Source organism: Streptomyces sp. NPDC052114 (assembly GCF_040680155.1).
Classification (GTDB): domain Bacteria; phylum Actinomycetota; class Actinomycetes; order Streptomycetales; family Streptomycetaceae; genus Streptomyces.
The window spans coordinates 1-55,593 of sequence record NZ_JBFAWC010000017.1; the positions used below are offsets into that span (position 1 = coordinate 1).

Annotated in this window: 49 protein-coding genes (1 of these 49 only partly in view); 21 read left to right on the forward strand and 28 right to left on the reverse strand. The window is 71.8% G+C overall.

Features of this window, described 5'->3' with window-relative positions:
* Positions 1–111: 111 nt before the first annotated feature.
* The 3 genes from AB0L89_RS31320 to AB0L89_RS31330 all read right to left on the reverse strand — a co-directional run bounded on the left by AB0L89_RS31320 (position 112) and on the right by AB0L89_RS31330 (position 5,417).
* Positions 112–1,113, reverse strand: coding sequence for a lytic polysaccharide monooxygenase (locus AB0L89_RS31320; RefSeq protein ID WP_365148407.1), 1,002 nt, complete (start codon positions 1,111–1,113; stop codon positions 112–114).
* Between the two features lie 801 nt (positions 1,114–1,914).
* Complete coding sequence (locus tag AB0L89_RS31325) at positions 1,915–4,290, reverse strand: NACHT domain-containing protein (RefSeq protein ID WP_365148410.1); 2,376 nt, start codon at positions 4,288–4,290, stop codon at positions 1,915–1,917.
* A gap of 440 nt (positions 4,291–4,730) precedes the next feature.
* Positions 4,731–5,417 carry a response regulator gene (locus AB0L89_RS31330; RefSeq protein WP_365148413.1) on the reverse strand — a complete coding sequence of 229 codons (687 nt, stop codon included), beginning with the start codon at positions 5,415–5,417 and terminating at the stop codon, positions 4,731–4,733.
* A 131-nt stretch (positions 5,418–5,548) separates the two neighbouring features.
* Between AB0L89_RS31330 and AB0L89_RS31335 the strand changes: the two genes are divergently transcribed.
* Genes AB0L89_RS31335 through AB0L89_RS31350 form a run of 4 tightly spaced genes read left to right on the forward strand, consistent with a single transcriptional unit; the run spans position 5,549 to position 9,045 of the window.
* Positions 5,549–6,532, forward strand: a complete 984-nt coding sequence (locus AB0L89_RS31335) for a tripartite tricarboxylate transporter substrate binding protein (RefSeq protein WP_365148820.1) — start codon at positions 5,549–5,551, stop codon at positions 6,530–6,532.
* The gene (locus AB0L89_RS31340) at positions 6,529–7,062 is read left to right on the forward strand and encodes a tripartite tricarboxylate transporter TctB family protein (protein WP_365148416.1); all 534 of its coding nucleotides are present in this window, start codon (positions 6,529–6,531) and stop codon (positions 7,060–7,062) included. The genes AB0L89_RS31335 and AB0L89_RS31340 overlap by 4 nt, the downstream gene beginning before the upstream one ends.
* 1 nt (position 7,063) lies before the next feature.
* A complete protein-coding gene (locus tag AB0L89_RS31345; protein WP_365148419.1) occupies positions 7,064–8,572 on the forward strand; it encodes a tripartite tricarboxylate transporter permease in 1,509 nt (502 codons plus the stop codon).
* Positions 8,569–9,045 (forward strand): GNAT family N-acetyltransferase, encoded by a 477-nt coding sequence (locus AB0L89_RS31350; protein WP_365148422.1) that lies wholly within the window; start codon positions 8,569–8,571, stop codon positions 9,043–9,045. The genes AB0L89_RS31345 and AB0L89_RS31350 overlap by 4 nt, the downstream gene beginning before the upstream one ends.
* A 66-nt stretch (positions 9,046–9,111) precedes the next feature.
* Here the strand turns inward: AB0L89_RS31350 and AB0L89_RS31355 are convergent, their stop codons facing one another.
* From AB0L89_RS31355 to AB0L89_RS31365, 3 genes are all read right to left on the reverse strand, one after another.
* Entirely contained in the window at positions 9,112–9,240 is a 129-nt protein-coding gene (locus tag AB0L89_RS31355) for a hypothetical protein (protein WP_365148425.1), read from the reverse strand.
* 124 nt (positions 9,241–9,364) lie between these two features.
* Positions 9,365–9,862: a DUF402 domain-containing protein gene (locus AB0L89_RS31360; protein WP_365148428.1), complete on the reverse strand. Its 498-nt coding sequence runs from the start codon at positions 9,860–9,862 to the stop codon at positions 9,365–9,367.
* Entirely contained in the window at positions 9,843–10,772 is a 930-nt protein-coding gene (locus AB0L89_RS31365) for a GNAT family N-acetyltransferase (RefSeq protein WP_365148430.1), read from the reverse strand. The genes AB0L89_RS31360 and AB0L89_RS31365 overlap by 20 nt, the downstream gene beginning before the upstream one ends.
* A gap of 98 nt (positions 10,773–10,870) precedes the next feature.
* Between AB0L89_RS31365 and AB0L89_RS31370 the strand changes: the two genes are divergently transcribed.
* Positions 10,871–11,251 carry a GntR family transcriptional regulator gene (locus AB0L89_RS31370; protein ID WP_365148433.1) on the forward strand — a complete coding sequence of 127 codons (381 nt, stop codon included), beginning with the start codon at positions 10,871–10,873 and terminating at the stop codon, positions 11,249–11,251.
* A 67-nt stretch (positions 11,252–11,318) separates the two neighbouring features.
* Here AB0L89_RS31370 and AB0L89_RS31375 read toward each other — a convergent pair whose 3' ends face one another.
* Positions 11,319–12,413: a DUF5925 domain-containing protein gene (locus AB0L89_RS31375; protein ID WP_365148436.1), complete on the reverse strand. Its 1,095-nt coding sequence runs from the start codon at positions 12,411–12,413 to the stop codon at positions 11,319–11,321.
* 138 nt (positions 12,414–12,551) lie between these two features.
* Here AB0L89_RS31375 and AB0L89_RS31380 point away from each other — a divergent pair, with 138 nt between their 5' ends.
* Positions 12,552–13,979 (forward strand): xylan 1,4-beta-xylosidase, encoded by a 1,428-nt coding sequence (locus tag AB0L89_RS31380; protein ID WP_365148439.1) that lies wholly within the window; start codon positions 12,552–12,554, stop codon positions 13,977–13,979.
* A 97-nt stretch (positions 13,980–14,076) separates the two neighbouring features.
* On the opposite strand, the gene AB0L89_RS31385 is transcribed toward AB0L89_RS31380, so the two are convergent.
* From AB0L89_RS31385 to AB0L89_RS31410, 6 genes are all read right to left on the reverse strand, one after another.
* Positions 14,077–18,048, reverse strand: a complete 3,972-nt coding sequence (locus AB0L89_RS31385) for a pentapeptide repeat-containing protein (RefSeq protein ID WP_365148823.1) — start codon at positions 18,046–18,048, stop codon at positions 14,077–14,079.
* 85 nt (positions 18,049–18,133) lie between these two features.
* The gene (locus AB0L89_RS31390) at positions 18,134–18,937 is read right to left on the reverse strand and encodes a polysaccharide deacetylase family protein (protein WP_365148442.1); all 804 of its coding nucleotides are present in this window, start codon (positions 18,935–18,937) and stop codon (positions 18,134–18,136) included.
* Complete coding sequence (locus AB0L89_RS31395) at positions 18,934–19,959, reverse strand: glycosyltransferase family 2 protein (RefSeq protein ID WP_365148445.1); 1,026 nt, start codon at positions 19,957–19,959, stop codon at positions 18,934–18,936. Before AB0L89_RS31395 ends, AB0L89_RS31390 begins: the two co-directional genes overlap by 4 nt.
* Positions 19,956–20,789: a glycosyltransferase family 2 protein gene (locus tag AB0L89_RS31400; RefSeq protein ID WP_365148448.1), complete on the reverse strand. Its 834-nt coding sequence runs from the start codon at positions 20,787–20,789 to the stop codon at positions 19,956–19,958. The genes AB0L89_RS31395 and AB0L89_RS31400 overlap by 4 nt, the downstream gene beginning before the upstream one ends.
* A gap of 362 nt (positions 20,790–21,151) precedes the next feature.
* Positions 21,152–22,252, reverse strand: coding sequence for a GNAT family N-acetyltransferase (locus AB0L89_RS31405; protein WP_365148451.1), 1,101 nt, complete (start codon positions 22,250–22,252; stop codon positions 21,152–21,154).
* A gap of 1 nt (position 22,253) precedes the next feature.
* Entirely contained in the window at positions 22,254–22,679 is a 426-nt protein-coding gene (locus AB0L89_RS31410; protein ID WP_365148454.1) for a hypothetical protein, read from the reverse strand.
* Positions 22,680–22,913: 234 nt separating this feature from the next.
* Between AB0L89_RS31410 and AB0L89_RS31415 the strand changes: the two genes are divergently transcribed.
* The gene (locus AB0L89_RS31415) at positions 22,914–23,735 is read left to right on the forward strand and encodes an SGNH/GDSL hydrolase family protein (protein ID WP_365148457.1); all 822 of its coding nucleotides are present in this window, start codon (positions 22,914–22,916) and stop codon (positions 23,733–23,735) included.
* 6 nt (positions 23,736–23,741) lie between these two features.
* Here AB0L89_RS31415 and AB0L89_RS31420 read toward each other — a convergent pair whose 3' ends face one another.
* The 4 genes from AB0L89_RS31420 to AB0L89_RS31435 form a co-directional block, all read right to left on the reverse strand.
* Positions 23,742–25,445, reverse strand: coding sequence for a protein kinase (locus AB0L89_RS31420; protein ID WP_365148460.1), 1,704 nt, complete (start codon positions 25,443–25,445; stop codon positions 23,742–23,744).
* Positions 25,446–25,476: 31 nt separating this feature from the next.
* On the reverse strand, positions 25,477–26,865 hold the full coding sequence (locus tag AB0L89_RS31425; protein ID WP_365148826.1) for a nickel transporter: 1,389 nt from the start codon (positions 26,863–26,865) through the stop codon (positions 25,477–25,479).
* Between the two features lie 377 nt (positions 26,866–27,242).
* On the reverse strand, positions 27,243–28,574 hold the full coding sequence (locus AB0L89_RS31430) for a tetratricopeptide repeat protein (RefSeq protein WP_365148463.1): 1,332 nt from the start codon (positions 28,572–28,574) through the stop codon (positions 27,243–27,245).
* A 168-nt stretch (positions 28,575–28,742) separates the two neighbouring features.
* Positions 28,743–30,308 carry a DUF4331 domain-containing protein gene (locus AB0L89_RS31435; RefSeq protein WP_365148465.1) on the reverse strand — a complete coding sequence of 522 codons (1,566 nt, stop codon included), beginning with the start codon at positions 30,306–30,308 and terminating at the stop codon, positions 28,743–28,745.
* Positions 30,309–30,856: 548 nt separating this feature from the next.
* On the opposite strand from AB0L89_RS31435, the gene AB0L89_RS31440 reads away from it, so the two are divergent.
* Positions 30,857–31,126, forward strand: a complete 270-nt coding sequence (locus AB0L89_RS31440; RefSeq protein ID WP_365148468.1) for a hypothetical protein — start codon at positions 30,857–30,859, stop codon at positions 31,124–31,126.
* Between the two features lie 169 nt (positions 31,127–31,295).
* Here AB0L89_RS31440 and AB0L89_RS31445 read toward each other — a convergent pair whose 3' ends face one another.
* Genes AB0L89_RS31445 through hmgA form a run of 3 tightly spaced genes read right to left on the reverse strand, consistent with a single transcriptional unit; the run spans position 31,296 to position 34,677 of the window.
* The gene (locus tag AB0L89_RS31445; RefSeq protein WP_365148471.1) at positions 31,296–32,498 is read right to left on the reverse strand and encodes a type ISP restriction/modification enzyme; all 1,203 of its coding nucleotides are present in this window, start codon (positions 32,496–32,498) and stop codon (positions 31,296–31,298) included.
* A gap of 25 nt (positions 32,499–32,523) precedes the next feature.
* A complete protein-coding gene (locus AB0L89_RS31450; protein WP_365148474.1) occupies positions 32,524–33,273 on the reverse strand; it encodes a GntR family transcriptional regulator in 750 nt (249 codons plus the stop codon).
* Between the two features lie 54 nt (positions 33,274–33,327).
* Complete coding sequence (hmgA, locus tag AB0L89_RS31455; protein ID WP_365148477.1) at positions 33,328–34,677, reverse strand: homogentisate 1,2-dioxygenase; 1,350 nt, start codon at positions 34,675–34,677, stop codon at positions 33,328–33,330.
* A gap of 101 nt (positions 34,678–34,778) precedes the next feature.
* On the opposite strand from hmgA, the gene AB0L89_RS31460 reads away from it, so the two are divergent.
* The 3 genes from AB0L89_RS31460 (at position 34,779) to AB0L89_RS31470 (ending at position 38,308) form a co-directional block, all read left to right on the forward strand.
* On the forward strand, positions 34,779–35,411 hold the full coding sequence (locus tag AB0L89_RS31460) for a TetR/AcrR family transcriptional regulator (protein WP_365148480.1): 633 nt from the start codon (positions 34,779–34,781) through the stop codon (positions 35,409–35,411).
* A 207-nt stretch (positions 35,412–35,618) separates the two neighbouring features.
* Positions 35,619–37,055 (forward strand): citrate:proton symporter, encoded by a 1,437-nt coding sequence (locus tag AB0L89_RS31465; protein WP_365148483.1) that lies wholly within the window; start codon positions 35,619–35,621, stop codon positions 37,053–37,055.
* The gene (locus AB0L89_RS31470; protein WP_365148486.1) at positions 37,055–38,308 is read left to right on the forward strand and encodes an MFS transporter; all 1,254 of its coding nucleotides are present in this window, start codon (positions 37,055–37,057) and stop codon (positions 38,306–38,308) included. Before AB0L89_RS31465 ends, AB0L89_RS31470 begins: the two co-directional genes overlap by 1 nt.
* Here the strand turns inward: AB0L89_RS31470 and AB0L89_RS31475 are convergent.
* On the reverse strand, positions 38,292–39,503 hold the full coding sequence (locus tag AB0L89_RS31475) for a S8 family peptidase (RefSeq protein ID WP_365148489.1): 1,212 nt from the start codon (positions 39,501–39,503) through the stop codon (positions 38,292–38,294). The two genes, AB0L89_RS31470 and AB0L89_RS31475, sit on opposite strands and share 17 nt — an antisense overlap.
* 463 nt (positions 39,504–39,966) lie before the next feature.
* On the opposite strand from AB0L89_RS31475, the gene AB0L89_RS31480 reads away from it, so the two are divergent.
* From AB0L89_RS31480 to AB0L89_RS31490, 3 genes are all read left to right on the forward strand, one after another.
* Complete coding sequence (locus AB0L89_RS31480) at positions 39,967–40,449, forward strand: GNAT family N-acetyltransferase (RefSeq protein WP_365148829.1); 483 nt, start codon at positions 39,967–39,969, stop codon at positions 40,447–40,449.
* Positions 40,450–40,535: 86 nt separating this feature from the next.
* Entirely contained in the window at positions 40,536–41,924 is a 1,389-nt protein-coding gene (locus AB0L89_RS31485) for an aldehyde dehydrogenase family protein (RefSeq protein ID WP_365148492.1), read from the forward strand.
* 123 nt (positions 41,925–42,047) lie between these two features.
* Positions 42,048–43,130, forward strand: coding sequence for a Zn-dependent alcohol dehydrogenase (locus AB0L89_RS31490; RefSeq protein WP_365148495.1), 1,083 nt, complete (start codon positions 42,048–42,050; stop codon positions 43,128–43,130).
* 22 nt (positions 43,131–43,152) lie between these two features.
* Here AB0L89_RS31490 and AB0L89_RS31495 read toward each other — a convergent pair whose 3' ends face one another.
* A complete protein-coding gene (locus AB0L89_RS31495; RefSeq protein ID WP_365148498.1) occupies positions 43,153–44,169 on the reverse strand; it encodes an urea transporter in 1,017 nt (338 codons plus the stop codon).
* 119 nt (positions 44,170–44,288) lie between these two features.
* Entirely contained in the window at positions 44,289–44,879 is a 591-nt protein-coding gene (locus tag AB0L89_RS31500; protein WP_365148501.1) for a dihydrofolate reductase family protein, read from the reverse strand.
* 69 nt (positions 44,880–44,948) lie between these two features.
* On the opposite strand from AB0L89_RS31500, the gene AB0L89_RS31505 reads away from it, so the two are divergent.
* Positions 44,949–45,524: a TetR family transcriptional regulator gene (locus AB0L89_RS31505; RefSeq protein ID WP_365148504.1), complete on the forward strand. Its 576-nt coding sequence runs from the start codon at positions 44,949–44,951 to the stop codon at positions 45,522–45,524.
* Between the two features lie 4 nt (positions 45,525–45,528).
* On the opposite strand, the gene AB0L89_RS31510 is transcribed toward AB0L89_RS31505, so the two are convergent.
* Together AB0L89_RS31510 and AB0L89_RS31515 are read right to left on the reverse strand one after the other, a co-directional pair.
* Positions 45,529–46,239 (reverse strand): winged helix-turn-helix domain-containing protein, encoded by a 711-nt coding sequence (locus tag AB0L89_RS31510; protein ID WP_365148507.1) that lies wholly within the window; start codon positions 46,237–46,239, stop codon positions 45,529–45,531.
* A 64-nt stretch (positions 46,240–46,303) separates the two neighbouring features.
* Positions 46,304–46,951, reverse strand: a complete 648-nt coding sequence (locus tag AB0L89_RS31515; RefSeq protein ID WP_365148510.1) for a TetR/AcrR family transcriptional regulator — start codon at positions 46,949–46,951, stop codon at positions 46,304–46,306.
* A gap of 72 nt (positions 46,952–47,023) precedes the next feature.
* On the opposite strand from AB0L89_RS31515, the gene AB0L89_RS31520 reads away from it, so the two are divergent.
* From AB0L89_RS31520 to AB0L89_RS31530, 3 genes are all read left to right on the forward strand, one after another.
* A complete protein-coding gene (locus AB0L89_RS31520; RefSeq protein ID WP_365148513.1) occupies positions 47,024–48,175 on the forward strand; it encodes an acyl-CoA dehydrogenase family protein in 1,152 nt (383 codons plus the stop codon).
* A gap of 89 nt (positions 48,176–48,264) precedes the next feature.
* Positions 48,265–48,552 carry a YiaA/YiaB family inner membrane protein gene (locus tag AB0L89_RS31525; protein WP_365148516.1) on the forward strand — a complete coding sequence of 96 codons (288 nt, stop codon included), beginning with the start codon at positions 48,265–48,267 and terminating at the stop codon, positions 48,550–48,552.
* 90 nt (positions 48,553–48,642) lie between these two features.
* Positions 48,643–49,266 (forward strand): TetR/AcrR family transcriptional regulator, encoded by a 624-nt coding sequence (locus AB0L89_RS31530; RefSeq protein WP_055700026.1) that lies wholly within the window; start codon positions 48,643–48,645, stop codon positions 49,264–49,266.
* Here the strand turns inward: AB0L89_RS31530 and AB0L89_RS31535 are convergent.
* A complete protein-coding gene (locus AB0L89_RS31535) occupies positions 49,257–49,721 on the reverse strand; it encodes a MaoC family dehydratase (RefSeq protein ID WP_365148519.1) in 465 nt (154 codons plus the stop codon). The genes AB0L89_RS31530 and AB0L89_RS31535 overlap by 10 nt on opposite strands.
* 135 nt (positions 49,722–49,856) lie before the next feature.
* On the opposite strand from AB0L89_RS31535, the gene soxR reads away from it, so the two are divergent.
* Positions 49,857–50,333: a redox-sensitive transcriptional activator SoxR gene (gene soxR, locus AB0L89_RS31540; protein ID WP_365148522.1), complete on the forward strand. Its 477-nt coding sequence runs from the start codon at positions 49,857–49,859 to the stop codon at positions 50,331–50,333.
* A 240-nt stretch (positions 50,334–50,573) separates the two neighbouring features.
* Positions 50,574–51,092 (forward strand): hypothetical protein, encoded by a 519-nt coding sequence (locus AB0L89_RS31545; protein ID WP_365148525.1) that lies wholly within the window; start codon positions 50,574–50,576, stop codon positions 51,090–51,092.
* A gap of 12 nt (positions 51,093–51,104) precedes the next feature.
* Here AB0L89_RS31545 and AB0L89_RS31550 read toward each other — a convergent pair whose 3' ends face one another.
* Positions 51,105–51,713, reverse strand: coding sequence for a hypothetical protein (locus AB0L89_RS31550; protein WP_365148528.1), 609 nt, complete (start codon positions 51,711–51,713; stop codon positions 51,105–51,107).
* A gap of 306 nt (positions 51,714–52,019) precedes the next feature.
* Here AB0L89_RS31550 and AB0L89_RS31555 point away from each other — a divergent pair, with 306 nt between their 5' ends.
* Positions 52,020–54,848 carry a penicillin acylase family protein gene (locus tag AB0L89_RS31555; RefSeq protein ID WP_365148531.1) on the forward strand — a complete coding sequence of 943 codons (2,829 nt, stop codon included), beginning with the start codon at positions 52,020–52,022 and terminating at the stop codon, positions 54,846–54,848.
* 12 nt (positions 54,849–54,860) lie between these two features.
* On the opposite strand, the gene AB0L89_RS31560 is transcribed toward AB0L89_RS31555, so the two are convergent.
* On the reverse strand, positions 54,861–55,593 hold the 3' portion of the coding sequence (locus AB0L89_RS31560; protein WP_365148534.1) for a serine-threonine protein kinase. It continues 536 nt past the right edge of the window; only the last 733 of its 1,269 coding nucleotides appear in the window; the start codon falls outside the window, past its right edge — the gene reads right to left on this strand; the stop codon is at positions 54,861–54,863.

Sequence of the window (55,593 nt, forward strand, 5' to 3'; positions counted from 1 at the left end):
CCACCCGCGACCCCCGAGATCTACACTCCCTCCCCAACCCTCTGTCCCTCCCCGCCGCTCTTCCGATCTTCCCTCCGGCCGGAGGGAAACGCGGCCCGCTCGACGTCTGCCTCAGCGGCCGTGGCGGCCGGCCGCGCGGCGGCGGGTCGTGGCGAACATCGCCGCGGCGCCCACGGCGAGAGCGGCGGCGCCGCCGATCGCGATGTACGGAGTGGTGCTGTCGCCACCGGTCTCGGCGAGGTTGTCGTTCGCGTCGCCGCCCGCGGCGGTGACCGGCTTCTCGGCGCCGCCGTTCACCTCGGGCCGGTTGCCGGCCGCGTCATCGGCGGGGGCGGCACCGGTGGCCTCGGCGCCCGTCCCGGCGTCGGAGTCGCCGTGTCCGTGGTGCTCGACGGTGGACTTGTCGGCGCCCGCCGCGATCTCCTTGTCGGAAGGGGCGGAGGCCGTCGGGGCGGGCGCGGCGCCCGAACCGCCGCTGTCCTTGCCGAAGACGACGTCGGAGCAGGTGTAGAAGGCCTCGGGGGAGTCCGAGCGCTGCCAGATCGAGTAGACGAGGTGGCGGCCCGACTTGGCGGGCAGCGTGCCGTCGAAGACGTAGTCGCCGTTCTCCATCTTCGGGTCGGTGACCTTGACGAAGGGCTTCTCCTCCAGGTCCGACCACTTCAGGGGCTTCGTCGGGTCGTACGAGTCCTTCGTGATGAACAGCTCGAAGGAGCCCTTGTGCGGGGCGGTGCCCTTGTAGCGGAACGTGTGCTTGCCCGCGGCGAGCTTCGTGGACGGCCAGTCGGCGCGCGGCAGGTCGAGTCCCCGGTACTTGTCGTTGCCCGCGCTGCACAGCTTGCCGTCGGGGATGATCTCCTTCGACTTGCCGGCGGCGTTGGCGATGTTCACGCCGTTCCAGTCGTAGAAGGCCTGGGCGCCGCTGGCGGCGACGGCGGCCTTGCAGGCGGCCGACTTCGGGGACTCCGGACCCTCCTGGAAGCAGGCGGAGACCCGGCTGACCGGGTCCGTCATCGAGCCGTGCGCGGCGGCGGGCGTGACCGACAGGGCGGTCAGGGCGAGCGGGGCCACACCGACGGCGGCGATCGCGGCGACCTTGCTGCGGCGAGTCATGGGGTTCTCCTCAAACGGCGGTTCAGGGGGACACGGGGCGATGGCGAACGAGCGGTGCGGCCCCCCGATCAGCAGCGGCACCGACGGTTCGTCACCGCCCCGGCGACCAGAAAGCTAGCCCCTGAAATCCGCGAAATCCCCTGCTGAGGGCGGCAGATGGCGATCTTTATGGTGCGGTTAAGGAAGGGCTAATCCGGGGCTGAGGCTGGGACCCTGTGAGCGCCGGTTCGACCAGTACGTGAGCTACGGGACGGTCCGGGGGAGTCCGTGGGGGTCCAGGACGGATCACCTTGTGTGGCTCCCTGTACGGCTCCCCTAGGGTGTCGGTCGGCCTCCCGTTCGCCTGTTCGCGAGAGAGACAGAGCTGACAAGCGCACACAACTCCGCAGGGGTCTTCGGCTCGCTGTACTCGCCCTGGCTGGCGAGCCGCAGTTGTCTTGTCGTAGGCCACTACTCGCCTAGCTGTTCCCGCCGACCGCCAACCGGTAGTACTCATCGACAATCGCTACAAATCGCTTCTTGCACTTGGAATGCGTAGCTGTCGCTATGCGCCCCCAACCTCGGTGAACCCTGGCCCAGCAGGCGCATAGTAGAGGGTCGTTGAGGCTCAGCATCAACAGTTCGCGATACGAGGCGCGGATGCTCCCGTCCTGGGAGATCTGAGTCTGACGGGACTGGTAGACCAGGACACCAGGACACCGGCGAGGGCGGCAGCGGAGATGATCAGCGATATCAAAGCCATGCGTTGACGTTCCCCGGACCGGACCCCCTCTTGGGAGGCCGCAGAATGAAGCTCGTTTCCTATGCGCTGGGGGGCCAGGGCTGCTGGGCCAGATGGCGTTGCAACTCGATGTGCCGGAACTGGTAGACGGTTCCGATCTGCCGCAGCACACCGCGGTGTTCGTGTGCGTCCTGGAGGAACGACATGAGGCGCCAGGGCAGTTTGTGCCCGACGGCCAAGTAGGCCCTCGATTCCACGAAGTCCACCCAAGCCGATCTGGAAATTCCGGCCAGCAGCCCGATAGCGACGGTGACTGCCAGTGGGATCATGATTTTCGGTTCACTCGCCTCCAGTTCGACGCTTTGGCTGATCATGGCGTAGAAGGACAAGGTGAGAAGGCCGGCTCCCCCGAAGATCAGACCGCCTATAGGTGCGGACATAAGACAGATGCGACGGTCCCGGGCCAGCAACGCAGCTGCTCCGACCCCGGTGGTCAGGTCGGAAGGTACCGATCTGAAGCCTCGTATGAGCGCGTGCACCAGCGCAGCCGGAATCCCCAGAACGAACCCAAACAAAACGGTTGCACCCAATAAAATTTCGGAGTCATTGGTGAATCCGCCGGCAGCCAAGCCACCGACGGCCAAGCCTAAGAGGGCCAGGACGGGCACCCACAGCAACCCGATCCGTATGGAGCCGGGATGCCAGCGGACCCGCGCCTTGGGCGTTGTGCCCGTACGTATCCATGCCACGAAGGTCATCGGTGTGAGGACAGTCCCTCCGACCGCCATCCCCACCAGGGCGGATACGCCCCAGTCCTGCACCTCGGTGCCTAGCACGAGGTACAGGAGATTAGCGAGAGTGGCGAACAGGATGCCGAAGGTGAGGCCGAAGGCGAGCGCGCGCAGTGCCAGGGCCGGACGTGTACCTGGGGTGCGTCGGGCCGCGGGCATCAGCAGGGAGACGAGAACAAGGGCGAGCGCATCCGTGAAATTCTCTCGCAGCGGTGGGCCGTCGGTGACGAGGAAAGCAGACAACACGATCCCGATTCCGCAGAGTGCGCTGTAAACGAGGCGTCTGGGGCGGCTGGAGAGAGCGTGGCGGAGTTCCCACCAGGCCAGGTCGGGGGTGCCGTCGCGGTGGTGTTCCAGGTGACGGGCGAGGAAGGTGAGCGTGCGCAGGGCCTGAGGTATCGCCCAGGGCGACGGATTGGGGTGGCGGGGGCTGTAGACAGCGGGAATGTAGGCATGGAGCAGATGTGTGTCCAGGGCGGTGCGGTCGGGATAGGCGGTGGTGTCGCAGAGTTCGTCTGGGTGCGGGTGGGGTCCGGCCGTGGCCTGGGGGCGCGGGTTGTAGATGGTGCGTGCCAGGAACAGCCCGAAGGGGGTACTGAGCGCTTGCCCGACAGGGGTGTCGGTGCCGAGCTGGGTGATCACCTGATTCCAGCGGTCGGCAGCGGGGGCATGAGGGCCGCCCGCGTCGCGGCGTAGGTACTCGGCGGCGTCCTCGGGTGCGAGCGGGAGCAGCTGGATGCCGGCGGCGCCGTTGAGCCGGACCGTAGCGTCGGGCCTGGTCAAGGCTGTGTGGTAAGGAACAGCGCGGCTGGAGAGGACCAGGGGCTGCCGGGCGGGCATGTTCCGGTTGAGGGCGTCCAGTGCCACGGCGTGCAGGGCGGGGGGCAGTTCGTCGAAGCCGTCGAGCAGCGGGACGACGAGTCCGCTTGCGAGCAGGGCTTGTGCACGGTCGGCCGGTCGCGCGCCGTCTGGGGCAGTGCCGGCGGGCGCCGGGATACGCAGGTCGGGGTAGCTGCGCCGCAACTGCTCGGCCAGCCAGAATTCGATCGAATCGGCGGCGGGGTCCCAGGAGGCGAGGGAGAACAGGACCGGTACCGGTCCGCCGTCCTGTCGGCGCTCGATCAGGTCCTGGAGCAGGCGGATGAGTAGAACCGTCTTGCCGGAGCCGGGCGCACCGAGCACGACCAGCCGACGAGTGGGCACACGGTGGGCGAAGACCTCGTGGATCTGCGCGTCCCGCCCAGCAAGCCCGGCTTCGTCCGCGGGCCACTGCGCGGGATCGCCCGGCGGGCCACCGGGCCAGCTGTCGGCCAGGCCGGTCAGCCGGTCCCAGGGCTCGGTCAGGGCCGCGTCGGCCGTACGCCAGGCGACGGGCAGCGGATACGGATCGTTCAAGCGCCGGGTCTCGATCTCCTCGGCCCACTGCCGTTTCACCGCCCACGCGAGCTGGTCGGCGATGACACCCAGTCCCACCTCGGCATCCCGCCCCGTCCGGGCCAAGGCCGTCAGCGCAAGTGCCGCCAGACCACTCACCGCGCCGACCACACTGGCCTTTGGATCCGCTTCCCCCCACCCGTCAACGATGCCGCTGACGATCAGCCACGCCGCGGCTGCCGCGCACGCGCACCACGACGCCCCACGTAACCAACGTCCCCTGTATCCCATGGCACATCAGTCTGTCGTGACCCACGTGCGCCACGAGGCGGGCTGATCAGATTGGCTCGATCCAGCCGCCATGCTGGTTACCCACGAGGTCAGCGGAAATGGGCGAACTGCAAGGCCGTCGCTGCGACGAGTTCTCTTCGCGCCGCGGCGACCTGACCACCGTCACCGGAAGGCTTCGACCGACCGCCAGTCGACGGCGGCGTGGCCGCGAGCTCCGCAAAGCGACTCGGTCACAGGTGTGCTCAATGAATCTGAGGAGGCTTCCCCGAACGAGGCGCTCAGCTGTGTACGGACAAACACGCCGCTCCGCCACTGCACCCGGCGCCAATTCCGCACCGTGAACATGACGTTGGACGAAGGAGTAAACGGGAGGTGAGCCGGATCGGCGTCACCTAATCGGGCAGCGAGCGTGTCGCCCCACCCCCCTCACCCCACCCCCCTCACCCCACCCACCGGTACCGCCTCTCCGGCCGTCCCGTCCCCCCGTACCGGAGCGTCACCTCGGCGCGTCTGGTCTCCACGAAGAACTCCAGATAGCGGCGGGCGCTCACGCGGGAGAGGGAGCCCGCCTCCGCGCACTCCGAGGCGGACAGGCCGCCCGGGTGGTCGCGGAGGGTCTGCTCGACCAGTTCCGCCGTGTGCGCCGCGAGGCCCTTCGGAAGTCCTCGGGAGCCCGGCGGGCGGGTGCCGAAGATCTGGTCGACGTCCTCCTGGCGGGCCTCGTCGAGGCCGTCGAGACGGGCCCGCAGGGCCGCCACATGCCTCAACTGCTCCCGCAGGGCCGCCTGGTTGAAGGGTTTGATCAGGTAGTGCAGGGCGCCCGCCCGCAGCGCCGCCCGGACGATCTCCGCGTCCCGCGCCGCCGTGATGAACAGGGCGTCCACCGGCTGCCGCGCCGGATCCCGCTCCTCCGCGGCCCGCAGCTCGCGCAGCACCGCGATGCCGTCCATGTCGGGCAGATACACGTCCAGGAGGAGCAGATCGGGGCGCAGGCGCTCCGCCGCGGCGACCGCGTCGGCGCCGCTGTGCGCGACGCCCACCACGGTGAATCCGTCCACCGCGGCGACGTACCGACTGTGCAGCTTGGCGACCATGAAGTCGTCGTCCACGACCAGCACCCTTGTCATCGCCGCAGGCTATGGGCGCGACCACAACGACCACAACGTCCGTTGGTTCCGGAAGAGAGACAGGTTGTTAACGCGCGGGCAACATGTGGGCCACCTCACACCCGACTACGTACCGACAGGTGGTGGCACACGTGCGCCTGCGCACACCCCTCGCCCTGCTCGGGGCCGCCCTGCTCGTGCTCGTGGCGCCGCCGCTGCTCACCACGGGCAGCGGCGCCGAGACCGGCACCCAGATCCCCGGCCTGCGCCTCATGGTCCCCAACACGCCCGGCGGCGGCTACGACATCACCGCCCGCACCGCCGCCAAGAACGCCGAGGACGCCGGACTCACCCACAACATCGAGGTGTTCAACCTGCCCGGCGCGGGCGGCACCGTCGGCCTCACCCGGCTCGTCGGCGAGCACGGCAACGGCAAGCTCGCCATGTCCATGGGCCTCGGCGTCGTCGGCGCCGCCCGCTCCAACCACTCCCCGAAGACCCTCGCGGACACGACCCCCATCGCCCGGCTCACCGAGGAGCAGGACGTCGTCGTGGTCGCCAAGAACTCCCCGTACAAGACCATCGGGCAACTCGTCGACGCCTGGAAGAAGAACCCGGGCAAGCTGCCGGTCGGCGGCGGCTCGTCGCCCGGCGGGCCCGACCACCTCGCGCCGATGCTGATGGCACGCGCCGCCGGGATCGCCCCGAAGGACGTCAACTACGTGCCCTTCGACGGCGGCGGCGAACTCCTCGCCTCGATCCTCGGCAGCAAGGTCGCCTTCGGCGTCTCCGGAGTCGGCGAGTACCTCGACCAGATCAAGTCGGGCGAGCTCAGGCTGCTCGCCGTCACCGGCCCGAAGCGGGTGCCCGGCCTGGACGGACCCACCCTCAAGGAGTCCGGCTACGACGTGAACTTCACCAACTGGCGCGGCATCGTCGCCCCGCCGGGACTCAGCGACGCCGAGCGCGACAAGCTCACCGGCCTGGTCAAGAAGCTGCACGCCTCGCCCGAGTGGCGGAAGTCCCTCAAGACCAACGGCTGGGACGACGCCTTCCTCACCGGCGACGAGTTCGGCGACTTCCTCGCCGCCCAGGACCGGCGCGTCGTGTCCGTACTCAAGGAGCTGGGGCTGTGACCACCACCGACCTGCCGGACCAGGAGGCTCCCGAGCGCCGCTCCTGGCTGCGCGAACACTCCGAACTCGGCGTCTGCGTCCTGCTCCTCGCGCTCGGCGTCCTCGTCCTCACCGACGCCCTCACCATGGACGTGGAGATCGCCCAGCGCGGCCCCATCGGCCCCAAGACCGTGCCCGTGGCCGTCGGCATCGGGCTGCTGGTCGTCTCCCTCCTGCTCGCCGTCGACGTCCTGCGCGGCGGCCGGGGCGAGGCCGAGGGCGGCGAGGACGTCGACCTGTCCGAACCCGCCGACTGGCGCACGGTGCTGCTGCTCGCCGGCGTCTTCCTCGCCACCGCCGTCCTCATCGAACCGCTCGGCTTCCCGATCGCCGGGGCGCTGCTCTTCTGGGGCTCCGCCTACGCGCTCGGCAGCCGCCACCTCGACCGCGACCCGCTCATCGCCGCCGTGCTCTCCGTCGTCACGTACGAGGTCTTCAACAACCTGCTCGGCGTGCCCCTGCCGGGCGGCCCCCTGATGGGAGTGCTGTGACATGGATGCCTTCTCCTCCCTCATGGACGGCTTCGGCACGGCCCTGACCCCGATCAACCTGCTGTGGGCCGCGGTCGGCGTGCTGCTCGGCACCGCGATCGGCGTGCTGCCCGGCATCGGCCCCGCCATGGCGGTCGCCCTGCTGCTCCCGGTGACCTACGGACTCGAACCGACCGGCGCCTTCATCATGTTCGCGGGCATCTACTACGGCGCGATGTTCGGCGGCTCGACCACCTCGATCCTGCTCAACACACCGGGCGAGAGCGCCGCCGTCGTCGCCGCGATGGAAGGCCACCCGATGGCCAAGGCGGGTCGCGGCGCGCAGGCCCTCGCGGCCGCCGCCATCGGCCACTTCGCGGGCGGCATGATCGGCACGCTCCTCCTGGTCGCGCTCGCGCCGACCGTCGCCGACCTCGCCGTCGACATCGGCGCGCCCGACTACTTCGCCATCATGGTCCTCGCGTTCATCGCGGTCACCTCGGTGCTCGGCTCCTCCCGCATCCGCGGCCTCGCCTCGCTCCTGATCGGCCTCACCCTCGGCCTGGTCGGCCTGGACCAGATGACCGGCCAGCAGCGCCTGACCTTCGGCTCGCTCCAACTCGCCGACGGCATCGACGTGGTGATCGTCGCGGTGGGCCTCTTCGCGATCGGCGAGGCCCTGTGGGTCGCCGCGCACCTGCGCCGCACCAGCGGCCGGGCCATCCCCGTCGGCCGCCCCTGGCTCGGCAGGCAGGACGTGCGCCGCACCTGGAAGTCCTGGCTGCGCGGACCGTTCATCGGCTTCCCGTTCGGCGCGATCCCGGCCGGCGGCGCGGAGATCCCGACGTTCCTCTCGTACGTCACCGAGAAGCGGCTGTCCAAGCACAAGGACGAGTGGGGCAAGGGCGCCATCGAGGGCGTCGCGGGGCCCGAGTCGGCGTCGTCCGCGTCGGCGGCGGGCACCCTCGTCTCCATGCTCACCCTCGGCCTGCCCACGACCGCCGTCGCCGCCGTGATGCTCGCCGCCTTCCAGCAGTACGGCATCCAGCCGGGACCGCTGCTCTTCGAACGCGAACCGGACCTCGTCTGGGGCCTGATCGCGTCCCTGTTCGTGGGCATGGTCCTGCTCCTGGCCCTGAACCTGCCCCTGGCCCCGCTCTGGGCGAAGCTCCTGCGCATCCCGCGGCCCTACCTCTACGCGGGCATCCTGTTCTTCGCCGCGGTCGGCGCGTACGCGGTCGGCGGCGAACCGCTCGACCTCGTCATCCTGCTCGTCATCGGCCTGATCGGCTTCGGCATGCGGCGCTACGGACTGCCGATCCTGCCCGCCGTCATCGGCGTCATCCTCGGCCCCAACGCCGAGCAGCAGCTGCGCCGTGCCCTGCAGATCAGCGACGGCAGCGTCGGCGGACTCGTCGACACGCCGTTCTCCGTGACGGTCTATGTCCTCATCGTCCTGATCGTGGCGTGGCCGTTGGTGAAGAAGGCAGTGGTGCGGGCCCGCCGACGTGGCGTAGACGTGGAGGCATGACCGCATCTCCCGAAGTCCCCACGGACATCCGCCCCGCCACCGCCGCCGACGTCCCCGCCGTACGGGCGGTGACCGACGCGGCCTACCGGCACTACATCGACCGCATCGGCGTGGTGCCCGCCCCCATGGAGGCGGACCACGCCGCCGACGTGGCGGCGGGGCGGGTGTACGTCACCGGGGACCCGGTGGTCGGACTCCTGGTCCTCGTCCCGCGTCCGTACGAGGGCCGACTCCTCCTGGAGTCGATCGCGGTCCACCCCGATGCCGCGGGGCAGGGGGTGGGCCGTCGGCTGCTCTCCTTCGTGGACGCACACGCGCGTGCGCTCGGCTTCATCGAAGTCACGCTCTACACCAACGCGTTGATGTGGGAGAACCAGAAGATCTATCCCCGCTACGGATACGAGCTGGTGGAACGCCGGGTGGACGGCCCCTACGACCGGCTGCACTACCGCAAGCGGCTCCTGGACCACTGACGGAGGACCCGGCCGCCGGACCACCACGTCCACCGGCGCGAGGCCCCGCGTCCACCGGGGCAGGGCTCAGTCGTCGGGCCACCAGGTCCGCCGGATGTCCCTGCGGACCTCGGTCCTTTCGCGTGGCGTGGCCTCGGCCTCCTGGCGTTCCCGCGCCCGGCGGCGGACGGGCTTGTGCATGGTCACTCGGCGCATGTCTGCCTCCCTGTCCTACCGATGTCCACTGGAGCGACGCCGTAGACCTCCGCGGACCGCCTTTCTGATGAAGGCCCGCTGCCGGAGGGGGAAATGTCGGTCCGGAGGGAGGGCGGCGCGGGCGTCAGATCCCCCCGAGCCCCCCGCCGCGCGCCAACGCCTCCAGTTCGTCCAGGGCGCGGGTGGCCCGGGCCGCCGCGTGCGGGTCCGTCGATGGCAGGCCGCTGGCCGCGAACTCGTCCTCGTCCAGGCGCAGGACGGTCGTGCCGTCCGCCGAGCACCACAGGTCGAGGTCCAGGTCCACCACCGTCAGGGACTCGCCGTCGCGGACCGCCGGGCGGGTCACGTCGCAGTACCAGCCCTTGAGGGTGCCGTCGGCGGCGTACACCTCCTTGACCGCGTACCAGCGGTCGCGCCAGTAGTGCTCGGTGAAGACGTCGCCCGGCTCGAAGCGGACGAAGCCGAAGTCGCGGACGCCGGGGGCCGCCCAGGGGGCGCGGACGGTGACCTTCGTGCCGTCGTCGGCCACCAGCCGTGCCGGATAGCGGATCTTCGTCCGGCCCGCCTTGGTGAGGACGATCTCCAGGGTCGGGGCCGTGGCGTCAGCCGAGTTCGCGGACATGGCGCACCTCCGTCGCGCAGATCTCGTAACCGAACCACTTGTTGATCGCCAGCATCGGCGCGTTGCCCGTGTCGTTGCCGGTGAACGCCTCCGTGCAGCCGGCCGCGCGGGCCCGGTGCAGGGAGTCGTTCTTGGCGAGCTTGGCGAGACCCCGGCCGCGGAACTCCCGGCCGGTGCCGGTCATGCCCGAGGCGTAGCGGCCCTCGCCGTCCGTGCGGGCCAGGCTGAAGGCGGCGGGGCGGCCGTCCACCAGGGCCACGGTGGTGAGTTCCTGGTTCACCAGCGGGTGCTGCCAGGTCTCGGAGATCCAGTGCTCGTAGTCCGTGAACTCGGCGCCCACGTCGCTCGGCTCGTCCGCGACCGTCTCCGCGTCCAGGGCGAAGAGCGGGCGGGCGTCCTCGGCGTACACCGAACCGCTCACCAGCTCCACGCCGGACGGCGGCTCCTGGAGCGGCGGCAGCGCGCCCGCGGCGAGGTCGAGGCGGAGGAAGTGCGCGGAACGGCTCGGGCGGTAGCCGCGCCGGGCGGCGAAGGCGAGGTTCGCGGGCTCGTCGAGCACCCACGAGTAGACGGTGTCGACGCCCTCTCCCGCGAGGTACTCCTCGGCCGTGCGCAGGATCAGCGAGCCGGCGCCGGTGTCGCGCCGCTCCGGATGCACGTACACGTTGGCGAAGCCCTGGCCCGGCTGCGGGCTGTCGTGGGCGACGCCGACCTGGGCGGTGCCGACGATCACGCCGTCCGTCTCGGCGACCAACTGCACGTACCGCGCGTCCGGATGGGCGTGGGCCCGGTCGAAGGCGACCGAGGCCGCGGTGGCGAGCATGGCGGGTACACAGACGCGGCGGACGGCGGCGAAGCCCTCGGCATCCGCCGGGACGGCGGGATCCAAGGTACGGACGATCAATGTCATGGGGCCGCACGCTACGCGCGGGGCGCGCGCGGGCGCCTCCCATTTTCCGAGGGGAGTGTTCCGCTTCCGGGCGGGCCCGGGTGCGGGACAATCGCCTCGTGACTTTGAAGATCGACATCGATGGGGGCGCGGGCGACGCGCCGTACGAGCAGGTGCGGGCCCAGATCGCCGGGCAGGCGCGGTCGGGGGCGCTGCCGGTCGGCTACAAGCTGCCGACGGTGCGGGGGCTCGCGGAGTCGCTGGGGCTCGCGGCGAACACGGTGGCCAAGGCCTACCGGGCGCTGGAGGCCGACGGGGTCATCGAGACCCGGGGGCGCAACGGCACGTTCGTCGCCGCGGCGGGGGAGGGCGCGGCCCGGGAGGCGTCCGCGGCGGCACAGGCCTTCGCCGAGCGGGCCCGGCGGCTCGGGCTCTCCGAGGAGGACGCGCTGGCCGCCGTGCGGGACGCCCTGCGGGCGGCCTACGGGACCTCCGGCTAGGCCCTCCGATCACCTCGCCCGGCACCGTGGCCACGGGCGGGAGAGGGACGTCCGCCCACGGCGGGGCTCACAGGTACAGGCCCGCGTCCGCGCCCTCCCGCTGGTCCGGCAGGGACGTCGGGGTCGTGCCCCGGCGCAGCGCGAACAGCTCCGCGAGGGTCGCGCCCTCGCGGCCCACCCCCTCGTCCGTGCCGAGCCACTCCACCGCCTCGGGGCGGGTCAGCGCGCCGACCTCGATGCGGGCCAGGCAGCGGCCGGGCCGCACGACCGCCGGGTGCAGGCGCTCCAGGTCCTCGTTCGTCGTGACGCCGACCAGGACGTTGCGCCCCTGGCCGAGCAGGCCGTCCGTGAGGTTGAGCAGACGCGAGAGCGCCTGACCCGCCGTGTGCTTCGCCTCGCCGCGGATCAGCTCGTCGCAGTCCTCCAGGAGCAGCAGCCGCCAGCGGCCCTTCGCCGTGCCGTCGTCCTCGCCGATCGCGATGTCCATCAGATAGCCGACGTCGCTGAACAGCCGCTCCGGGTCCAGGACGCAGTCCACCTGGCACCAGTCCCGCCACGAGCGCGCGAGCGTGCGCAGCGCCGACGTCTTGCCCGTGCCCGGCGGGCCGTGCAGCAGGAGCAGCCGCCCCGAGATGTCCTCCGGCGTCGTCTTCATCAGCTTGTCCATGGCGTCGGCCACCGGCGCCGTGTAGTTGGGCCGGACCTCCTCCCAGGTGCCGGCCGAGATCTGCCGGGTGGTGCGGTGCGGGCCGCGGCGCGGGGAGACGTACCAGAACCCCATCGTCACGTTCTCCGGCTGGGGTTCGGGCTCGTCCTGGGCGCCGTCCGTGGCCTGCTTCAGGACCTTCTCGGCCAGCTCGGCGGTGGTCGCGGTCACCGTGACGTCCGCGCCGCGGTTCCAGCGGGAGATCAGCAGCGTCCAGCCCTCGCCATCGGCGAGCGTCGCGCTGCGGTCGTCGTCGCGCGCCGCGCGCAGGACCGTCGCCCCGGGCGGCAGCAGGGTGGAACCGGACTTGACCCGGTCGATGTTCGCGCTGTGCGAGAAGGGCTGCTCGCCCGTCGCGAAGCGGCCGAGGAACAGCGCGTCCACGACATCCGACGGGGAGTCGCTGTCGTCGACGTTCAGCCGGATCGGCAGGGCGTCGTGAGGGTTCGCAGACATGCCGACATGATCCGGCACGCACGCGTCCTCGTGCATCCGGTTTCCGCGGTGCGTCCCTTGTGTCCCCGCACGACCCGTTACAGACCTGTCGTACGGAACCTGTCCTACCGCCAACCGCCGCCGATACTCTTGCCCCTGATGGGACGTCATGGGTGGAATACACGGGCTTGGCGGTGGCGTCTCACCGCCCTGCTCGGCGTCGGCGCGGCCGCGGTGGCCCTCGCGGTCACCCTGCTCGGCACGCTGCCCGGGGGCGGGGGAAGCACCGCGGGCACCACCCCCGACGGCGACAAGGTGCACGGCACCCCCGCCGTCCCGCCCGGCGACGCCAGGCCCCAGGTGGGCTGGGGCTTCACCCACACCCAGTACAGCGCGGACGAGGGCGAGGCCCCTGCCACGGAGCGCGTCGAGTCCCAGCTCGCCGACCAGGGGCGGCCGGTCCCGCAGATCCAGCACGTCATGGGCTGGGGCGCCGGCAACCCGGAGCCGGTCCCGGGCCGCTACGACTTCTCCAACATGGACCGCCGCATGGACTTCATCCGGGCGAGCGAGGGCACCCCGGTCGTCACCCTGTGCTGCGCCCCGGACTGGATGAAGGGCGGCGAGCCCGGCTCGGACCACACCGACTGGAGCCAGCAGTCCCTGGAGACCGCGCCCGACCGCGCGCACTACAAGGACTACGCGAAGCTCGCCGCGACGGTGGCCAGGCGCTATCCCGACGTACGCCACTTCATCGTGTGGAACGAGTTCAAGGGCTTCTGGAACACCGGCAAGGGCCGCTGGGACTACGAGGGGTATACGGAGCTCTACAACCTCGTCTACAAGGAGCTCAAGAAGGTCGACAAGGACATCATGGTCGGCGGCCCCTACCTGGTGATGGACAGCGTCGACCCGCGCCGGACCGAGGGCGTGTCGAAGGACGTGAAGGGGCCCTGGGGCCGCATGGACCAGCGGGTCCTCGACGCCTTCGACTACTGGAACAAGCACAAGGCGGGCGCGGACTTCGTCGTCGTCGACGGCTCCAGCTACACCGTCGACGACGAGATGCTCCCCGACGAGTTCAAGGCCACCGACAAGTTCACGGCCGTCGGCAAGTGGGTGCGCGAGCGGACCGGCGATCTGCCGCTGTGGTGGGCCGAGTACTACGTGGAGCCGGGCGACAGCCAGGACAACCGCGACGACTGGTCCGAGGCGCACCGCGTCGCCGTCCAGGCCTCCGGCCTGATGGCGATGGTCCGCGGCGGCGCCACCAGTGGCTTCTACTGGAACCCGCAGAAGAAGAAGGGCGCCGAGTGCGCGGGCTGTCTGTGGACCTCCACGCAGCAGGGCGACGGCGGCGCCGCGCTGCCGATGCTGGACCTCGTCGAGCGGTTCGGCACGGAGTTCGGTCCCGGCACGACGTACGAGAAGGTGCAGATCGCCGCCGACGACCGGCCGAACGTACGCGTCCTCGCCGACGACGACGCGGTCCTCGTGGTGAACACCCTCGACCGGCCGATCAGCGCGAAGGTCGACGGGCGGCGGTTCGACATGAAGGGCTATGAGGTGAAGTGGCTCAAGCGGTAGCCCGCTTCACCCCGTCCCGAACCCGGCGCGCCCCCTTCGCACGCCACCGTCCCGCACGCCACCGTCCCGCACGCCACCGTCCCTGACACCACGTCCCTCACGCCATCGTCGCGAACCGCTGGATCAGCGAGGCGAGCAGCACCGCGAGCAGCGGCAGCGAGAACCAGAAGCTGCTCTGCAGCCACCGCTGCTGCCGTACGCTCGGCGCCGCCGCGACCCGCACCACCTCGCGCGCCGCGAGCAGCAGGATCACCGCGATCGCGGCGAGCCCGCCCACCACCGACCACGGCGTCCACGTCACCTTCGGGCCGGCCGGCCCCGGATCGGCCGCGGGGGCCCTGCCGTCCGGCTTCTCGCGCAGGGTGTAGATCGTCGCGTCGTCGTTGGTGAAGACCTTCTTGAGGTCCTGGCGGTTGTCGAGGTTGTGGATGAGCCGCGGCTCCCACGTCCTCGAATAGCCCGCGTCCAGCTGGAGATACGTGGTCTGGCTGCGGTTGATCATCAGATACGACTGGGGGCCCGCGTCCTTGAGCGCCTTGACCAGGCCCGACACCAGGACCGGGTCGGCGGGCGCGAGGGTGGGGACGTACTCCACCTTCTCCATGTCACGGGTGCCCCACGGCATCGCGGGCGTCACGTTGTTCACCGTGTCATTGCTCATCCACAGCAGCCGCACCGTCGGGTCGTCGTGCGCGTACACGTACTCCATGGCCGTGACCTCGCCCGGACGGATCTGCTCGAAGGACTCGTTGCCCCAGCGGGCCACCAGGAAGCCGCCCATCAGGACGAGCCCGGCCATCATCGCGGCCAGCGGCGCGAGGCTCACCCGGTCGCGGTCCCGCTCCTCCGGGGTGATGCCCGCGCGCGGGAACAGCGCGAGACCGGCGAGCAGCGCTGCGCCCGGCAGCGCGAACATGAAGACGCGCAGGGCCATCTCGCCGCCGTACGACTGCATGGCGAAGCCCATGAACGGGATGAAGGTCAGTACCAGGAGCGAGCGCTCGCTGTACTTGTAGAAGCGGCGCCGCCACCAGCCCCAGCAGGCGAACGCCAGGACGGCGCCCGCCATCGCCACCCGCACGTACAGCACCAGCTTGTGCGTCGAACTGCCGCCCTCGATGCGCCCGGAGACCGACGAGGACACATTGCCGCCCACGCCGCCGACCCCGCCGAACAGCTCGTCGAAGTGCCCCGACCAGTACGGCTCGGCGAGGAAGCCCAGCCACACGACGACGAGCACCCCGAAGAGGATCGGCAGCCCGCGCAGCTCGGAGCGGCCCACCAGGACGAGCACCGTGAGCACGCCCAGCATCACGAACGGCGTCAGCTGGTGGGCGGGGACCGTCGCCGCGAAGAGGCCGATCAGGACCAGGAGCAGCACCGCGCGCTCGCGGCGCCCGGCCGGCTCGACCTCGGTCTCGCCGGGCCGCCGCTTGGCCCACAGCATGCGCGGGGCCCGGAACCACACCATGAGGATCGCGACGAAGGCGATGTAGAGCAGGAAGGTGAAGCCCTGCGGGGAGAAGTAGTCCTGGCCGACCCAGCCGCTGAGCACGAAGATCCACAGGCCCGCCCACTTGGCGCGCCAGGACGCCCGCACCGAGCGCACGAGCAGGAGCATCGGCGCCAGATAGAGCACCTGCATGGCCGTCGGCCACCAGCGGATCACCTCGGTCATGTCCGAGACGCCGCACGCCTTGGCGACGAAGGTGGCCGCGGCGAAGAACCCGGGCCAGCTCCAGCGCGCGTCCAGATCGGGCACGGCGGTGCCCGTCCGGTCGATGTACTCCATGAAGCCCAGGTGCTGCCAGGCCGTGGCGAACCGCGGTTCGGCCTCGATGACGGCGGGCAGCGCGTGCAGCGACACCACGGTGGCGAGCAGCGTCACCAGGAGAAGGCCCTTGAGCGGCCGGTCCATCCAGAGCAGCGTGGCGAACACGACCGCGAGGAGGGCGGCGCCGGCCAGGGTCGGCAGCGGCAGGACGGAGATCAGCCCGAGGCCGCCCATGTCGTCCAGGTCCCGCTCGCCGAGACCGAGGGCGGGCAGCCAGTACAGGCCGAGCGCGGCGGCGAGCAGCAGCGCCATGACGAGGACGCGGCGCCAGGGTGCGCGGGGGGCGGCGGCGGGCTCCTCGTCCAGCGGTCCTTCGGGCAGGTCCTCGCCCTCGTCCGGGCCCTTCCCGGGGAGGCCTCTCTCCGGCAGGTCCATCTCCGGCAGGTCCGTGCCGCGCAGATCCGTGCCGGACAGCTCCGTGCCGGACAGGTCCAGTCCTGGCAGGTCGCTCCCCGGCAGGCACGTCCCGGCCGCGGACGCCTCCTCCGTACGGGGCGGCTCCTCGGGCATCGGGGGAGCGCCCGGCGCCACGGGCGGCGCGGCGGCTGCCGACGCGGGCTCGGAGACGTCCCGCCCCGGCTCGGCCACCGGAGCGGCGGACACGGACGAGGAGGGCCCGGGGGCAGGCGATCTGAGCGCCCAGGTCGGCCGGTGGTCCATGTCGTCCCCCTCGCTCTGCGCCGCGGGTGTCCCGGCGGCGGGCGTGCCAGGGCCCGGCCGCACGTCCGGCCTGCGCTCCTGGTGTTCGAAGTCGAGCTGCACCGCGAGGTGGAGGGTGTCCGAGTCGAGCGACTCCCGCAGTGCCCACGCGGGCCCGTGACGCTCCTTGCGCCTGCCCTCGGCGGCGTCCCCCTCGGCGCCCTCGGCCGACGCGCCGGAGGTCTTGGCCCGCACCTGCTCCGCGGGCGCGTCCGGCGTCCCCAGGTCGGCCAGGTCCCCGTCCGGCGCCGCCCCGTCGGCCGTCCGGACCGGCGCCGCCGTCCGCGTCACGCGGTACAGCTTCGGCGCCGCGATCGCCACGATCACCGCCAGGCTGGAGATCTCCGCGACGCCCGCGCCCGTCAGCCCCATGCGCGGCAGCAGGATCAGCGTCAGACCGAGGACCAGGACGCAGAGCAGGCCCTGCAGCCAGGCGATCCCCGAGGTCTTGCTCTGGGCGCGCTGCACCGCGAAGTAGGTCTCCATGACGACCCGCAGCAGCGCCCCGACGGCGAACCAGCGCAGCAGCGGAGTGGCCGCGTCCGCGTACCCCTGCCCGAACAGGCGCAGGACGAACGGCGCGGCGACGAAGAGGATCCCGCACACCGGCAGCATGATCATCGCCATTCGGCGCAGCGCCGAGCGGGTGTTGGCGGCGAGCAGCGCCGGGTCGTGCGCCCCCTCGACGGTGAGCGAGGCCCCCATGTTGATGGCGAGGAGGTTGACCGTGCCGCCTATGGTCGTCGTGATGTAGAAGTACGCGTTGTCGACCGAGCTGACCTGCGAGGCGACGATCACCGGGACGAGATAGACCACGGCGAGCGAGAAGAGCGAGCCGGTGTAGTCGCCGGCCAGGAAGCGGCCGATCTCGCGCAGCGACGGCGGATGCGCCTTGCCGGCGGTGGCGCGCACATGGCGCGGCACGAGCCGCCGGAAGACCAGCCAGCCGAGCGGGATCACCGACACCGCGATCGAGGCGACCCAGGAGACGAAGACACCGGCGGTGGGGATCGCCGCGGCGATCGCGATGAGCAGCCCGAGCTTGGCCACCGAGAAGACGGTGTTGCCGACGGGCACCCACAGCGCGTTGCGCAGCCCGGTCAGGACGCCGTCCTGAAGGGTCAGCACCGACCAGGCGACGACGGCCAGGACGAAGCCGATGCCGTGCACGGGGCCGTGCAGGAAGCGGTACGAGGGTCCCCACAGGTCCAGGGTGAACAGGAAGACCAGCGCGGCGAGCGCCACGGCCACCGAACTTCCCGCGTACGTACGGAAGATGAGCTTGCCGGTGGCGCGCCCCGCGATCGGTATGAACCGCGCGAGGGCCCCCGTCAGCGTCACCGCGGTGAGCCCCGCGAGGAGTTTCATCGCCGCGATCGCCGCCGAGCCCTGGCCGACCGCCGACTCCGAGTAGTACCGGGCGGCGGCCAGCCAGAAGCCGACGCCGAGCACGCCGGAGATGCCCGTGTTGAGCATCAGGGCATAGGCGTTGCGGAACAGCGGGCTGCCGCCGTCGCCCCGGCCCGGCAGGCGCATTCTGCGGGGCCTGCCGGACTTGCCGGACGGCGGTGACTGTCCGGTGCTCGCGGACCCAGGGGCATCGTGCTGGGCCGTGGTCGTGTCAGACACGGGAACGAATGGCCTTCCGGCGGACCTGTCGGGCTCTGCGGACCATGGCGTACCCCTTGGTGAGGGCGCGGTCCCTGGCGAAGTTGCGGCCGATCGAACGGCCCGTCACGAGCCGCTCGAACTCCTCGGGCTCGGTGGCGCGGCGCACGGTGACCCGCCGCAGCGCGTACGGGCCCTGGGTGCGGCGCGCGAGGCCGTTGCCGACGGCGAGGGCCTGGGTGAAGCCCGTCTCGCGCACCCGCTCGCGCACCCGGCGGCTGGAGTAGCCGTACGGGTAGGCGAAGGAGACGGGCCGGGTGCCCAGCTCGTCGGCGACGATGTCGCGGCAGCGCCGCAGCTCGAACCGGAGCGCGTCGTCGGTGAGCTGGTCGAGCTGGGGGTGGGTGTGACTGTGCCCGCCGATCTCCATGCCCTCGGCGGCCAGTTCGCGCACCTGGTCCCAGTCGAGCATGCGGTCGAGGCCGGCCCCGGTGTCGTACTCCCCGCGCAGCCAGCCGGTGGAGACGAACAGGGTCGAGGCGAAGCCGTGCTTGGCGAGGACGGGCAGGGCGTATCGGTGCACGCCCTCGTAACCGTCGTCGAAGGTGATGAGTATCGGCCGTTCGGGCAGCGATTTCCCCGACTCGCGCCAGGCGTCCGCCAGTTGGGAGGTCGTGAGCGGGGTGAACCCCCGCTCGCCGAGCACCTCCATCTGCCGCGCGAAGGCCTCGGGCGACACCGAGAGCTCGTGTGTCGCCTCGTTCGGCACGTGCGCGACCGCGTGGTACATGAGTATGGGCACCGGGTCCTCACTCATGCGGCAGCCCCCTCGCCTCCCGTGCTCCGGCCGTCGTCGGCAGGGGTCACTCCGGCGATCTCCACGACGGAGAACGTGGCGCCTCCCCTGCGCGCACGGATGCTGCCGAGTACGTACCCCCCGGCCGCCGCGAACACTCCCGTCACGATGGCGCCCGCCCGGCCCGCGCCGCCGGGCCGCCCGAGCAGCGCGTCCCGCAGCCCGCGGGCGACCCCGGCGGGCAGTACGCGGGTGGTGTAGCGCCGCTCGGACTCGAGTCCCTTGTCGGCGCCGACACTTCGGGCCACCAGCGCCTTCGAGAGGCCTTCCGCGTACGTGCGCGTACGGAAGTAGGGGAAGCGCTCCCGCGCCGCGGGCACCCGGTGGTGGATCACCGAGCGGTCGTCGATGAGCAGGACCGCGTCGGGGCGCGCGCGGGTGAGCCGGATGCAGAACTCGGTCTCCTCGCAGCCCAGCGGGCGCTTGTCGCCGTCCCGTCCGATGCCCGTGGCGAAGCCGCCCGCCACGTCGAAGGCGGACCGCCGGAACGAGGCGTTGCCGCCGAGGACGTTGCGGACGCGGACCCGGCCCGCGGGCAGCCCCCGGTACGTACAGCCCACCACCCAGTCGAACTCCTCGGGGAACCAGGCGGGCCGGTGGCCCGACTCCCAGGCGGGCATGGTCCGGCCGCCGACGGCCAGGACCCGCGGGTCCTCGAACCCCTCGGCGAAGTGGCGCAGCCAGTCCCGCTCGGCGACGGCGTCGTCGTCGAGGAAGGCGATGATCTCCCCGCGGGACGCGGCGATGCCGGTGTTGCGGCCGGCCGACAGGCCGCGGGGGCCCGCGTTCGCGAGCACCCGCACCGCCTCGGTCTCCTTGTACTCCCTGGTCAGGCGGTCCAGGAGCGTGGCGTTGTGGTCCACCACGAGCAGGGTCTCTTCGGCCGCCAGCGACTGCGCCCGCACCGAGGAGACCGCCGCGAGGATGTCCTCCCAGCGGTCCTCGGTGTACACGCAGATGACGACGGATATCTCCGCGCTCAAGACACCTCTCCCTGGCCGGTGCGGAAGGGGAGGTCCCGCGCGCCCTTGCGCCGTGCGGCCCGCCTGACGCGGTTCGAGCGCTCGGTGAGGATCACCTTCAGTACGCGGATGCCGTCGCGGACGGCGCTGAGGTTGCTGGTGCCGTGGATCCGCAGGTACTCGTGGCTGGGGATCTCCTGCACCTTGAGCCCCGCCTTGACGACCCGGATGTTCATCAGGGTCTCGACCTCGAAGCCGGTGCAGTCGAGCTCGATCTTGTCCAGGCAGTGCCGCCAGAACGCGTTGTAGCCGTAGCACAGGTCGGTGTAGCGGGCGCCGAACTTGGCGTTGACCACGGAGCACAGGACGTGGTTGCCGAGCTTGCGGATCGGCGTCATGTCGTCCGTGCCGCCGCCGTTGGCGAAGCGGGAGCCCTTGGCGAAGTCGGCGCCCGAGACGAGGGCGGAGACGTAGGAGACGATCTCGCTGCCGTCGGCCGAGCCGTCCGCGTCGACCATCACGATGATGTCGCCGGTGCACGCGGCGAAGCCGGTGATCAGGGCGTCGCCCTTGCCCTTGCCGAGCTGGCGGACGACCTTGACGTCCGGCCACAGCTCGCGGGCGACGGCCACCGTGTCGTCGGTGGAGTTGCCGTCCACGAGGACGACCTCATGGATCCACTCGGGCAGTGTCTTGAAGACGTACGGAAGATTCTCCGCTTCGTTCATGGCCGGGATCACGACGCTCACGGGCGGAGTGATGGCCAAGTGCGTGGAGATCGGACGGTAGTTCCTGGAGATGTTGTCTAACGGGTCCTGTCCGGCATCTGCCGGGCGCACAAAAGAACTCATGAGTCCGGTGGTCCCTCTCGTCCGGTGGACCGCCCGCCCCCGGGCGGTCCGGTAATTGATCCGGTTCGAAAGGGGGGTTCTCACTTGCGCATGACGAAATAGATCTCCGTGCACGCCGAGTGAGCTGGCATTGCGCGGGACGTGACTCGGTCAATGAGCGATCGCCGAGCACGGCACCCCCCTACCGCGCCCCGTGACGGCACCGTCGCGATCTTGAGCCCTCCCCTTGATCGCATTGCGTGATGGGCCGTTGCGGGTGGATGTAAGACGGTATTGATGATTGAGACTGTATGGCAAGACCTGAAACATGGCCTCACGTTTTTCATGATTTGGGCAATCTATGCGGTCACATTCGGACTGCCCTATTCCCGGCTGCGTGATCGAAATTGGCCCATCCTTTTGAGCAGCCTGTCGGCCGGCTCGAAGAATTCCGGTCGTGACTGCACGGTGTTCCGCAACGCCCTGACCGGGGCACGGTGCGCTCGGTGTCCGAACGCGACCGGGTGGCGCAGCGCCACCCACCCCTCGGACACGGCCAGTTCGCGTGTCTTGAGGGAATCCTTGTACGCCTTCTGGCCCCGGCCGAGATCGAGATACGCGATCCCCTCGGCCGCGGCGGCCTCGGCCATGCGCAGATGCAGGACCAGGCCGGGCGAGTACTTCGAGAACGCCGGGTCGTACGCCGGGAACCAGCAGGCGAGGACCCGCTCGGAACGCAGTCCGAAGTGCGCGGCGATCGGCACGTCCGCGGCGTAGAGGACCGAGAGGATCCCGGCGAACGAGTCGGAGCGGGTGTGGAAGAGGCGGCGCACCAGCTGGGATATCCAGGGGTGCGCGAAGCGGTCGCTGCGTCCCGTCCTGCGGTACTGCGCGGACTTCCAGCCCATCAGCGTGGCCAGGACCTCGGGGTCGCGCTCGTCGTGGACGTAGCGCACCGCGCCGTGGTCGCGGGCCAGTCTGCGCTCCTTGGCGAGCGTCGTCCTGGTGAACTTCGGCGAGCGCTCGCGCAGTTGGCCGAGATAGGCGTCATATCCCTGGTCGATGTCCATCACGGGTGAAGGGAACGAGCCGGATGCGCCGGTCTCGAAAGGCCCTTGCCCGCCGACCAGATGATCGAATTCCCACACCACGAGCCCGCAGGCCCGCAGCAGCTGCCGGGCGTCCCACTCGAAACCGGGTCTGTGCACCAGACCCTGGCAGTCGGAGACGCCGAGGCCGACGGCCCGGCCGACGCCGGTGGCGGATCTCTGGAACGGGAAGAACGCGGCCGGCTCGCCGTCCTCGTGCGCGACGGCGATCCGCACCCCGCGCCGCCACTGCCCCGTCGCGAGCGTGAACTCCGGCGAGAGGAACGGGTTGGCGAGGTCGGGCGAACCGTCGAGGTGCGCCTTGGACTGGAGCGCGGTCCAGGCCGCCCGGTCGGCGGCGGTGAGCTCGCCGGGGCGGTGCACGGTGATGTTCACGTCAGGAAGTCCACCTTCTCGCCGTACGGCGACGCAGGCTCCGTACCACTGTCAGCAGGAGGAAGAGCGAGCTGAGCGCGGTGACGGCGACGACTCCGCCGCGTACCGACCACACGTGCAGGGCGAGCATGCCCTGGGCCACGAGGAGATTGACCGCGACGGCGCCGGAGACGGCGGCCACGGTCCGGCCCCATGGCTCAAGGGCCCGGAGCGCGGCGCCGATCGCCGCCGCGGGTGCGGCGAGAAGGAAGAAGAGGGTGAAGGGCCCGCGCAGCGGCGAGCTCAGATCGACGAGCGCGAGCACCGCGCCCACGCCGCCCACGGCGACGGCCACCCCGGCCAGCAGGGGCGACACGTCCCTGTCGCGGTGCTGTCCGGTCTGCTGCCCCGTGTCTGATGGCAGCGCCTTGCTCCTGATGGTCTGCATTGGCGACTTTGCCCCCCAGCGCGCCGGATGCCGGGCTTCAATGTCGCGCAGTCCCGGGCGGCGCGTCAAGATGCGCAGGAAGGGTGCAGATGTTCCCCGCACGCCCCCTTCGGGGTGAGTGAACTCCCCGTGCGGGCAAGGGAATTGTTGACGAATTCATTGACATGGACACTATCGGTGGCCAGTGGTGCGTGCTACCACAGTCGAGGCAGAAATCCTGCTAAGGGAGGTTGCATGAGATTGTCCCGAATCACGGCATACATGTTCTCGCTCCTGCTTGCCGTCGCCTTCGCCCTGACCGGGGCGGGAGTGGCGCAGGCCGACCAGTCGTCCGACCGACAGGCCGCCGCCACGGGCTATGTGGCCCTCGGCGACTCCTACTCGGCCGGCGTCGGCGCGGGCAACTACGACAGCGGCAGCGGGGACTGCAAGCGCAGCCCTCGCGCCTACCCGGCCCTGTGGGCAGCCGCCCACTCACCCTCAAGCTTCAATTTCGTGGCGTGCCTGGGTGCTCGTACGGGTGATGTTCTGTCGAAGCAGCTGGGCCCGCTCAACTCCGGCACCGGTCTCGTCTCCCTGTCCGTCGGAGGCAACGACGCCGGCTTCTCCGACGTCATGACGACCTGTGTCCTGGAGTCCGAGAGCAACTGCCTGGCGCGCATCGACGAAGCACGCAAGTACGTCGACTCGACGCTCCCCGGCAACCTCGACAAGGTGTACGACGCGATCCGCGCGAAGGCCCCCTCCGCCCGCGTCGTGGTGCTCGGCTACCCCCGCTTCTACAAGCTCAACGGCAGCTGCACGACCGGCCTGTCCGAGCGTGAGCGGTCCGCCATCAACTCGGCCGCCGACCACCTCAACTCCGCCACCGCCAAGCGCGCCGCCGACCACGGCTTCACGTTCGGCGACGTCACGGGCACCTTCACCGGGCACGAGATCTGCTCGGGCAGCGCCTGGCTGCACAGCGTGAACTGGCTGAACATCACCGAGTCCTACCACCCCACCGCCTCCGGACAGTCCGGCGGCTACCTCCCGGTGTTCACCTCGGCGGCCTGAGCCCGCCTATCCGTAGGGCGTGTAGGAGCCCCCGCTCGTCGGGGTCTCCTGCTCGCACGTCACCGAGTACGCCACCGCGTTCGAGGTCGCGGCCACCGGCTTGCGCACCTCCACGCTGATCGCGTTCTCGTACGTCCCGCCGCCCTGGTCGTAGGCCGTCTCGACGTGGTTGACCTGCCGCGTCCTGCTCCCGCCCGACGGGAAGGACAGCGTCTTCCAGCCGGGCTCGCTCGGCTCGCCCGACGTCGTCACCCAGCGGTACTCGACGGTCGTGGGGACGCGTCCCACCGTGAACGTCGCGGTGAACGACGGCGCCTGACCGGCCGTCGGCGGACAGACTCCCGTGTACTGCGTATGCGCACCGGACACGTGCACCTTCACGGTCTGGGCGGCCGGAGTGGTCGTCCCGCCGTTCCCGCCGTTCCCACCACCGCCCCCGCTGCCGCTGCCGCCGCCCGTGGAGCCCCCGCCGTCGCTGCCCCCGTTCGACGAGCCGCCGCCGGTGGACCCGCCCGTGCCGCTCCCGCCGTCGGAGCCGCCGTCCGAACCGCTGCTCCCGCCCTTGCCGCCGCCCGTGGACCCGCCGCCGCTGTCGCCGGAGCCGCCGGTGCCGCCCCCGCCCCCGCCGTTGTCGCGGTTGACCAGGGCGTACGTGACACCGCCGATGGCGAGCGCCAGGGCGACGAGCCCCGCCACCAGGACGGCCACCGCGCGGCGCGGCCGGTCGGTGCGGTCGGGCCGGGTGACGGCCGTGCCCGCGGGGCCCGCCGGGGAGCCCGCGGCGGGACCCTGCGGCGTGACGGGCAGCGGCGCGGGCGGCGTCGCCCGCTCGGCGGTGACCGTCGGTGTGTAGGGCAGGGAGGTCTCCGTGCGCGGGGTGCCGCCCGAGGCCACCGTCCGCAGATCGCGCTCGGCGTCGGCGGCCGACATCCGAACGTCGGGGTCCTTGCGCAGCAGCCCCTCGATGACGGAGGTCAGCGGTCCGGCGTTGCGCGCGGGCGGCAACTCCTCGTCCACGATCGCGCGCAGCGTGCTCAGCGGGGTGTCCTGGCGGAACGGCGAGCTGCCCTCCACCGCCGCGTACAGCAGCACGCCGAGGGACCACAGGTCGGAGGCGGGGCCGGGCCGCTGCCCCAACGCCCGCTCCGGCGCGAGGAATTCGGGCGATCCGACGACCTCGCCGGTCATCGTCAGCGCCGAACTGCCCTCGACCATGGCGATGCCGAAGTCCGTCAGGACGACCCGGCCGTCGTTGGCGATGAGGACGTTGCCCGGCTTGACGTCGCGGTGCAGGACGCCGGCGTCGTGGGCGGCGCGCAGGGCGGCCAGCACCTCGGCGCCGATGTGCGCGGCGCGCTGCGGCGGCATCGGGCCCTCGCCCTCCAGCACGTCGGAGAGGGACAGGCCGCGCACGATCTCCATCACGATCCACGGCCGCCCGCCCTCGTTCGCCACGTCGTAGACCGTGACCACGTTCCGGTGGGGGATGCGGGCGGCGGCCCAGGCCTCGCGCTCCAGGCGGGCGTAGAGCCGGTCGACCTCGACCGCGGGGAGCCCGGCGGGCGCGCGCACCTCCTTGACGGCCACCTCGCGCCCGAGCACGTCGTCACGGGCCCGCCACACGGTCCCCATGCCGCCCTCGCCCAAGGGGTCGAGGAGGCGGTACCGCCCGGCGATCACGCGCTCTGGCTGGCTCACGGGCGCCCCCATCCGCAGCGGTGCGATTCTCCACAAAACTAGCTCAACCGAGTGCTGTTGCGGCCCCCTTGAGCACCAATCCACACCCAAGGGCGAGCACGACGCAGGCCGATCCGAGCGGCAGGAACCGTCCCGTGCCGCGCCGCAGCCACCGCGGCCCGAGCCTGCGCCCCGCGAAGTCGCCCATGCGGACGACGAGGAATCCGGCCGCCGTCAGCGTCAGGGCGAGCCCCGCGCCGTATGCCACCACGAGGAGCAGTCCGAACCAGGCCTCGCCGAGGGCGGCGGCGCCGACCAGGACGACGACGGCCGAGGGACTGGGCACGAGGCCGCCGGCGAAACCGAGGAACAAGGTGCCGCGCAGGCTCGTCGGTTGATGGTGATGGTGATGGTGGTGACCGTCACCGTGATGGTGACGGTGCTGCCGCCGTCGCAGCCAGGCCCTGCGTACGAGGAGGAGGCCCGCGCCCGTGACGAGCAGCCCGCTCACCACGCCCAGCCAGGCGACCACCGACGGGCCCGCGGCGGAACCCCCGCTGACGAGCAGCCCGAGGGCGAGCACGCCCAGGGTGTGGGTGACCGTCACCGACGCCGCGAGCGGCAGCACGTCACGCGCGGTGGCCCGGCCTCGGGCGGCCGCGGTGGCGGCCATCAGCGTCTTGCCGTGACCCGGGGCGAGGGCGTGCAGGGCGCCCAGCAGCAGGGCGGTGCCGAGGGCGAGGGCGGCGAAGGCGGGGGTCAGCGGGTGCCGGCCGACGAGCCCCGTCAGGGCCTCGGCCCAGCGGTCGGCGCCGCGCGGCAGCACCGAGGCGGGGCCTTCGGGGCGGCCGTCCTCGGTGAGGGCGGGGCCGCCGGGCCTGATCCGCAGGGTGGCGGACGTGGTGTCCGGTGACTGCGTCCCCTTGGGGTAGCGCGTGAGACGCGCCGACGCGGAGGTCTCCGGTACGTCGGAGCGGGTGAGGGTCATGCGGTCGCCGCGGGCGGTGATCTCGCGCCAGCCGGGGCGGTCGGGGGCGGGGGAGTCGACGCGGACGGAGGCGGTGTCGCCGCGGGGCAGGGGAGCGGTGAGCGTGCACTCCACGCGGAGCGTGTCGAGTCCCGCCTGCCCTGGCCTCCGTGCGGCCCGCGTGGTGCTCGCGGTGAGCTGCGCGGGGCGGCCGTCCACGGTGACGCGGGTGTCCTCTGCGGCGGTACGGCAGCGTTGCCCGGCCCAGGCGGTGAGTCCCGCCTCGCGGATGCGGGGGGTGGCCTGGGCGGCGGGGATCTCGGCGAGGTCCTCGACGTGGTCGATCCGCAGGCGGCCCGGGGCGGCGACGAGTCCGTCGTACTGGTTGACGGTGAAGTTGCCGAGGGGGTGGGCGGAGGCGGGGGCGGCGGGGCCGCCGAGGGCGAGGGCGACGCCGAGTCCGAGGGCGCCGAGGCCGACCCTCAGTAACCTCCGCCCAGTCGGCCGCCCGCCTGCGCCGGGGCGGATGCCACCTTTACCGCTGCCCGGCACCGTGGGCTGCCCCGCCTGCGCCGGGGCTGGAGCCACACTTACCGCTGCCCGGCACCGGGGGCTGTGCCCACCCGTTCCGCCTTGCGGAACGCCTGCCCACAGCGGGAGCGGACACCGGTCCGCAGGCGCCCCACGGCCCGAGGGGACGTGGGGGTATGTGCGAACGGAGCACTGAGCCGGCGATGGCGTCTTTGTTCGTTGGGCGGGGCGCAGGGATGGCGAGTACGCACATACCCCCGCGGCCCCGCCCCATGGACGGACAAGAGGCGCAGACGCCAGCGCAAGGCGGCGCCACAGGGCGGACCAGCGGCTCACGGCGTCCCACCGTCCAGGCGTCGCAGCGTGGTCCGGGCCTCGTGGGCGCCCACCGGGGAGAACGCCCGGTTCAGTTGGAGGGCCGCGCGCAGGGAACGGCGGGCCGAACCCGTGTGGCCCGCGGCCTGTTCGATCATGCCCCGGTGGTAGAGGAACACCGCCTCGCGGAACCCCGTCCCCGTCGCCCGCCGCGCGTACCGCAGGGCCTCCGCGTCCCGCCCGTTCACGTGCAGCGCCCACGCCAGCGCGTCAGCGGTGTGCACCGTCTCCCGTCGGCCCCACTCCGCCCGCGCCGCCCGCAGCGCGGTCACCGCGTCGCCGTGGTCGGCCGCGGCGAGGGCCACGTCCAGGTCCGGCCGGACGCCGTTCGCGCGGGCCAGGGAGACCCACGCGTCCACGAGGCGGTACTGCTCACGGGCCCGCTTCAGGTCGCCCCGCGCCTCGTACAGCTCGCCGAGCGCGACCAGCGGCCCCGGCAGCGGCTGCCGGTCCACGACCTCGCGCAGCCCGGCGATCGCCGCACCCGTGTCGCCGCGGGCCGCCCGCGTGCGGGCGCGGCACTCCAGCGCGGGCAGATAGGTGCGGTCCGCGCGGAGGGCGGCCTCGCAGTGCCGCAGGGCGTCCGCGTACCGGCCCTGGCGCCAGGCGAGCTGGCCGAGCGCCGTGGCGACGTAGGCCACGTCACCGGGCGCGGTGGCCCCGCCGAGGGCCTGCTCCAGGACGCGCCGCGCCGTGGTGACGTCGCCGCGCAGCTCCCGTACGTACGCGTACCGCGTGAAGACCGGAATGCCCGGCCGGCGGGCGTCCGCCTCGTCGGCGGCGCGGGACGCGGCGTCGTAGCGCCCGAGTTCGACGAGGGCGTCGATGCGGGAGGCCAGGGCCCGCTCGTCGTAGGGATTCTCGGCGAGCGCTTCGGTGGCGTACCGCAGGGCGCCGTGGAAGTCGTGCCGGGCGGCGGCGACGGCGGCGCGCCCCGCGAGCGCCGCGTCGTTGCCGGGACGCAGCTCCAGGGAGCGGTCCAGGGCGCGGTCGGCGGCGGTGTAGAGGGCGGGATCGCCGCGGGTGCGGGCCTGTTCGACGTAGGCCGTGCCGAGGACGGCCCAGGACGTGAAGTCCTCGGGTCGCTCGCGCAGCCGGGCCCGGAGCGCCTCGACGCCCCGGTCGAGATCCCCGCCGCGCAGTCCGTCGAACGGAGCCGCGGCGGAGACGGACCCCGGCCGGCTCCCGCCCCCGCCGCCCCCGTCGTCACCGAGGACGACGGCACCTCCGGTGAGGGCGAGCGCGAGCACGACGACGGCGATGGAGGTCCGCAAGGAATGGCGAGCCATGAGAGAGAAGCCCTTCAAGAAGAGTCCTGAGCCGAGCAGAGTGCCGAGCCGAACGGAGGAGGCGCGGCCCGCAGGGGGATGGCATGCGGGCCGCGCCGCTCACAGCGCGGGCCGTGCCCGCGGACGGGCCGGACCCGGAGAGGTCCGGCCCCGGGCCGGAGACGGCCCTCAGGAGCCGCCCGCGGCCCCCCGCCTCCGTGCCCGCCACCACGTGAGGGCCAGGGTCACCAGCAGGACGCCCGCCGCGCCCGCCGCGGCCGAGGCCAGGAGGAGCGTGTCGTCCGAGCCGCCGGACGACGAGGACGTCGGGCTCATCGCCGCGCCGTTCAGCGCGTCGCGCGTCCCGTTCGCCTTGTCGCCGTTGCCGTCGCCGCCGCCCGCCTTGGCCAGCGGGCCGCGGGAGCCGGGCGTGGGCAGGGCCACGTACGGGAAGGTCCCGCCGAACGCCTGGTCGTTGGCGTTCACCGCGTCGCCCAGGTCGTTCTTGTTGCCGACGAGTTCACCCGCCACGGCCTGGAGCTCGATGTCGACGACGTCGTCGGCGAGCCGGCGCCCGTTCGGGAAGCCCGCGTTGTCCCCGTCCAGCACACCGAGCCGCTTCGGATCGGCGGCCGGCTTGATGGAGGTGTTGAGGCGCAGCGCCTCCGCGGGCCGTACGTTCGGGGGCTGGTTGAGGCCCTTGACGCCCGTCAGGAACACGGACACCAGGTCCTTCCTGGGCTCGTCCGCCGCCTTGATGCCGTAGAACTTCTCCAGGAGCCGTGCCAGTTCCGGCTTCTGCACGTACGACAGGAAGTCCGCGTCGTTCCACGGCGAGGACGCGTTGAACTTGTCCTTGTCGCGCTGCGGCACGACGACCTCGTTCACCAGCGGGTTGCCGAGCCGCGACACCTGCGTCCAGTCGCCCTTGGCGTTCTTGCGCTGGGTCGTGGACCAGATGCCCACCGTCGGCTGCTTCTCCGACTGGCGGATGTCGGCGTTCGGCACCTGCAGGGCGACCGTGTTCACGTTGTAGCCCTTGAGGGTGTCCCGGCCGACCTCCGACAGGTCACCGCCGTACAGCAGGTCGAAGACGCGCAGGTCCAGGAAGAAGGGGTCGTCGGCCTGCCCGACGTACGACGTGCCGCCGCCCGGGACCTTCCGCACGGCCTGGTCGCGCAGCTTCTTGTAGTCCGGCATGGAGGCCTTGCCGACGTGCGAGGGCGCGACCGGCAGATTGTCGGCGATCTTCTTCGTGGAGACGACCTTCTGGTCCTTCAGCTTCAGCAGGTCGATGTCGTACGTCTGCGTGACGTTGAGGTCGGGGTCGTCGAGGCTGGTCACCGCGCCGGTGTTGTAGAGGAACGTATTGCCGTTCTTGACCTTGGTGTCGAAGGTCCAGCGGTAGAGCAGATCCCCCTGCGCGTCGCCGTCGCTGTCGATGTGGACGTCGTACTGCGCGTCCTCGGGGAACGGATAGAAGTTGGGGCCGCCCGCGGGCTCCTCGAAGGGCGTCCAGTTCGCCACGATCGTCGTGGTGTCCGGCTTGTCGGGGCTCACGAACGCGTACACGTCCGTGTTGTCGTACTGCGGCTGCCCCGAGATCAGCGGAGCCTCGCGGTGGCTGGAGGCCCGCGCGGCCCCCGGGTCCAGCGCGCTCACCCCGGCGGCTGCGAGCCCCCCGGCGGCGAGCGCGCCGCAGACCAGCGTGGCGAGGCCGCGACGGCCCCGCCTCCTCCTGGCTATTGCTGTCATCGCGTCCGTCCTTACGCACCTGCTGCGCCCGGCCGTGTGCCTGGCTTGATACAGGCCATTCGGGGCCGCGGCGCGGACGGATTGCCCGAATTTTCCGGCGGTGGGTGCTCCGTTTCTCGCGGGGGGCGGTGCCGACGCCGCGCGCCTGGCGCGTGCGACCTCCGCCCCGGCTCCGGCGCTTCCGCCCGCCCGGACCGGGGCGACAGTGCGCCGAGCCTTGTGGGGGCCGCCTAGGTCCTGTAGGAGAGGGCGGCCGTCCGGCGGAGGCCCGGGCGGCTCGGTGGCGACTGTGCGTGAGATAGCCCACGTCATGGCGCCCCCGGTCCCGGCGTCGGGGCCCGCCCCGCTCCGTCCCCGCCGACGGCTTCGTCCCGATCCACCGTCAGGCCGTATGTCCAACTCGCCCTGGAATCAGTCGTATTCGGAGTGCCATCGTCAACCTCCTTGACCGGGAGGTGAATCCTGCGACCGGGATACACGCGTGTCCCGATGGGGCGATAGGGTTAACCTGCCCTGGGCCGGGTGCCCTCGTACGGGTGGGGAGTGACATGGAACAGATAACGGTGCGCAGCAGGGCGCGTGTCCCTGCGATCACCTGTGGCAGCAGCGCGACCAGCTCGCGTCTCGACCGGCATCTCTCGGTGCTGGGCGGCCCCGCCGTCCCGCAGCGCGAGTCGCACGAGGCGACGTTGCTGATGCGTGAGCTGACCTCGCGTGGACCCGCGCACGCCCGCAGCAGCAGGGGTGCCCGAGTGAGGCGTGTCTCGCTGTTCGCGCCGCTGCGCAGGTTGCGGCGGTCGCTTTTCGGGGGTCGCTGACCACGGGTGGCCTGGGGGTGTCGAACCGCCGTTCCGCGGCGGGTCTCGCCCCACCACCCACCCGATTCACCCCGTCATCGATCCCCGGCCCTTCCCCAGGCCGGGTGCTCGTGTGACTGGTGTGACCCCAGTTACTCCTGTGAACACCCCGGCCGTTCCACAGGATCCGTCAGAGCAGGGCGAACTGCCCGTCAGGCCCCTCTTCGTGGTGGTCGAGCACCGACGCCGGCCGCCGCGCCCCCTCCGCCACCGGCAGCACCCCCGCCCGGCGCAGCTCCACCTCGGTGATCCCGGAGTCGATCGCCTCCGTCAACTCCCTCTGCCGAGGCGCGAGTTCCGCGAGCAGCGCGAGCACGGTGATCAGTTCGAGGAGTTCGGACGTCCACGTCTGCGGCCACGCCGTCGGACGGATCGCCTCCAGCGTGCCCGCCTCCGCCTCGCCCGTGCGCAGCGCGAACCACCGCTCGACGATCCGCACGCCGCTCACCTCGTACTCCCAGGCCTCCTTCGGCACCGGCGAGATGACGCCCTCCTCGCCGACCCACAGGACCTCTTCCCCGGCGTCGTACGACAGGGTGGCGGGCCGTGCGGGCAGCGGGGCCCGGACGTAGGGCCTGCGGCCGCCGGGCAGCTTCGGGCGCTCGCCGTCGCCGCGCAGCTGGAGCCAGAGGAGGCGCTCCCCGAGCTCCACGCCCCGCCTCCAGAGCCCGGCGTCCGGTGTGAGCGGCACCCGGCAGCCCGCCGGTGAACCGGTGCCGGCCGCGAGCACCCACGCGAGCAGGGCGCGGGCCGTGACCTCCTGCCCGAGCGCCGCCGAGAGGTGTGCGAGCAGCCCCGGCGCCACATTGGCCTCCAGGCCCCCGGGACGGCGGAACAGCGGCCGGACGCGTCCGGGGCGCCCGGCCGGCGAGCGGCCGTCGGGCAGCACGGCCGACGCGAGCACGGCGGGGCCGCCGGCCCCGGGAACGTAACCCTGTTCGACGGCGTAGAGCTGGCCCTCGCCCGCCACCCGCCACAGCTCGGGGCGGGCGACGTCGATGAGGCGGTGGTCGGGGATCAGCCACTGCTCGTCGAAGGGGCCGTGCAGGACGCGCACGGGCTCCGGGCAGGGGCCGCTCTCCTTGGCCAGCCGGCCCGTTCCGCCGTGGTGGCCCGGGAGCTGGGCCACCGTCGTGTGCGGCGTGCGCGAGCGCGTGGGGCGGAACAGGGCCTCGCGCTCCGGGCCCGACGCGCGGACGAGGGCGGCCCAACGGGCCTTCAGGGATGCGGGATCCGGGCCCATCGGCCACCCGCGGCCCGGCCGGAGCGGTGCGACGGACCACGGCATGAGGTCCGCGAGCAGCGGCGCTTCGTCGTGCGTCACGCCCGGCATCGTACGACGTACCCGCCGTCGGCCGTCACGTCGCGTCGAGCGTGACCGAGAAGGAGAAGCGGTCGCCGCGGTAGTGGATGCGGGCCACGTCCAGGGTGCGGCCGTGCTCGTCGTACGTGATGCCGGTGTAGTACAGGATCGGGCTGAGCAGCGGCACTTGGAGGAGGCGGGCGGTCTCCGGGTCCGCGAGGGTGGCCTCGACGGTGTCGGTGATCCGGCTGATGCGCACGCCCACCACGTCGCGCAGGACCTTGGTCATCGGCCAGCGCGCGAGGTCGTCCGGGTCGATGCGGGCAGCCAGCTCGGGACGGACGAAGTTGCGGGCGTGGTTGGTCGGTTCGCCCGTCTTCTCGTCGCTGCGCAGCCGGTGGTACGTCGCCACCCGGGCCGAGTCGGGGAAGTACGGGGCGAGTTCGGGCGGGGGCGCGCTCGTGCCGTGGTCGAGCAGCTCGGTGGTCATGCCCGACTGCTGGGCCACGATCGCGTCGACCGAGCCGAGCAGCCGGACGGGGGAGCCGCGCTGCGCGCTCGGCTCGATGAAGGTGCCGCGCCGCCGGTGGCGGGTGATGAGCCCCTCGTCCTCCAGCTCCTTGAGCGCCTGCCGCATGGTCAGCACGCTCACCCCGTAGTGCCCCGCCAGCTGCTCCTCGGTGGGCAGCCGGAGCGGGGCCTCAGGGGTGCGGCCGAGTATCGAGGCGCGCAGGGACTGCGAGACCTGGTACCAGAGCGGCAGTTTCCGATTCAGGACGATCGAGTCCGGGGCGAAAGCGGTCACGGTCTCTCCGAATCAGTCACGGCCTGCGCACGCTCGCACGCGCGTGGCACAGAATCAGTTACGGAAGTGGCGCTCCAGACCCTGCCACACGTCGTCGTAGCCGCGCTGCAGGTGGGACGCCCCTGCCGCCTGCTCCGTCGCGGTCACCGGCCAGCGGGTCTCGAACATGAAGGCAAGCCCGTCGTCGATCTTCTGCGGCTTCAGCTCGGCGGCCGAGGCCTTCTCGAAGGTCTCGCGGTCGGGGCCGTGCGCGGACATCATGTTGTGCAGCGAGCCGCCGCCCGGCACGAAGCCCTCCGCCTTGGCGTCGTACGCGCCCTCGATGAGGCCCATGTACTCGCTCATCACGTTCCGGTGGAAGTACGGCGGGCGGAAGGTGTCCTCGCCCACCAGCCAGCGCGGCGCGAACACCACGAAGTCGACGCCCGCGAGGCCCGGGGTGTCGGACGGCGAGGTGAGCACCGTGAAGATCGAGGGGTCCGGGTGGTCGTAGCTGATCGTGCCGATCACGTTGAAGCGGTGCAGGTCGTAGACGTACGGCACGTGGTTGCCGTGCCAGGCCACCACGTCGAGCGGCGAGTGGTCGTACGTCGCGTGCCAGAGGTTGCCGCAGAACTTGTTGACCACCTCCACCGGGCCCTCGACGTCCTCGTACGCGGCCACCGGGGCCCGGAAGTCCCGCGCGTTCGCCAGGCCGTTGGCGCCGATCGGGCCGAGGTCGGGGAGCTGGAAGGGCGCGCCGTAGTTCTCGCAGACGTACCCCCGCGCGCTGTCGTCGAGCAGCTCCACGCGGAAGCGGACGCCGCGCGGGATCAGCGCCACCTCGCCGGGCTCGGCGTGCAGCAGCCCCAACTCGGTGCGCAGCAGCAGTCCGCCGCGCTCGGGCACGATCAGCAGCTCGCCGTCCGCGTCGCTGAACACCCGGTCCGTCATGGAGGAGTTGGCGTGGTAGAGGTGAATGCCCATGCCGGTGCGCTGGGCCGCGTCGCCGTTGCCGCCGAGCGTCCACAGGCCCGCCAGGAAGTCCGTGCCGGGCGCGGGCTCCGGCAGCGGGTTCCAGCGCAGGCGGTTCGGGTCGGGCACCGACTCGGTGAACGGCGCCGTGCGGATCGCGCCGTTGTCGACGCGCGTGAAGCGCGGGTGCGCGGCCGAGGGGCGGATGCGGTACAGCCACGAGCGGCGGTTGTGCGCGCGGGGCTCGGTGAAGGCGGAGCCGCTCAGCTGCTCGGCGTAGAGCCCGAGGGGCGCGCGCTGCGGTGAATTGCGGCCGTGCGGCAGCGCGCCGGGCACCGCCTCGGAGCTGTGCTCGTTCCCGAAGCCGGAGAGATAGGACAGCCCCTCGGCGGTCTTGCGTGCGTCGCTCCCACCCGTACGGCCCGGGCTGCTTGCGTGGTCCCCGCTCATCACCGCTCCCTCGTCAATGATTCCTATGGGACACCGTAGGATTCGCGTTTTCCTTCCGCAAGGGGGAGCCAGGAATGTGAGCGGTGCTCTACTCTCCCGGGATGCCCCACCCGAACCCGCCCAGGGAACCGAACCCGCCCTCCTCCCTGCGCCGCGTCCCCGTACAGGAGCGCAGCGCGGAGCGGCTGACCCGGATCCTCGACGCCTGCGCCGCCGTCCTCGACGAGGTCGGCTACGAAGGCCTCACCACCCGCACCGTGGCCCAGCGCGCGGGCGTCCCCATCGGCTCGGTCTACCGCTTCTTCGGCAACAAGCGCGCCCTGGCCGACGCGCTGGCCCACCGCAACCTGGACGCGTACGCGGAGCGCGTGACCGCCCGCGTCGCCGGCGTCGAGCGCGGCGACTGGCGCGGCGCCGTCGACGCGGCCTTCGACGAGTACCTGGCGATGATGCGCACCGTCCCCGGCTTCGGCCTGGTCGACTTCGGCGTCCCCTCCGCGCCCGAGGCGATGCCCGACGCCAACCTCCAGGTCGCCGAGCGCGTGGCCACCCTGCTCTCGGGCCACCTCGACCGCCCCCTCGACGCCCGCCTGCGCCGCACGATGCTGGTCGGCGTCGAGGCGGTCGACGCGGTCCTCCAGCTCGCCTTCCGCGCGGACCCGGCAGGCGACCAGCCCCTCATCGACGAGGCCCGCGCCCTGCTGCACGCGTACTTCGCGCACGCGCTGGACTGAGGGCGACCCTCCTGGGCGTGCCCGCGCGGGGCGCGCCGTCCGCCGTCGCGCCGCCCACCGCACCCACGATCGACACACGCCCGTGACCAGGAGTTTTGCGCTTATTGCTCGCGCGTCAACATCTTGTTAACGCTGGATGGCGGGTCCTACGGTCAACCGGACCGCCAGAGCTGGCGGGAGTTCGAAGGTGAACGTGAGGTTGCCCCCATGCTGACCATCCTCGGATTCGTCATGATCGCCACCTTCCTGGTGCTGATCATGATGAAGAAGATGTCGCCGATCGCGGCACTCGTGCTGATCCCCGCGCTCTTCTGCGTGTTCGTCGGAAAGGGCGCCCATCTCGGGGACTACGTCCTCGAAGGCGTCGGCAATCTGGCGCCCACGGCGGCGATGCTCATGTTCGCCATCGTGTACTTCGGCGTCATGATCGACGTCGGCCTCTTCGACCCGATCGTCCGGGGCATCCTGCGCTTCTGCAAGGCGGACCCGCTGCGCATCGTGGTCGGCACCGCCGTGCTCGCCGCCATCGTCTCCCTCGACGGCGACGGCTCGACGACCTTCATGATCACGGTCTCGGCGATGTATCCGCTGTACAAGCGCCTCAAGATGAGCCTCGTCGTGATGACGGGTGTCGCCGCCACCGCCAACGGCGTCATGAACACGCTGCCCTGGGGCGGCCCCACGGCCCGCGCCGCCACCGCGCTGAAGGTCGATGCCGCCGACATCTTCGTCCCGATGATCCCGGCGCTCGCCATGGGTCTGGTCGCCGTCTTCCTCCTCTCGTACGCCCTGGGTCTGCGCGAGCGCAAGCGGCTCGGCGTCCTGTCCCTGGACGAGGTCCTGGAGCGGGAGCAGGAGACGGTCCTCGTGGGGGCCGGGGGCCAGGGGGGCAAGGGCGACGGGCGTACGTCGCTCACGAAGAAGGCCACCGGCGGAGCGGGTTCGGGCACGGACGCCGATGCCACCGCGGACGCCACCGAGGGCGAGAGCGACGACGACGGCTTCCAGGGGCTCGACCCCAACCGCCCGACGCTGCGCCCCAAGCTCTACTGGTTCAACGCCGGCCTCACCGTCCTGCTGCTCACCGCCATGATCATGGAGTGGCTGCCGATCCCGGTCCTCTTCCTGCTCGGCGCCGCGCTCGCGCTCACCGTCAACTTCCCGCACATGCCCGACCAGAAGGCCCGCATCGCCGCCCACGCGGAGAACGTCCTCAACGTCACCGGCATGGTCTTCGCCGCCGCCGTCTTCACCGGCGTCCTCACCGGCACCGGCATGGTCGACCACATGGCCGACTGGCTCGTCGACGCCATCCCCGACGGCATGGGCCCGCACATGGGCCTGGTGACCGGACTGCTCTCCATCCCGCTCACGTACTTCATGTCGAACGACGGCTTCTACTTCGGCGTCCTGCCGGTGCTCGCCGAGGCCGGCCAGGCGCACGGCGTCGGCACCCTGGAGATCGCCCGCGCCTCCATCGCCGGACAGGCGCTGCACATGTCGAGCCCGCTCGTGCCCGCCGTGTACGTCCTCGTCGGCATGGCCAAGGTCGAGTTCGGCGACCACACCCGGTTCACCGTCAAATGGGCCGTGCTCACCTCCCTGGTGGTGCTCGGCTCCGGCATCCTCTTCGGCATCATCTGATGCCACACGCGACACCCGGGCCCGGTGGGAGGGGCTGGCTGCTCCGTCTCGTCATCGCCTTCGCCTTCGCGCAGGGGGCGGTGTCGATGGCGCGGCCCGCCGTCTCCTACCGGGCCCTCGCGCTGGGCGCCGACGAGCGCGCCATCGGCGTCATCGCCGGTGTCTACGCCCTGCTCCCGCTCTTCGCCGCCGTACCGCTCGGCCGTCGGACCGACCACGGGCGGTGCGCGCCCCTGCTGCCGGTCGGCGTCGTCCTGATCGCGGGCGGCTGCGCGCTCAGCGGCACGGCGGACTCCCTCGCCGCGATGGCCGCGTGGAGCGGGGTGATGGGGCTCGGTCACCTCTGCTTCGTGATCGGCGCCCAGTCGATCGTCGCCCGGCAGTCCGCGCCCGCCGAACAGGACCGCAACTTCGGCCACTTCACCATCGGCGCCTCGCTCGGGCAGCTGGTCGGGCCGATCGCCGCGGGCGCCCTGATCGGCGCCGACATGGGCCGCACCAGCGCGCTCGCCCTGCTCGTGTCGGCGGGGGTGGCGGCGGTCTCGCTGACCTCGCTGTGGCGCATCGAGCACCGGGGCTCCGGGGCGCGTCCCGCCGAACGGGCCGCGAAGGTGCCGGTCCTGGGCATCCTGCGCACCCGTGGCGTGCCCGCGGGCATCTTCATCAGCCTCGCCGTGCTCTCCGCGACGGACATCCTCACGGCCTATCTGCCGGTGGTCGGCGAGCACCGGGGCATCGCGCCCGCCACGGTCGGGCTGCTGCTCTCGCTGCGGGCCGCGGCGACCATCGCCTGCCGGCTCGTGATGACACCGCTGATCGACCTGCTCGGCCGCGGGGTCCTGATCGTGGGCACCTGTGTGCTGGCCGCGCTGCTCTGCGCGGGGATCGCGCTGCCCGTCCCCGTGTGGGCACTCGGCGCGATGCTCGTCCTGCTCGGTTTCTGTCTGGGCGTCGGCCAGCCGCTGTCGATGACGACGGTGGTCCAGGCCGCGCCGCCCGCCGCGCGCTCGACGGCCCTCGCGCTGCGGCTGACCGGCAACCGCCTGGGGCAGGTCGCCGCGCCCGCGTCGGCGGGGCTGATCGCCGGGGTGGCGGGGGTGGCCGCGCCGTTCGTGATGCTGGGCGGGCTGCTGCTCGTGGCGGCCGGGCTCGGCGCGCGCACGTCCCCCGGGGGCGCCGGCAGCCCCCGGGGAACAGGCGGTTCGAGCGGCGGAACCCGCCGTCAGAACAGCGGAGTTACTGAACGATCTTGAGCAGCTTGTTCGGGGAACCCGAACCCGGGCTGGTCACGACGTTCGGGGTGGCGCCGTTCACCAGAGCCGAGGAGACCTGCGCCGGCGTGGCCGAGGTGTGGCCCGCCAGGTAGACCGCCGCGGCACCCGCGACGTGCGGGGTGGCCATCGACGTACCGGAGATGGTGTTGGTGGCCGTGTCGCCGGTGTTCCAGCCCGCCTTGATGTTCACGCCGGGCGCGAAGATGTCCAGGACCGAGCCGTAGTTGGAGAAGCTGGCCCGGGCATCGGTGTTGCTGGTCGCGCCGACCGTGATCGCCGCGGGGACGCGGGCGGGCGAGGTGTTGGCGGCGTTGGAGTTGTCGTTGCCCGCCGCGACCGCGTAGGTGACACCGTCGGCGATGGAGTTCTTCACCGCGTTGTCCAGCGTGGTGGAGGCGCCGCCGCCGAGCGACATGTTGGCCACGGCCGGGGCACCGGCGGCGTGGTTGCTCGTCACCCAGTCGATGCCCGCGATGACGCCGGCGGTGGTGCCGGAGCCGTTGTTGTCGAGCACGCGGACGGCCACGATCTTGGCCTTCTTGGCCACACCGTAGGTCTTGCCGGCGATGGTCGTGGCGACGTGCGTGCCGTGGCCGTTGCCGTCCTGGGCGGTGTTGTCGCCGTCGACCGCGTCATAGCCGTTGACCGCGCGCCCGCTGATCTCGGAGTGCGTGATCCGCACGCCGGTGTCGATCACGTACGCGGTGACGCCGGAGCCCGCGGTGTCCGGGTAGGTGTAGGTGCCGGACAGCGGCAGCTTCGCCTGGTCGATGCGGTCCAGGCCCCAGGGGGCGTTGGACTGCGTGGCGGTGGCCCGGAGTCTCTGGTTCTGCTCGACGGAGGCGACCGCGGGGTCGGCGGCGAGTCTGCGTGCCTCGGTCGCGCTCAGCTTCGCGGAGTAGCCGTTGAGCGCGGACTTGTAGGTCTTCTGCACCGAGCCGCCGTACTCGGATATCAGGTCCTTGCCCTGGGCCGTGGCGGCCTTGAGACCCGAGGTCTTCTTCAGCGTGACGATGTAGCTGCCCTGGATCGCGTCGGCGGAGTTCGCCGCGATGACCGTGCCCTCGGCGGGGGCGGCCTGGGCGGGCAGGGCGGTGACCGCACCGAGGACGGCGGCGGTGGCGGTCGAGATCGCCGCGGCGATCACAGTCTTCTTGCTGCGCAGCATTGCCATTACGAGGGAGTCCTCCTCATAGGCGGCGCGCCCGGGGTCGGGCAGCGCGACTGTGGGGGGTGTGCGCGGGATCGCACACACAGATGGGAGCGGTCAGTGCCGCTCCCGTCGCGTTCAGTAGCGTGGCCTCTCCACAGGTCTAGATCAAGGGAGTTGACGCCTTGTCATGCGTACGTCACGTATTTGAAATCGAATCCAAGGTGAATATGTGGAGTCTGTCCCGAAAACGGCTGGGGGTGGGGAGGGCTGAGGGGGGAGAGGGGGTGGGGAGGCGGTCGAGGCGTCGAGGGGCGGCATGCGGAGGCGTCCGGCGCCGGCCGACCGCTCCGTCGTTCCCGCGGTGGGCTCGGCCGGGCACTCCGTCGTTCCCGCGGTGGGCTCGGCCGGGCGCTCCGCCGTCCCCGTGGTGCGCCTGCCCTACCGCTCCGCCGTCCCCGCGCGCGGCCTGGCCTACCGTTTCCGTATGACGAGCGCGCCACGCCTGGAGAAGATCACCGCCGCCACCTTCGACGCCGCGATCGCGCTGAAGGTGCGCCCCGATCAGGAGCACCTGGTGGCCCCGGTCGTGAAGTCGCTCGCCGAGGCGTACGTGCACCCCGGCACGGCCTGGCCGCGGCTCATCCTGGACGGCGACCGGACCGTCGGCTTCCTGATGGCCTTCTTCGGCATCGACTTCGCCGGTGACGGCGTGGGGGCCGACGGGGGCGCCGATGTGCGCTCGGGGCTGTGGCGCCTGAACATCGCCGCCGCGGAACAGGGGCGCGGCTACGGCCGTTTCGCCGTCGGCGCCGTGGCCGAGGAGATCCGCCGACGCGGGGGCACGCGCATGACCGTCACCTGGCACCCCGGCGCGGACGGCCCGGAGGGCTTCTACCTGGGGCTCGGATTCAAGGCGACGGGGGAGATGTCCGGGGAGCAGCGCGTCGGCGAACTCGACCTCTCGTGAGCGGTGGGGCGCGGGCGGCGGTGCCCCTGGTGCTGCAAAACTATCAGCGCTAGTTTGTAGCGCGGACGACTACCTGGAGGAATGCGATGAAGGCCCACGACGGGATGTACATCGACGGTGCCTGGCGCCCGGCCGCGGGCACCGACACGATCACCGTGTTGAACCCGGCCGACGAGCAGCCCGTCGGACAGGTCCCGGCCGGCACCGCCGAGGACGTCGACGCCGCGGTCCGCGCCGCCCGTGCCGCGCTGCCCGGCTGGGCCGCCACCCCGCCCGCCGGGCGCGCCGCCCTGATCGGCGCCCTGCGCGACCGCCTCGTCGCCCGCAAGGACGAGATCGCCGAGACCGTGACCGCCGAACTCGGCGCCCCGCTCGCCTTCTCGGAGGCCGTGCACGCTGCGGTGCCGATCGTGGTCGCCGGTTCGTACGCCGAGCTCGCCGCGGCGCACTCCTTCGAGGAGACGGTCGGCAACTCCACCGTCTACCTGGAGCCGGTCGGCGTGGTCGGCGCGATCACGCCGTGGAACTACCCCCTCCACCAGATCGTCAACAAGGTGGCCCCCGCGCTCGCCGCGGGCTGCACGGTCGTGCTCAAGCCCGCCGAGGACACCCCGCTCACCGCGCAGCTCTTCGCCGAGGCGGTGCACGACGCGGGCGTACCGGCCGGCGTGTTCAACCTCGTCACCGGCCTCGGCCCGGTCGCGGGCCAGGCGCTCGCCGGGCACGAGGGCGTCGACCTCGTCTCGTTCACGGGCTCGACGGCGGTCGGCAAGCAGATCGGCGCCACGGCGGGCGCGGCCGTCAAGCGCGTCGCCCTGGAGCTCGGCGGCAAGTCCGCCAACGTCATCCTGCCGAGCGCCGACCTCGCCAAGGCCGTGAACGTCGGCGTCGCCAACGTCATGTCCAACTCCGGCCAGACGTGCAGCGCCTGGACCCGCATGCTGGTCCACGCCGACCAGTACGACGAGGCGGTGGAGCTGGCGGCCGCCGCCGCGGCCAAGTACGGCCCCCGCATCGGCCCCGTCGTCAACGCCAAGCAGCAGGCGCGCGTGCGCGGCTACATCGCCAAGGGCGTCGAGGAGGGCGCCCGGGTGGTGGCGGGCGGCCCCGAGGCGCCCACGGAGAAGGGCTACTTCGTCCAGCCGACCGTCTTCGCCGACGTCACCCCCGAGATGACGATCGCCCAGGAGGAGATCTTCGGACCGGTGGTCTCGATCATCCGGTACGAGGACGAGGACGACGCCCTGCGCATCGCCAACGGCACCGTGTACGGCCTGGCGGGCGCGGTGTGGGCGGCCGACGACGCCGAGGCGGTGGCCTTCGCCCGCCGGATGGACACCGGCCAGGTCGACATCAACGGCGGCAGCTTCAACCCGCTGGCGCCCTTCGGCGGTTACAAGCAGTCGGGCGTGGGGCGCGAGCTCGGCGCGCACGGCCTCTCCGAGTACCTCCAGACCAAGTCCCTTCAGTTCTAGGGCGGACACCGTCCGACCTGCGTCGGGGAGGCCGCGGTTCCCGGCCGAGGCCCCCCGTGATCAGGTCGGTCCACCGCCGTTCCCGACCGAGTCCAGCCAGTTCCGAGGGAGTCACCCCGCATCATGGTCCGCGCCGCTGTATTCCCCGCCGTCGGGGCGCCGATGGAGATCGCCGACATCGACCTGCCCGATCCGGGTCCCGGCCAGGTCCGGGTCCGGCTCGCCGCGGCCGGGGTCTGCCACTCCGACCTGTCCCTGACCAACGGCACCATGCGCGTGCCGGTGCCCGCCGTCCTCGGCCACGAGGGCGCGGGCACCATCGTCTCCGTCGGCGAGGGCGTCACGCACGTCGCGCCCGGTGACGGCGTCGTCCTCAACTGGGCGCCGTCCTGCGGCAGCTGCCACGCCTGCGCACTCGGCGAGGTGTGGCTGTGCGCGCACGCCCTGGCGGGCTCCGCGAACGTGTACGCCTGCCGGTCGTCCGACGGCAGCGACCTGCACCCCGGCCTGAACGTCGCCGCGTTCGCCGAGGAGACGGTCGTCGCCGGGAACTGCGTCCTGCCGGTGCCGGACGGCGTCCCGCTCACCGACGCCGCGCTGCTGGGCTGCGCCGTGCTGACCGGCTACGGCGCCGTGCACCACTCGGCCCGGGTCCGCGAGGGCGAGAGCGTCGCCGTGTACGGCGTCGGCGGCGTGGGCCTCGCCACGCTCCAGGCGGCCCGCATCGCGGGGGCCTCCCGGATCGTCGCGGTGGACGTCTCGCCGGAGAAGGAGGAACTCGCCCGCCGGGCCGGGGCGACGGACTACGTGGTCGCGTCGGAGACGACCGCCCGCGACATCCGCGCCCTCACCGGGAAGCAGGGCGTCGACGTGGCCGTGGAGTGCGTGGGCCGCGCGGCGACGATCCGCGCGGCCTGGGACTCGACCCGGCGCGGCGGGCGCACCACGGTGGTCGGCATCGGCGGCAAGGACCAGCAGGTCACGTTCAACGCGCTGGAGCTGTTCCACTGGGGCAGGACCCTGTCCGGGTGCGTCTACGGCAACTCCGACCCCGCGGTGGACCTGCCGGTCCTGGCGGACCACATCCGCGAGGGACGCCTGGACCTGAGCCTCCTGGTGACCGACCGGATCGGCCTCGACGGCATCCCGGCGGCCTTCGACAACATGATCGCGGGCAAGGGCGGCCGGGCGCTGGTCGTCTTCTGATCCGCCGGCCCGCGCGGGCGCGTCAGTCCCGCGCGGCCGGACCGGTCAGCCGCGGGAAGGACGCGGCCCCGGCCAGGAACACCAGCGTCGTCAGCACGAACGGCCAGGTGAAGGTGTGCCCGCCGGAGGGCGCGAAGAGCGCCGACATCGCCGAGCCGACCGCCGTCGCCGCGGCGGCCCCCACGAGCGCGTACGTGAGGGTCGCTGCCCGCGCGGGCAGGAAGACGCCGCACAGGGCGAGGGCGACGAGGACGGAGTTGTAGCTCATCGTGCCGTCGGTGATCTGCGCGGCCGGGGCGCCCAGTGCCCACGCGGTGGCGATCCCGACGGCGTTGCCGAGGCAGGCCACGGCCGCCGCGCGCCGGCTGCCGATCAGCAGGCCGACGAGCAGCACGAGCCCCACGTACCACTGCGGCATGAAGAAGATCTCGGCGAAGGCCGCGCAGAACGCCTTGGCCAGGTCGAGGGGTTCGAGGGCGGTGGGTCCCGACGCGGGGCTGGTGAGGGAGGCGAGGCCCGCGCCCTGGTGCCAGACCCGCTGGAAGCCGGGCGCGGCGATGGTCATCGTGGACGCGAGCAGGCAGTACGGCAGGGTCAGCGTGGGCAGCCCCCAGCCGCCCAGCACGTTCGCCACGGCCGCGGTCATGACCGTGACGACCACGCAGCCGCCGAGCGCGAGCAGCACCGTCGAGAGGTGCCCGGCGCCCAGGAAGACCGCGAAACAGAGCCCCGTCAGACAGCCGTTGAAGCCTTCGAGGCCGGTCGTGACGCGGGTGCGGTCCGCGCCGAGGAGCCGCGCGGTGGCGGTGCTCACGGCGGTGCCGAGCAGGCCGTAGAGCCCGTACTCCCAGCCCGCGGCGAAGAGCGCCACGCAGAAGAGGGCGCCCGTGGCGACGCTCGGCAGGAAGGTGACCTGGGCCTGTCCGCGCAGCACCTGCGCGGCGAAGACGGTGAGGACGCGGACGCGCGGCGGTCCGATCGCCCGCCCCGATCCCCCGGTCGAGCCCCCCGCGTCCAGTGCCTGTGTCGCGTGCCCCACGGCGCCCCTCCCGTGTTACGTCCCTGTTTCGTCCGACAGGACGGATGCAGATTACATCTACCTGGGCGGTGGCGGGGTCCCGCCCCGGAAATCGGGGCAGGGGAGGGTGTCGCGGTTCGTCAGCGGGCCGCCTCGAACCACGTCATCAGGACGTCATTGTCGAACGATTCGCGGGCCGTCACGCGAAAGCGCGTGGGGTCGAACTTCCCGCCGAAGACGGGGATTCCGCCGCCCGCGACCACGGGATAGCTCTTGACGACCAGTTCGTCCAGCTCCGGGAGCAGCGAGGCGGCGAGCCGCCCGCCGCCGCACAGCCAGATGTCCTGCCCCGGTCGCTTCTTGAGGTCGCGGACCAGGTCGAGCGGGTCGCCCGCGGTCACGGTCACGGCGGGGTCGGGCGAGGTGGTCAGCGCGTTCGAGACCACGTACTGGCGCAGATGCGCGTACGGACTCGTGATGCCGTGGTCCAGTACCTGGCGGTAGGTGCCGTGGCCCATCACCACCGTGTCGAAGCGCCGGTTGGGGGCGTCCGCGAGGCCGACGTGCGGACGCAGGGCGGTGGGGACGGTCTCGGGGTAGCGGGCGTTGACCCGGGCGGCGTAGGCGGTGGCCTGTTCCTCGTCGCCGACGGGGTAGAAGTCGACCTCGTCGGCGGGGCCCGCGATGTACCCGTCGATGGAGGTGCCGATGTAGTACACGAGCTTGCGCATCCGGTAACTCCCCCTGTAGTACTTCTGTTGTAGTGGTGGAAACGTAGTACTACATACGGAGTGGTGTCAATGGTGCGCAGGAATGACGGACGTCGGGCGGCCCTGGTCGACTCCGCCATCGAGGTCCTCGCCAGGGAGGGTGCCCGCGGGCTGACCTTCCGGGCGGTGGACGCCGAGGCCGGCGTGCCCACCGGCACGGCCTCCAACTACTTCGGCAACCGCGACGACCTGCTGACGCAGGCGGGCGCCCGGGTCTACGAACGGCTCACGCCCGACGCGGGGGAGGTCGAGCGCCAGCGCGCGGCCAAGCCCGACAAGGAGACCTATGCCGAGCTGATGCGCGAGGTCGTCGGCCGGGTCAGCGGCTTCCGCACGGGCTATCTCGCCCTGCTCGAACTGCGCCTGGAGGCGACCCGCCGCCCCGAGCTGCGCGCCGTCCTCACCGACCGCGTCCGCGCCGACCTCGACGCCAACCTCTCGTACCACGAGGCCTCCGGGCTGCCCGGCGACGCGATGGCGGTCAAGCTCCTGTACCTGGCCTTCAACTGGCTGATCGTCGAACAGCTGACGCTGCCGGACGTGCTCTCGGAGGCCGAACGCGACGCGATCGTGGCGGCGGCGGTGGAGCGCATCGTGGTGGAGTGAACCCTCAGACGCCCTCGACGCCGAGGTGCTCGGCCAGCGCTCGGCTTCCGGCCGGGGTGAGCCGTACCGCGCGCTCCGAGCCGATCCGTTCGCACCAGCCCGTCTCCAGGGCGTGGCGGCAGAGCGCGGCGCCCGCCGCCCCGGCCAGATGGGGTCTGCGCTCGGTCCAGTCCAGGCAGGCCCGCGCCAGGGGGCGTCGGCCGGTGTGCGCGAGCTCGATGCCCAACTCCCCGAACCACGCGATGCCTTGGTCGGTCAGGGCGAAGCCGGTGTCCTGGCGGAGCAGGCCTCGGGCCGTCATCGCCGCGGTGATGGTGATCCCGAGGCGGCCCGCCAAGTGGTCGTAGCAGGTGCGGCCCCGCGCCATCGCGGCGCCCGCGCCCGCCTCGCGCAGCGAGCGGGGCCTCGCGGGGGTCCCGGGCGTCACGTGCGCCGCGAGGTCCTCCACCAGCTGGGCCGCCCGCGCGTCGGTGAGCCGCACATAGCGGTGTCTGCCCTGCCGCTCCTCGGCGAGCAGGCCGCCCGCGACCAGCTTGCCCAGGTGCTCGCTCGCCGTCGACGCCGCGACGCCCGCGTGCCGGGCCAGCTCGCCGGCCGTCCAGGCCCGCCCGTCGAGCAGTGCGAGCAGACAGGCCGCCCGCGTCTCGTCCGCGACGAGCGAGGCGAAGGCGGCGAGGGCGGACGCGGCGGGGTTCTTCTCGGGGTCCTGCTTCATGCACCCAGGATGCGGCAGGAACACTTCGGCGCGGGCCGAAGCGTCACACGCCCGCCGCCGGCCGTCAGGCCCGCGCCGCCACCTGCACGTACTGGAGCGAGAGCCCGTCGAGCAGGGCCCGCAGGCCCGTCTCGAAGGCCCGTTCGTCGATGACCTGCTGGCGCTCGGCGAGCAGATGGGCCTGGCCCAGGTGCGGATAGTCGGCCGGGTCGTACGCGTCCTCGTCGTCCACGAAGCCCCCGGCGAACGAGCCGAGCGCGGAGCCCATGATGAAGTACCGCATCAGCGCGCCGATCGACGTGGCCTGCGCGGCGGGCCAGCCCGCGTCGACCATCGCCCCGAACACCGCGTCCGCGAGCCGCAGTCCGGCCGGGCGGCGGCCGGGGCCCTGCGCGAGCACCGGGACGATGTTCGGGTGCCGGGTGAGCGCCGCCCGGTAGGAGACGGCCCAGTCGTGCAGCGCCGTGCGCCAGTCGCGTCCGTCGGCCGCGTCGAACATCGACAGGTCGACCTGTGCGCTCACCGAGTCCGCGACCGCCTCCAGGATCTGGTCCTTGGTGCGGAAGTGGTTGTACAGGGACGGCCCGCTGACCCCGAGTTCGGCGGCGAGGCGGCGCGTGGAGAGCGCCGCGAGGCCCTCGGCGTCCACGAGGGCGCGCGCCGTGTCGACGATGCGATCTCTGCTGAGAAGGGGCTTGCGCGGTCGGGCCATGCGGCACATAGTAGGGCTGCCCCAGTAAACTAGCACTGCTAATTTAAATCTCGACGCGAAGAGGTGCCCGCGATGAACCTGGAGCTCAGCGAGGAGCAGACCGCCGTCCGGCAGCTGGCCGAGGACTTCGTCGCGCGCGAGATCACCCCGCACGTCGTCGAGTGGGACCGCGCCGAGAGCGTCGACCGGGGCATCGTGAAGAAGCTCGGCGAGGTCGGCTTCCTCGGCCTGACCATCGACGAGGAGTACGGCGGCTGCGGCGGCGACCACCTCGCGTACTGCCTGGTCACCGAGGAGCTGGGCCGCGGCGACTCCTCCGTGCGCGGCATCGTCTCGGTCTCCCTCGGCCTGGTCGCCAAGACCATCGCGCACTGGGGCGACGAGGAGCAGAAGCGGCGCTGGCTGCCGGGCCTGACCTCCGGCGCGTACGTCGGCTGCTTCGGGCTCACCGAGCCGGGCACCGGGTCCGACGCGGGCAGTCTCACCACCCGGGCCGTGCGCGACGGCGGCGACTACGTCATCAACGGCACCAAGATGTTCATCACGAACGGCACCTGGGCCGACGTCGTGCTCCTCTTCGCCCGCACCGGCGACACCCCCGGCCACAAAGGCGTCTCCGCCTTCCTGGTCCCCACCGACACCCCGGGCCTGAGCCGCCGCACGCTGCACGGCAAGCTCGGCCTGCGCGGCCAGGCCACCGCCGAGCTCGTCCTGGAGGACGTCCGGGTCCCCGCGAGCGCCATGATGGCCCCCGAGGGCAAGGGCTTCTCCGTCGCCATGTCCGCGCTCGCCAAGGGGCGCATGTCGGTGGCGGCGGGGTGCGTGGGCATCGCGCGCGCCGCCCTCGACGCGGCCGTGCGCTACGCCGGTGAACGCGAGCAGTTCGGCAGGACCATCGCCCATCACCAGCTGGTGCAGGAGCTGATCAGCGACATCGCGGTCGACGTGGACGCCGCGCGCCTGCTGACCTGGCGCGTCGCCGACCTCATCGACCGGGGGCAGCCGTTCGCCACGGAGTCCTCCAAGGCCAAGCTCTTCGCCTCCGAGGCCGCGGTGCGCGCCGCCAACAACGCCCTCCAGGTCTTCGGCGGCTACGGCTACATCGACGAGTATCCGGCGGGCAAACTGCTGCGCGACGCCCGCGTGATGACGCTGTACGAGGGCACCAGCCAGATCCAGAAGCTCGTCATCGGCCGTGCGCTGACGGGGGTTTCGGCGTTCTGAGCGGGCGGGTGGGCCGCCGCGCCGGGTGAGTACGCATCTGAGTACGCGAGCGGATACGGCACGGGCCGCGCGTCCCCGATGCTGCGTCCATGACCGAGCCATCCGTGAAGCAGCAGACCACGACCGCCTTTTACGGCCAGGCCGTCGCGTCCTTCTCCGTCGCCCTGGCCGCGGTGGCCGTCGGCATCGGCTACCTCGACGCCTCCGCCTGGGTGCGGGGGTTCCTCGCCATCTCGGTGCTCTACCTGACGACCTCCGCCTTCACCCTCGCCAAGGTGATCAGGGACCGGCAGGAGGCCGACCGGATCGTCAGCAGGGTCGACCAGGCCCGCGTCGACCGGCTGCTCGCCGAGCACGACCCCTTCGCGAAGTCCTGACCGGGTCCGGGGCGCCGGGTCCCGGCGCCCTAAGCGCTTGCTCACCGACAGGGGTATGGTGTCCCTCCCGACGGGGTGAAGGAGTGGGACATGGGATCGGCCGCGGAGACCGAGAGCGAGGAGCAGCCGTGGGGCGAGGTCAGCCCCGACGCCGCGAGGCGGCTGCTGATCGCCGCCGTCGAGGCCTTCGCCGAGCGCGGGTATCACGCCACGACCACGCGTGACATCGCGGGCCGCGCCGGCATGAGCCCCGCCGCGCTCTACATCCACTACAAGACGAAGGAAGAGCTGCTCCACCGCATCAGCAGGATCGGCCACGACAAGGCCCTGGACATCCTGCGGACCGCGGCGGACGGCGAGGGCGGTGCCGCCGAGCGCCTCGCGGCCGCCGTGCGCTCCTTCGTCCGCTGGCACGCCGCCCACCACACCACCGCGCGCGTCGTGCAGTACGAGCTGGACGCGCTCGGCGAGGAGCACCGCACGGAGATCGTCGCGCTGCGCCGCAAGTCGGACGCGGCGGTGCGGGACATCATCAACGACGGTGTGCGGACGGGGGAGTTCGACGTCCCCGACGTGCCGGGCACCACGCTCGCCGTGCTCTCGCTCTGCATCGACGTCGCCCGCTGGTTCAACACGGCGGGGCACCGCACGCCCGACGAGGTCGGCGCGCTCTACGCCGACCTCGTGCTGCGGATGGTGGGCGCTCAGAAGTAGTAGCGGGACACCGACTCCGCGACGCAGGCGGGCTTGTCGCCGCCCTCGCGCTCGACGGTCACCTTGGCCGTCACCTGCACCCCGCCGTCCTTCGTCGGCGTGACGTCGGTCAGCACGGCGGTCGCGCGCAGCCGCGAGCCGACCGGCACGGGGGAGGGGAAACGCACCTTGTCGGTGCCGTAGTTGATGCCCATCTTCATGCCCTCGACCCGCATGGTCTGCGGCACCAGGCTGGGCAGCAGCGACAGCGTCAGATAGCCGTGCGCGATCGTCGTCCCGAAGGGGCCCCGCGCCGCCTTCTCCGCGTCCACGTGGATCCACTGGTGGTCGCCGGTGGCATCGGCGAAGAGGTCGATCCGCTTCTGGTCGACCTCCAGCCAGTCGCTGTACCCGAGCTGCTCGCCGACTCCGGCGCGCAGCTCCTCGGCCGACGTGAAGATCCTCGGCTCCGCCATGACCCTGGCCTCCTAGACGTAAGCAGAAACGCACGCATGCACAGGCGCATGCCGACGCGTACGCGGACTAAGCGCTTGCTCAGCATGCGGGGTGCGCCGACGCGTGTCAACGGACCGGCGATTAGGCTTCGCGGGGTGCCCCAGATCCCAGAGAAGGTCCACGAACTCACGGTCGGCCAGCTGTCCGCGCGCAGCGGCGCCGCCGTCTCCGCCCTGCACTTCTACGAGTCCAAGGGCCTCATCTCCAGCCGCCGCACCTCGGGCAACCAGCGCCGCTACTGCCGCGACACGCTGCGCCGGGTCGCCTTCATCCGCGCCTCCCAGCGCGTCGGCATCCCGCTCGCCACGATCCGCGAGGCCCTCGACTCGCTCCCCGAGGAGCGCACGCCCAACCGCGAGGACTGGGCGCACCTCTCGGAGCACTGGCGCAGCGAACTGGACGCGCGCATCAAGCAGCTGAGCCGGCTGCGCGACCACCTCTCGGACTGCATCGGCTGCGGCTGTCTGTCCCTGGAGACCTGCGTGCTCTCCAACCCCGACGACGTCTTCGGCGAGCGGCTCACCGGCTCCCGGCTCCTCGGCGAGCGCCGGACGGCCGCGCCGGCGGAGTAAAGCGGGGGCGGCCCGCCGGTCACCGGGCCGGGCCTGTTCTCCGCCGGGGCTCCGGGCGTCCGGCATTGCGGGTCGCCCTCCCCGCCGCAAAATTGACGTGCCCACCGAAAATTCCCTGTGCCACGTCTGGCCGCAACCGCTTCCCTCGTATCAACGTGTCTTCTACGCAAGGTAGTTGTACGACGAGCAGTCGTACGCAGAAGAAGGCAGGCACGTCGACGCCGATACGGGGGAGGGGCGATGTCGGTCGCCATCTGTTCACTGCTGTGGGACGCCGCACGGCACGGGCCGCAGCGCGTCACGTACGACAGCGACGGGTACCACCTGGTGCGCTTTCCCTACGGAGCGGACCAGGAGTCCTACGATCCGTGGCACATGCACGACCCGGCGAAGGGCGGCACGAACCCCTCGGGCTTCCCGGACGCCCGCTCCGGGCTCATCTGGCCCAGCCACGAGGGCTGGGGCGTGCTCTCCGCGCTGGTCTTCTGGGACTCGGCCCCCAGGCCGACCGAGTACCGCGCGCGCTTCGTCCGCGACCCGCTGGGTCTTTCGACCGGGTACGACTCGACGGCCACGACCGACTCGGCGGCCACCAGGGGCGGGCAGTTCCGCTCGTACGTCTGGCAGATGTTCGTGCACCCGAGCACGCCGGTCGCGCTGAAGACAACGGCTCGCGGCGTGGGAGACGCGAGGCTCGCCACGCCGCTCACTCATGCCCAGTTCAAGCTCGCCGTTCACACGGACGTGGTCACGCCCTGACCGCACCGTTCCTCATGCCGAGACCAGGGGCCGCAGCCGCCGTGCCTGTGCCTGGGCCACCGCGTCCGTCGTGAGGACCGGGCCGGGTACGACGATGCCGCAGCCCGTGCAGACCGCCCCCGAGGACGGCTCGTGCGCCAGGCCGTGCCGCCAGACCAGGGTGGTGTCCGCACAGACGGGGCAGGCCGTGCCCGGCTCCCTCTCCAGCGCCGCGATCAGCCGGCGCAGGACTTCGGCGAGGGGCTCGTGCGGGTGGACGTCCGGGTCGTCGCACCAGGCGACGCCGCACCCGCCCCAGGTGCAGCGGTGCCAGTCGTCCTCGCTGCCGGGGCGCCTGAGCCCGTCGTGCTTCTCCTTGCGGCGGCGCTCCGCGAAGTCCGCCTCGTAGGCGAGCCACACGGCCCGCGCCGCCTCCAGTTCGTCGAGCGCGGACACCAGCCGCGCCGGGTCCGGCGACCGGTCCTCGGGCCCGAAGCCCGCCCGGGAGCTGAGATGGTCCCAGGTCGCCCGGTGGCCGTAGGGGGCGAACCTCTCCAGGCACTTGCGCAGCGAGTAGCGCCGCAGTGCCAGATCGCTCTGCGGATCACGCACCTGTCTCGCGAGACTCCGGAATCCGGCCATCGCCCTGCACCTCCGTCACACTTTCCCCGTACTGGTACCCCGTGTTCCTTCTCTGCCGGTGTCGAGGCCGAGCCGTGGTCGGGGCCGGCTTCGAAACGACGTCGCCGAGTAGACGTATCGACACGCGATTCGGCTCCCCTATCGGGCGACAGATTTTCGCTTGCCCGTTTGAACTGGGCTGACGCCTGCCGGAGGGGGGCGCGTTGTGGTGATTCGGAAAAGGCGACGCATGTTCATCTTTCGGCTGCGCCAACTCACCAGTAGCCTCCGCCGCATCGGTCTTCCCCAGGACCCGGAGGAGCACCCATGCGACGACGCATCGTCCGACTCAGAACCCTCACGGCGGGAGCGGCGCTCGCCCTCGGCGCCTCCCTTCTCGCCCCGCTCGGCGGGGCGTCGGCCGCCCCGCCGAAACCGGTCCCTAAAGCGGCCGCCGACTACTGCGAGGGCCAGTGCGCCGACGTCCTGCCGCCCGGCGCGAACGGCGGCGCGACGCTCGCCGAGATCCTCGCCCATCGGGTCTTCGGCACCCAACCGAAGCACGCCGACGACCAGTTGGGCCCCTACGACGCGCTCTCCTCCGGCTATCCCTCGCTCACCGACGACCGCCTCACCGAGTTCTTCAACGACTCCTCCTTCGGGGTGCGCGAGGACCAGGTGGACTCCGTCACCAAGCCGCGCGACGACGTGACGATCACCCGGGACAAGAAGTACGGGATCCCGCACGTCCAGGGCACCACGCGCTACGGCACCGAGTTCGGCGCGGGCTTCGCCGCGGGGCAGGACCGGCTCTGGCTCATCGACCTCTTCCGGCACATCGGACGCGGCCAGCTGACCTCGTTCGCCGGCGGCGCGCTCGCCAACCAGGGCCTGGAGCAGCAGTTCTGGCCGCAGGCCCCGTACACCGAGGCGGACCTCGAAAAGCAGGTCGAGTACATCAAGTCCAGCCAGGGCGAGCGCGGCAAGCAGGCGATGGAGGACGCGCAGGCCTACATCGACGGGCTCAACGCCTACCGGGTCAAGGCCAAGAACGGCCGGTACTTCCCCGGCGAGTACGTCCTCACCGGCAAGATCGACGCCATCACCAACGTCGGTGAGATAGAGCCCTTCAAGGTCACCGACATGATCGCCCTGGCCTCCGTGGTCGGCGGGCTCTTCGGCAACGGCGGCGGCGGAGAGGTCGAATCGGCCGTCTCCCTGCTCAAGTCCCAGGAGAAGTACGGCATCGAGAAGGGCACGAAGGTCTGGGAGTCCTTCCGCGCCCGCAACGACCCCGAGGCCGTCCAGACCATCCACGACGGCACGAGCTTCCCGTACGCGGGCAAGCCCGAGAAGGCACGCGGCACCGCGCTGCCCGACCCCGGCTCCGTCGAGCGCGAACAGCTCGTCTACGACCGCGAGGGCGGCGCGAAGAGCGGTGCCAAGGACCCGGTGAAGGCGCCCAAGAAGCTCAAGCCGCTCCAGGGCATGTACGACAAGGGCGTCCTGCCCTCGGACCTGTTCCGCGCGGACGGCCACAAGAAGGGCATGTCCAACGCCCTGCTGGTGTCCGGCAAGCACACCGCGAGCGGCAACCCCGTCGCCGTCTTCGGCCCGCAGACCGGCTACTTCGCGCCCCAGCTCCTGATGCAGCAGGAACTCCAGGGCCCCGGCATCAGCGCGCGCGGCGTCTCCTTCGCGGGCGTCGGCATGTACATCCAGCTGGGCCGCGGCCAGGACTACGCCTGGTCGGCCACCTCCGCCGGACAGGACATCACCGACACGTACGCCGTCGAACTGTGCGAGCCCGGCGGCGGCACGCCCACCAAGCAGTCCACCGGCTACCTCTACCGCGGCACCTGCACGCCCATGGAGAAGCTGGAGCGCAAGAACGCCTGGAAGCCGACCGTCGCCGACTCCACGGCCGCCGGCTCCTACCGCATGCAGGTCTTCCGCACGAAGTACGGCATCGTCAGCCACCGCGCGACCGTCGACGGCAAGCCCGTCGCGTACGTCTCGCTGCGCTCCACCTACCGCCACGAGGCCGACTCCATCATCGGCTTCCAGATGCTGAACGACCCGGACTACGTGAAGGACGCCGCGAGCTTCAAGAAGGCCGCCCAGAACATCAGTTACGCCTTCAATTGGTTCTACGCCGACTCGCGCGACGTCGCGTACTACAACAGCGGCGCCAACCCCGAGCGTGCCGAGGACGTCGACCCCGCCCTGCCCATCAAGGGTGAACAGGCCTACGAATGGCAGGACTTCGACCCCACGGACAACACCTCGGCGCAGACCCCGTCCGCCGAGCACCCGCAGTCCGTCAACCAGGACTACTACATCTCCTGGAACAACAAGCAGGCCAAGGACTTCAACACCGCGGGCTTCGGCGTCAGCGCCGTGCACCGCGGCGACCTGCTCGACGGCCGCGTCAAGAAGCTGACCGAGGAGGGCGGCGTCACCCGCGCCTCGCTCACCCAGGCCATGTCCGAGGCCGCCGTCACCGATCTGCGCGGGGAACAGGTGCTGCCCGAGCTGCTCAAGGTGCTCCGCAGCAAGCCGGTCACCGACCCGCAGCAGGCCAAGGCGGTCCAGCAGCTGGAGGCCTGGCGCAAGGCGGGCGCGCAGCGCAACCAGACGGCGGCGGGCTCCAAGGCGTACGCCCACCCCGACGCCGTGCGCATCATGGACGCCTGGTGGCCGCTCCTGATCGAGGCCGAGTTCAAGCCGGGCCTCGGCAAGGACCTCTACGACGCCCTCACGGCCCAGCTCGCCACCGACGAGGCCCCCTCGGCCGGCCACGGACCGACCGGGGCGCACGCCGGATCGGCCTTCCAGTACGGCTGGTGGGGCTACGCCGACAAGGACCTGCGCAAGGTGCTCGGACAGCCGGTGAAGGGCGAGCTGGGCGACACCTTCTGCGGTGACGGCAAGCTCGACGCCTGCCGGGACGCCCTGCTCACCACCCTCACGCAGGCCCTCGCCAAGCCGGCCACCGAGGTCTACCCCGGTGACGACTCCTGCAAGGCGGGCGACCAGTGGTGCGCCGACTCCGTCATCCACCGCGCCCTGGGCGGCATCACGCACAAGCCGGTCCAGTGGCAGAACCGTCCGACGTACCAGCAGGTCGTCGAGTTCCCGCGCCACCGTGAGTAGCACGGGAACCCGCTAGGCGAGCGCGATCCGCCCTGCGGCGAACACGACGCGTGCCAGTTCCTCGTGGCACACGTCGCTGTGCGCGCCGGAGGGCGGACCGCCCCGCCGCACCACCGACGCCGCGTCGACGCTCACGCACCCCTTCGCGGGCACCTTCTCGCCCAGCTTGATGCGCTTGCCGTCGTCCACCGCGCGGATGCCGTTGTAGCCGATCGCGCCCCAGCGCTCCCACAGGTTCAGGAAGCTCGTGGAGTCCCCGGCCAGCTTCGACGCCAGCGGATACAGCCGCCCGAGCGCGTCGTCGAAGTGGGAGTAGCAGGACACGAGCGGACCGTCGATGCGGTGCTGCATGCCCGCGAGCGCGCCGCCCCGTGTCCTGTCGTGCGGCAGCCGCTCGGCGAACGCGTAGTGCGAGAAGGCCCCTTCGAGCAGCGTCACCGACTTCACGGCCCGTACGTCCGCGGGCATGCCGCGCAGCGCGTACGAGACGAGCCGGCCGCCGAAGCTGTGCCCGATCAGATGCACCCGGATCGTGGGTACGTCGGCGGCGAGCAGGCCGATCGCGGGTCCGAGCCCCAACTGGCCCACCGCGCCCGACCGTCGCTTCATCGCGTAGTAGGTGCCCTGGCGAAGGAGTTCGTGCGCGCCGTTCCACAGCCGTTTGCGCAGCGAGCCGAAGAGCTCGGGCCGCTCGGGGTGCTCCGCGAGGGCGGCGGCGAACACCTCGCACACCTGCACCGCGTCG

What these genes read in the sequence shown, in the direction of transcription:
- AB0L89_RS31320 (WP_365148407.1), bottom strand. Translation starts at nt 1,113, where the DNA reads ATGACTCGCCGCAGCAAGGTCGCCGCGATCGCCGCCGTCGGTGTGGCC.
- AB0L89_RS31325 (WP_365148410.1), bottom strand. Translation starts at nt 4,290, where the DNA reads ATGGGATACAGGGGACGTTGGTTACGTGGGGCGTCGTGGTGCGCGTGC.
- AB0L89_RS31330 (WP_365148413.1), bottom strand. Translation starts at nt 5,417, where the DNA reads ATGACAAGGGTGCTGGTCGTGGACGACGACTTCATGGTCGCCAAGCTG.
- AB0L89_RS31345 (WP_365148419.1), top strand. Translation starts at nt 7,064, where the DNA reads ATGGATGCCTTCTCCTCCCTCATGGACGGCTTCGGCACGGCCCTGACC.
- AB0L89_RS31350 (WP_365148422.1), top strand. Translation starts at nt 8,569, where the DNA reads ATGACCGCATCTCCCGAAGTCCCCACGGACATCCGCCCCGCCACCGCC.
- AB0L89_RS31355 (WP_365148425.1), bottom strand. Translation starts at nt 9,240, where the DNA reads ATGCGCCGAGTGACCATGCACAAGCCCGTCCGCCGCCGGGCGCGGGAA.
- AB0L89_RS31360 (WP_365148428.1), bottom strand. Translation starts at nt 9,862, where the DNA reads ATGTCCGCGAACTCGGCTGACGCCACGGCCCCGACCCTGGAGATCGTC.
- AB0L89_RS31365 (WP_365148430.1), bottom strand. Translation starts at nt 10,772, where the DNA reads ATGACATTGATCGTCCGTACCTTGGATCCCGCCGTCCCGGCGGATGCC.
- AB0L89_RS31375 (WP_365148436.1), bottom strand. Translation starts at nt 12,413, where the DNA reads ATGTCTGCGAACCCTCACGACGCCCTGCCGATCCGGCTGAACGTCGAC.
- AB0L89_RS31380 (WP_365148439.1), top strand. Translation starts at nt 12,552, where the DNA reads ATGGGACGTCATGGGTGGAATACACGGGCTTGGCGGTGGCGTCTCACC.
- AB0L89_RS31385 (WP_365148823.1), bottom strand. Translation starts at nt 18,048, where the DNA reads ATGCGCCTGCCGGGCCGGGGCGACGGCGGCAGCCCGCTGTTCCGCAAC.
- AB0L89_RS31390 (WP_365148442.1), bottom strand. Translation starts at nt 18,937, where the DNA reads ATGAGTGAGGACCCGGTGCCCATACTCATGTACCACGCGGTCGCGCAC.
- AB0L89_RS31400 (WP_365148448.1), bottom strand. Translation starts at nt 20,789, where the DNA reads ATGAGTTCTTTTGTGCGCCCGGCAGATGCCGGACAGGACCCGTTAGAC.
- AB0L89_RS31410 (WP_365148454.1), bottom strand. Translation starts at nt 22,679, where the DNA reads ATGCAGACCATCAGGAGCAAGGCGCTGCCATCAGACACGGGGCAGCAG.
- AB0L89_RS31415 (WP_365148457.1), top strand. Translation starts at nt 22,914, where the DNA reads ATGAGATTGTCCCGAATCACGGCATACATGTTCTCGCTCCTGCTTGCC.
- AB0L89_RS31420 (WP_365148460.1), bottom strand. Translation starts at nt 25,445, where the DNA reads ATGGGGGCGCCCGTGAGCCAGCCAGAGCGCGTGATCGCCGGGCGGTAC.
- AB0L89_RS31430 (WP_365148463.1), bottom strand. Translation starts at nt 28,574, where the DNA reads ATGGCTCGCCATTCCTTGCGGACCTCCATCGCCGTCGTCGTGCTCGCG.
- AB0L89_RS31435 (WP_365148465.1), bottom strand. Translation starts at nt 30,308, where the DNA reads ATGACAGCAATAGCCAGGAGGAGGCGGGGCCGTCGCGGCCTCGCCACG.
- AB0L89_RS31440 (WP_365148468.1), top strand. Translation starts at nt 30,857, where the DNA reads ATGGAACAGATAACGGTGCGCAGCAGGGCGCGTGTCCCTGCGATCACC.
- AB0L89_RS31445 (WP_365148471.1), bottom strand. Translation starts at nt 32,498, where the DNA reads ATGCCGGGCGTGACGCACGACGAAGCGCCGCTGCTCGCGGACCTCATG.
- hmgA (WP_365148477.1), bottom strand. Translation starts at nt 34,677, where the DNA reads ATGAGCGGGGACCACGCAAGCAGCCCGGGCCGTACGGGTGGGAGCGAC.
- AB0L89_RS31460 (WP_365148480.1), top strand. Translation starts at nt 34,779, where the DNA reads ATGCCCCACCCGAACCCGCCCAGGGAACCGAACCCGCCCTCCTCCCTG.
- AB0L89_RS31465 (WP_365148483.1), top strand. Translation starts at nt 35,619, where the DNA reads ATGCTGACCATCCTCGGATTCGTCATGATCGCCACCTTCCTGGTGCTG.
- AB0L89_RS31470 (WP_365148486.1), top strand. Translation starts at nt 37,055, where the DNA reads ATGCCACACGCGACACCCGGGCCCGGTGGGAGGGGCTGGCTGCTCCGT.
- AB0L89_RS31475 (WP_365148489.1), bottom strand. Translation starts at nt 39,503, where the DNA reads ATGGCAATGCTGCGCAGCAAGAAGACTGTGATCGCCGCGGCGATCTCG.
- AB0L89_RS31480 (WP_365148829.1), top strand. Translation starts at nt 39,967, where the DNA reads ATGACGAGCGCGCCACGCCTGGAGAAGATCACCGCCGCCACCTTCGAC.
- AB0L89_RS31485 (WP_365148492.1), top strand. Translation starts at nt 40,536, where the DNA reads ATGAAGGCCCACGACGGGATGTACATCGACGGTGCCTGGCGCCCGGCC.
- AB0L89_RS31490 (WP_365148495.1), top strand. Translation starts at nt 42,048, where the DNA reads ATGGTCCGCGCCGCTGTATTCCCCGCCGTCGGGGCGCCGATGGAGATC.
- AB0L89_RS31500 (WP_365148501.1), bottom strand. Translation starts at nt 44,879, where the DNA reads ATGCGCAAGCTCGTGTACTACATCGGCACCTCCATCGACGGGTACATC.
- AB0L89_RS31505 (WP_365148504.1), top strand. Translation starts at nt 44,949, where the DNA reads ATGGTGCGCAGGAATGACGGACGTCGGGCGGCCCTGGTCGACTCCGCC.
- AB0L89_RS31510 (WP_365148507.1), bottom strand. Translation starts at nt 46,239, where the DNA reads ATGAAGCAGGACCCCGAGAAGAACCCCGCCGCGTCCGCCCTCGCCGCC.
- AB0L89_RS31515 (WP_365148510.1), bottom strand. Translation starts at nt 46,951, where the DNA reads ATGGCCCGACCGCGCAAGCCCCTTCTCAGCAGAGATCGCATCGTCGAC.
- AB0L89_RS31520 (WP_365148513.1), top strand. Translation starts at nt 47,024, where the DNA reads ATGAACCTGGAGCTCAGCGAGGAGCAGACCGCCGTCCGGCAGCTGGCC.
- AB0L89_RS31525 (WP_365148516.1), top strand. Translation starts at nt 48,265, where the DNA reads ATGACCGAGCCATCCGTGAAGCAGCAGACCACGACCGCCTTTTACGGC.
- AB0L89_RS31530 (WP_055700026.1), top strand. Translation starts at nt 48,643, where the DNA reads ATGGGATCGGCCGCGGAGACCGAGAGCGAGGAGCAGCCGTGGGGCGAG.
- AB0L89_RS31535 (WP_365148519.1), bottom strand. Translation starts at nt 49,721, where the DNA reads ATGGCGGAGCCGAGGATCTTCACGTCGGCCGAGGAGCTGCGCGCCGGA.
- AB0L89_RS31545 (WP_365148525.1), top strand. Translation starts at nt 50,574, where the DNA reads ATGTCGGTCGCCATCTGTTCACTGCTGTGGGACGCCGCACGGCACGGG.
- AB0L89_RS31550 (WP_365148528.1), bottom strand. Translation starts at nt 51,713, where the DNA reads ATGGCCGGATTCCGGAGTCTCGCGAGACAGGTGCGTGATCCGCAGAGC.
- AB0L89_RS31555 (WP_365148531.1), top strand. Translation starts at nt 52,020, where the DNA reads ATGCGACGACGCATCGTCCGACTCAGAACCCTCACGGCGGGAGCGGCG.